This window comes from Flavobacterium sp. GSP27 (assembly GCF_003970395.1).
Lineage (GTDB): Bacteria > Bacteroidota > Bacteroidia > Flavobacteriales > Flavobacteriaceae > Flavobacterium.
In genome coordinates this window covers 173,015-230,685 of sequence record NZ_RYDP01000003.1, presented here as the reverse complement: position 1 = coordinate 230,685, position 57,671 = coordinate 173,015, and the positions used below count along the sequence as shown (strand labels likewise).

The 57,671-nt window shown below is 32.3% G+C and carries 47 protein-coding genes, 1 tRNA gene and 2 pseudogenes; 26 read left to right on the top strand and 24 right to left on the bottom strand.

Going from position 1 to position 57,671, the window contains the following annotated elements; translation table 11 throughout:
• Positions 1-278 precede the first annotated feature (278 nt).
• The 6 genes from EKM05_RS04575 to EKM05_RS04550 all read left to right on the top strand — a co-directional run bounded on the left by EKM05_RS04575 (position 279) and on the right by EKM05_RS04550 (position 7,536).
• Positions 279-1,358 (top strand): hypothetical protein, encoded by a 1,080-nt coding sequence (locus EKM05_RS04575; protein WP_126553787.1) that lies wholly within the window; start codon positions 279-281, stop codon positions 1,356-1,358.
• Positions 1,359-1,888: 530 nt separating this feature from the next.
• Positions 1,889-3,742, top strand: coding sequence for a KTSC domain-containing protein (locus EKM05_RS04570; RefSeq protein ID WP_126553785.1), 1,854 nt, complete (start codon positions 1,889-1,891; stop codon positions 3,740-3,742).
• A 1-nt stretch (position 3,743) separates the two neighbouring features.
• Complete coding sequence (locus tag EKM05_RS04565) at positions 3,744-3,956, top strand: KTSC domain-containing protein (RefSeq protein WP_126553782.1); 213 nt, start codon at positions 3,744-3,746, stop codon at positions 3,954-3,956.
• A gap of 2 nt (positions 3,957-3,958) precedes the next feature.
• On the top strand, positions 3,959-4,180 hold the full coding sequence (locus EKM05_RS04560) for a hypothetical protein (RefSeq protein WP_126553780.1): 222 nt from the start codon (positions 3,959-3,961) through the stop codon (positions 4,178-4,180).
• Positions 4,170-6,500 carry an AAA family ATPase gene (locus EKM05_RS04555; protein ID WP_126553778.1) on the top strand — a complete coding sequence of 777 codons (2,331 nt, stop codon included), beginning with the start codon at positions 4,170-4,172 and terminating at the stop codon, positions 6,498-6,500. Before EKM05_RS04560 ends, EKM05_RS04555 begins: the two co-directional genes overlap by 11 nt.
• A 4-nt stretch (positions 6,501-6,504) precedes the next feature.
• The gene (locus EKM05_RS04550; RefSeq protein ID WP_126553776.1) at positions 6,505-7,536 is read left to right on the top strand and encodes a hypothetical protein; all 1,032 of its coding nucleotides are present in this window, start codon (positions 6,505-6,507) and stop codon (positions 7,534-7,536) included.
• Positions 7,537-7,598: 62 nt separating this feature from the next.
• Here EKM05_RS04550 and EKM05_RS14570 read toward each other — a convergent pair whose 3' ends face one another.
• The 3 genes from EKM05_RS14570 to EKM05_RS04535 form a co-directional block, all read right to left on the bottom strand.
• Positions 7,599-7,964 carry a Fic family protein gene (locus EKM05_RS14570; RefSeq protein ID WP_255416484.1) on the bottom strand — a complete coding sequence of 122 codons (366 nt, stop codon included), beginning with the start codon at positions 7,962-7,964 and terminating at the stop codon, positions 7,599-7,601.
• 412 nt (positions 7,965-8,376) lie between these two features.
• Complete coding sequence (locus tag EKM05_RS04540) at positions 8,377-8,844, bottom strand: transcriptional regulator (RefSeq protein WP_231507358.1); 468 nt, start codon at positions 8,842-8,844, stop codon at positions 8,377-8,379.
• Between the two features lie 2 nt (positions 8,845-8,846).
• Positions 8,847-9,362, bottom strand: a complete 516-nt coding sequence (locus EKM05_RS04535) for a hypothetical protein (protein WP_126463460.1) — start codon at positions 9,360-9,362, stop codon at positions 8,847-8,849.
• 998 nt (positions 9,363-10,360) lie between these two features.
• Between EKM05_RS04535 and EKM05_RS14730 the strand changes: the two genes are divergently transcribed.
• The 3 genes from EKM05_RS14730 to EKM05_RS04525 all read left to right on the top strand — a co-directional run bounded on the left by EKM05_RS14730 (position 10,361) and on the right by EKM05_RS04525 (position 11,552).
• A complete protein-coding gene (locus tag EKM05_RS14730) occupies positions 10,361-10,489 on the top strand; it encodes a hypothetical protein (RefSeq protein WP_255416483.1) in 129 nt (42 codons plus the stop codon).
• Positions 10,490-10,719: 230 nt separating this feature from the next.
• On the top strand, positions 10,720-10,962 hold the full coding sequence (locus EKM05_RS04530; RefSeq protein WP_158615133.1) for an IS3 family transposase: 243 nt from the start codon (positions 10,720-10,722) through the stop codon (positions 10,960-10,962).
• Between the two features lie 113 nt (positions 10,963-11,075).
• Positions 11,076-11,552 (top strand): DDE-type integrase/transposase/recombinase, encoded by a 477-nt coding sequence (locus EKM05_RS04525; RefSeq protein WP_126553772.1) that lies wholly within the window; start codon positions 11,076-11,078, stop codon positions 11,550-11,552.
• Positions 11,553-11,734: 182 nt separating this feature from the next.
• Here the strand turns inward: EKM05_RS04525 and EKM05_RS04520 are convergent, their stop codons facing one another.
• From EKM05_RS04520 to EKM05_RS04510, 3 genes and pseudogenes are all read right to left on the bottom strand, one after another.
• Positions 11,735-11,968 (bottom strand): helix-turn-helix transcriptional regulator, encoded by a 234-nt coding sequence (locus EKM05_RS04520; RefSeq protein WP_126553770.1) that lies wholly within the window; start codon positions 11,966-11,968, stop codon positions 11,735-11,737.
• A 55-nt stretch (positions 11,969-12,023) separates the two neighbouring features.
• Positions 12,024-12,469 (bottom strand): annotated as a pseudogene (tnpA, locus tag EKM05_RS04515) (IS200/IS605 family transposase).
• Positions 12,470-12,697: 228 nt separating this feature from the next.
• Entirely contained in the window at positions 12,698-13,036 is a 339-nt protein-coding gene (locus EKM05_RS04510; protein ID WP_126553768.1) for a helix-turn-helix transcriptional regulator, read from the bottom strand.
• 846 nt (positions 13,037-13,882) lie between these two features.
• On the opposite strand from EKM05_RS04510, the gene EKM05_RS04505 reads away from it, so the two are divergent.
• Both EKM05_RS04505 and EKM05_RS04500 read left to right on the top strand, forming a co-directional pair.
• Complete coding sequence (locus tag EKM05_RS04505) at positions 13,883-14,134, top strand: hypothetical protein (protein WP_126553766.1); 252 nt, start codon at positions 13,883-13,885, stop codon at positions 14,132-14,134.
• An 803-nt stretch (positions 14,135-14,937) separates the two neighbouring features.
• Positions 14,938-15,399, top strand: coding sequence for a UpxY family transcription antiterminator (locus EKM05_RS04500; RefSeq protein WP_126553764.1), 462 nt, complete (start codon positions 14,938-14,940; stop codon positions 15,397-15,399).
• 228 nt (positions 15,400-15,627) lie between these two features.
• Here the strand turns inward: EKM05_RS04500 and EKM05_RS04495 are convergent, their stop codons facing one another.
• A complete protein-coding gene (locus EKM05_RS04495) occupies positions 15,628-16,041 on the bottom strand; it encodes a hypothetical protein (protein WP_126553762.1) in 414 nt (137 codons plus the stop codon).
• Positions 16,042-16,839: 798 nt separating this feature from the next.
• Between EKM05_RS04495 and EKM05_RS04490 the strand changes: the two genes are divergently transcribed.
• From EKM05_RS04490 to EKM05_RS04465, 6 genes are all read left to right on the top strand, one after another.
• On the top strand, positions 16,840-17,088 hold the full coding sequence (locus EKM05_RS04490) for an RteC domain-containing protein (protein WP_158615131.1): 249 nt from the start codon (positions 16,840-16,842) through the stop codon (positions 17,086-17,088).
• 265 nt (positions 17,089-17,353) lie between these two features.
• Positions 17,354-18,451 carry a Fic family protein gene (locus EKM05_RS04485; protein WP_126553758.1) on the top strand — a complete coding sequence of 366 codons (1,098 nt, stop codon included), beginning with the start codon at positions 17,354-17,356 and terminating at the stop codon, positions 18,449-18,451.
• 331 nt (positions 18,452-18,782) lie between these two features.
• Positions 18,783-19,031: a hypothetical protein gene (locus EKM05_RS04480; protein ID WP_126553756.1), complete on the top strand. Its 249-nt coding sequence runs from the start codon at positions 18,783-18,785 to the stop codon at positions 19,029-19,031.
• Positions 19,032-19,313: 282 nt separating this feature from the next.
• Positions 19,314-19,835 (top strand): hypothetical protein, encoded by a 522-nt coding sequence (locus tag EKM05_RS04475; RefSeq protein ID WP_126553754.1) that lies wholly within the window; start codon positions 19,314-19,316, stop codon positions 19,833-19,835.
• Positions 19,828-20,517 carry a nucleotidyl transferase AbiEii/AbiGii toxin family protein gene (locus EKM05_RS04470; protein ID WP_126553752.1) on the top strand — a complete coding sequence of 230 codons (690 nt, stop codon included), beginning with the start codon at positions 19,828-19,830 and terminating at the stop codon, positions 20,515-20,517. Before EKM05_RS04475 ends, EKM05_RS04470 begins: the two co-directional genes overlap by 8 nt.
• Before the next feature lie 361 nt (positions 20,518-20,878).
• Entirely contained in the window at positions 20,879-21,724 is an 846-nt protein-coding gene (locus EKM05_RS04465; protein ID WP_126553750.1) for an RteC domain-containing protein, read from the top strand.
• Between the two features lie 102 nt (positions 21,725-21,826).
• Here the strand turns inward: EKM05_RS04465 and EKM05_RS04460 are convergent, their stop codons facing one another.
• Positions 21,827-22,069: a hypothetical protein gene (locus tag EKM05_RS04460; RefSeq protein ID WP_126553748.1), complete on the bottom strand. Its 243-nt coding sequence runs from the start codon at positions 22,067-22,069 to the stop codon at positions 21,827-21,829.
• A 421-nt stretch (positions 22,070-22,490) separates the two neighbouring features.
• On the opposite strand from EKM05_RS04460, the gene EKM05_RS04455 reads away from it, so the two are divergent.
• The 8 genes from EKM05_RS04455 (at position 22,491) to EKM05_RS04415 (ending at position 31,119) form a co-directional block, all read left to right on the top strand.
• Positions 22,491-24,131 (top strand): AraC family transcriptional regulator, encoded by a 1,641-nt coding sequence (locus EKM05_RS04455; protein ID WP_126553746.1) that lies wholly within the window; start codon positions 22,491-22,493, stop codon positions 24,129-24,131.
• Between the two features lie 450 nt (positions 24,132-24,581).
• Positions 24,582-24,917, top strand: a complete 336-nt coding sequence (locus EKM05_RS04450; protein WP_197037196.1) for a helix-turn-helix domain-containing protein — start codon at positions 24,582-24,584, stop codon at positions 24,915-24,917.
• 60 nt (positions 24,918-24,977) lie between these two features.
• Entirely contained in the window at positions 24,978-25,916 is a 939-nt protein-coding gene (locus EKM05_RS04445; RefSeq protein ID WP_126553744.1) for a transcriptional regulator, read from the top strand.
• Positions 25,900-26,559, top strand: a complete 660-nt coding sequence (locus EKM05_RS04440) for an ATPase (protein ID WP_126553742.1) — start codon at positions 25,900-25,902, stop codon at positions 26,557-26,559. Before EKM05_RS04445 ends, EKM05_RS04440 begins: the two co-directional genes overlap by 17 nt.
• 152 nt (positions 26,560-26,711) lie before the next feature.
• On the top strand, positions 26,712-27,383 hold the full coding sequence (locus EKM05_RS04435; RefSeq protein WP_126553740.1) for a hypothetical protein: 672 nt from the start codon (positions 26,712-26,714) through the stop codon (positions 27,381-27,383).
• A 1,323-nt stretch (positions 27,384-28,706) separates the two neighbouring features.
• Positions 28,707-28,943 carry a hypothetical protein gene (locus tag EKM05_RS04425; RefSeq protein WP_126553738.1) on the top strand — a complete coding sequence of 79 codons (237 nt, stop codon included), beginning with the start codon at positions 28,707-28,709 and terminating at the stop codon, positions 28,941-28,943.
• On the top strand, positions 28,940-29,710 hold the full coding sequence (locus tag EKM05_RS04420; RefSeq protein WP_126553736.1) for a nucleotidyl transferase AbiEii/AbiGii toxin family protein: 771 nt from the start codon (positions 28,940-28,942) through the stop codon (positions 29,708-29,710). Before EKM05_RS04425 ends, EKM05_RS04420 begins: the two co-directional genes overlap by 4 nt.
• A 620-nt stretch (positions 29,711-30,330) precedes the next feature.
• Complete coding sequence (locus EKM05_RS04415; protein ID WP_126553734.1) at positions 30,331-31,119, top strand: hypothetical protein; 789 nt, start codon at positions 30,331-30,333, stop codon at positions 31,117-31,119.
• 376 nt (positions 31,120-31,495) lie between these two features.
• On the opposite strand, the gene EKM05_RS04410 is transcribed toward EKM05_RS04415, so the two are convergent.
• The 7 genes from EKM05_RS04410 to EKM05_RS04380 all read right to left on the bottom strand — a co-directional run bounded on the left by EKM05_RS04410 (position 31,496) and on the right by EKM05_RS04380 (position 46,546).
• Entirely contained in the window at positions 31,496-33,223 is a 1,728-nt protein-coding gene (locus EKM05_RS04410) for a hypothetical protein (protein WP_126553732.1), read from the bottom strand.
• 49 nt (positions 33,224-33,272) lie between these two features.
• Entirely contained in the window at positions 33,273-34,562 is a 1,290-nt protein-coding gene (locus EKM05_RS04405; protein ID WP_126462724.1) for an MFS transporter, read from the bottom strand.
• Entirely contained in the window at positions 34,562-35,620 is a 1,059-nt protein-coding gene (locus tag EKM05_RS04400) for a glycoside hydrolase family 130 protein (RefSeq protein WP_126553729.1), read from the bottom strand. Before EKM05_RS04400 ends, EKM05_RS04405 begins: the two co-directional genes overlap by 1 nt.
• A 47-nt stretch (positions 35,621-35,667) precedes the next feature.
• Positions 35,668-37,374, bottom strand: a complete 1,707-nt coding sequence (locus tag EKM05_RS04395) for a hypothetical protein (protein WP_126553727.1) — start codon at positions 37,372-37,374, stop codon at positions 35,668-35,670.
• Between the two features lie 156 nt (positions 37,375-37,530).
• Entirely contained in the window at positions 37,531-39,006 is a 1,476-nt protein-coding gene (locus tag EKM05_RS04390) for a RagB/SusD family nutrient uptake outer membrane protein (protein ID WP_126553725.1), read from the bottom strand.
• A gap of 23 nt (positions 39,007-39,029) precedes the next feature.
• A complete protein-coding gene (locus EKM05_RS04385; protein ID WP_126553723.1) occupies positions 39,030-42,125 on the bottom strand; it encodes a TonB-dependent receptor in 3,096 nt (1,031 codons plus the stop codon).
• A 212-nt stretch (positions 42,126-42,337) separates the two neighbouring features.
• Entirely contained in the window at positions 42,338-46,546 is a 4,209-nt protein-coding gene (locus EKM05_RS04380; RefSeq protein WP_126553721.1) for a hybrid sensor histidine kinase/response regulator transcription factor, read from the bottom strand.
• Between the two features lie 424 nt (positions 46,547-46,970).
• Here EKM05_RS04380 and EKM05_RS14805 point away from each other — a divergent pair, with 424 nt between their 5' ends.
• The gene (locus tag EKM05_RS14805; RefSeq protein ID WP_126553719.1) at positions 46,971-47,303 is read left to right on the top strand and encodes a helix-turn-helix domain-containing protein; all 333 of its coding nucleotides are present in this window, start codon (positions 46,971-46,973) and stop codon (positions 47,301-47,303) included.
• A 589-nt stretch (positions 47,304-47,892) separates the two neighbouring features.
• Here EKM05_RS14805 and EKM05_RS04370 read toward each other — a convergent pair.
• The 9 genes and pseudogenes from EKM05_RS04370 to EKM05_RS04330 form a co-directional block, all read right to left on the bottom strand.
• Complete coding sequence (locus tag EKM05_RS04370) at positions 47,893-49,140, bottom strand: site-specific integrase (protein WP_126553717.1); 1,248 nt, start codon at positions 49,138-49,140, stop codon at positions 47,893-47,895.
• A gap of 270 nt (positions 49,141-49,410) precedes the next feature.
• Positions 49,411-49,498 (bottom strand) — tRNA-Ser (locus EKM05_RS04365).
• Between the two features lie 167 nt (positions 49,499-49,665).
• Positions 49,666-50,799, bottom strand: a complete 1,134-nt coding sequence (gene ribB, locus EKM05_RS04360) for a 3,4-dihydroxy-2-butanone-4-phosphate synthase (protein ID WP_126462748.1) — start codon at positions 50,797-50,799, stop codon at positions 49,666-49,668.
• Positions 50,800-50,807: 8 nt separating this feature from the next.
• The gene (locus tag EKM05_RS04355) at positions 50,808-52,241 is read right to left on the bottom strand and encodes an LptF/LptG family permease (protein WP_126553715.1); all 1,434 of its coding nucleotides are present in this window, start codon (positions 52,239-52,241) and stop codon (positions 50,808-50,810) included.
• 8 nt (positions 52,242-52,249) lie between these two features.
• The gene (locus tag EKM05_RS04350) at positions 52,250-52,927 is read right to left on the bottom strand and encodes an outer membrane lipoprotein carrier protein LolA (protein WP_233590874.1); all 678 of its coding nucleotides are present in this window, start codon (positions 52,925-52,927) and stop codon (positions 52,250-52,252) included.
• 43 nt (positions 52,928-52,970) lie between these two features.
• Positions 52,971-55,418, bottom strand: a complete 2,448-nt coding sequence (locus EKM05_RS04345; RefSeq protein ID WP_126553711.1) for a DNA translocase FtsK — start codon at positions 55,416-55,418, stop codon at positions 52,971-52,973.
• A gap of 17 nt (positions 55,419-55,435) precedes the next feature.
• Entirely contained in the window at positions 55,436-55,810 is a 375-nt protein-coding gene (locus tag EKM05_RS04340) for a diacylglycerol kinase family protein (protein ID WP_126553709.1), read from the bottom strand.
• Between the two features lie 10 nt (positions 55,811-55,820).
• On the bottom strand, positions 55,821-56,318 hold the full coding sequence (gene tpx, locus EKM05_RS04335; RefSeq protein ID WP_126462763.1) for a thiol peroxidase: 498 nt from the start codon (positions 56,316-56,318) through the stop codon (positions 55,821-55,823).
• Between the two features lie 186 nt (positions 56,319-56,504).
• Positions 56,505-56,702 (bottom strand): annotated as a pseudogene (locus EKM05_RS04330) (hypothetical protein).
• Between the last annotated feature and the right edge of the window lie 969 nt (positions 56,703-57,671).

Below are 57,671 nucleotides of genomic sequence, written 5' to 3'. Positions count from 1 at the left end.
TATGGGTTTTAGGTCTTTATGTGACAGGGAAGTTTTATGAGTCAATGAGGAATAGGTATTATAATGGTAGCTGGAAAAAGAGGGATAAATAGAAAAGATGCTGTGGGGTGTCTTTTTTTTGTTTTATAGCCGTATGGAATACTATCAATTTGGTATCCAAATAAAAAGTCCTTATAATTATTTATAATAATTTATGTATATATTTGAAATAAATAATGTGTGCGTTTGTTACACACATAGCAAGTTAACAGCAAGCAGAAAATCCTCCAAAAAACACCATGAGTAATTTATGTAAACTTTGTCAAGACAATCCACTTGAAAATGTTGGCTCACATATTTTCACAGAAAGTATAATCAGAACTGCGTTAAATCAGGATGGTTATACGAAAAGAGAAGATAAAGAACTGATATACGAAATCTCTATAGATAAGATTGGATTAGATTTCTTTGGCAGTGGTGTCTTACCTGAAAAAATTGAAGAGATTACAGGTAAGCAACTTTCGGACGAAGAAATAGAACAAAATAAAAATCCTTTTATAAATAGAAATTTAGTTTGTCGAAAATGCGAAAGAAAGTTTGGACCTATAGAATCCGAATTTACAAGTAAAATCTACTCTAAGATTTTAAAAAAAAATAACGAGGAATTAAATAACGATACATGTAATTATATTTCATTTGAAAATGAAAAATGGCTTGCATTACAATTTGTGATTATTAATGTTTGGAGAGCATCAGCTTCAAATTATAATGATTGGAAACTCAATACGGAACAGGAGGAATATTTAAGGGAATTTATTCTCTTAACAGCTGATAAGGATATTGAATCAATTATAAAAAAAACAGTTGAGAATAAAGACAGAATAAAGCATTTCAACTTTGTTTTAAATTACTTTATACAGAAATTTGAGAATTTAAGTGAAAATGGAGTACTTATAGATACTTGGGAAAATCCATTTTTTATTTTATTAAATCGTTTATCCCTAATTTTTGATTTTATTCCACTAAATGAAATTAAATTACCTGAATTGCTTAAAGAGATCATAGATGAAAATTTTATCTGTATTATTCCTAACAGTGAAAGTGATGAGTTACGAATTGGAATAAATTCTGATGAACAAAGAACAGAACTATATTATCGAGTTAGCGTGAAGGCAGCGAACGACATTTTAAAAAATATTGAACGTAACTTTATCGACACACACATACTTACATTTGGCTTTCCTCCTCCCTTCAACTCTATGGTACATTTCAAACAAACTGTTGTGAACTATGTAAATGAAGAAGGGAAAATAACAATCCCTGGATTATTAGAGGTAGTTATAGATGTAATTAAAGATTGCGCAAATAGCTACTTCTAATTTGCCAGCTTCTAAGGCTGTTTGGAAAGATTTGGGTTTTAGGTTTAATTTAAAGTTGGTCTTGTATTTGATTAAAAAAAAGAATAATTGGATTATAAGTAAGTCTAGTGATGCATCTTTTTTTAGAAAACTCCCAAAATGCATATCGAATTTTCCAAATTGCATATCATCTAAAAAAAATAAGCACCTATTTTGATCTTAATTAAAGATTCAAAATATGAAATGGTATGAAATTATAGGGTTAATTGTGATATGGGTTTTAGGTCTTTATGTGACAGGGAAGTTTTATGAGCATTTGAGGGATAGGCATTATAATGGTAGCTGGAGACGAAAGAAATGAAAGATGCCGTTGTAGAATTAGCTTTCTAGTGGATATTCCATTTAAGTCAAAATATCACTAAATGTGGGTATTGTAACAATAGTTAAAAAAGACTTTATTTACGAACTAGAATATATAGCTTGAAATATGGCATTGGTTAAAAATTGCCAAATGGATTGGCAGTAGATTTTAATTTGGTACAATAAATACGATGGCATTACCCATAAACATAGATGAATTACTGCACGGCAATACGGTCGAATGGGATCGAATTGAGTTAAAAAAAGGATGGAATCCGGAGGATATTATTCATTCTTTATGCGCCTATGCCAATGATATTAACAATTGGGATGGCGGGTATCTCATTATTGGAGTAGAAGAAGACAATGGAAAAGCCAAGTTACCACCCATTGGTTTACAAGTTCAAGAATTGGATGCCATCCAGAAAAAATTGATTGAGCTGGCTCATAAGTTAAGCCCTGTTTATATTCCTGTTTTTCAACCTTATTTAATTAATGAAATCCATATTCTAGTTGTTTTTGCTCCCGCTGGAGATAACAGACCCTACAAAGCTCCAATTAGTTTAAGTGAAAAAAGGACGGAAAGAGCAATGTATATTAAACGTGGCTCGAAAACGGTAAAAGTTAAAGATGGTTCTGATGACGAGAGAAGACTCATTGAACTCACGGCACGCATCCCATTTGATGACCGAATCAACCAAACAGCCAAATTAAATGATTTGAATTTACGTTTGATTCAAAACTATTTAAAAGAAGTGATGAGCTCCTTGTATGAAGAAAGTACAAAGATTCCATTCTCCGAATTATGCAGACATCTAATGATAGCCAAAGGTTCTGAGGAACTGTTGAGACCTACAAATGCCGGTTTGCTTTTGTTTAATGAAAACCCAGACAAATTCTTTTCAGGAGCGAAAATCGATTTGATTATCCATAAAAATGAGGTTGGAAAAGACTATACCGAAAAAATATTCACTGGCTCTATTGTACAGCAGATTAGGGATGTTTTGCAGTATTTTAAAACCAATATTGTAGAAGAATTGGTGGTTAAATCGGCTAGGCAAGCGGAATCAATACGCTTTTTCAACTATCCTTTTCAGGCCATAGAAGAAGCCGTAGTCAATGCGGTTTATCATAAAAGTTATGAACGAGAAAATCCCGTGGAGATTCAAATACATAAAGATAAAATTGAAATATTGAGTTTCCCTGGACCTATGCCACCTATTACCCAAGCTATGCTAAATAAACAAAGGGTAGTAGCACGAGATTATAGAAACCGCAAAATGGGTGGATTTTTAAAGGAATTGAAACTCACAGAAGGCAGAGGAACTGGATTGCCTATTATTCACAAAAGTTTAGAAGAAAACGGTTCGCCTCCGCCCATTTTTGAGACGGATGAAAACAATGCTTATTTTTTGTGTATTATTTCCATTCATCCACTTGCAAATTCCATCTTAGTCTCCCAAGATGAACTAAGAAGAGACGAAGATAAAACTCTTAAAATCAATGAAATAAAAGATATAAATCGCTATCTTAGTCTCTCTGTCTCTGAATTGGGAGACAAAGACAGAGAAGCCATAAGAGCAAGGATTAATAATACAATTAAAAAGGTTTTACACTTTTGTACAGAGCCAAAATCAAATGATGAAATATTTGAGAAAATCGAGCTTTACAAAAACACCAAAAATCATAATCATCATATAAAACCACTCCTAGAAATTGGGTGGTTGAAACAAACAATACCCGATAAGCCCAGAAGTAAAAATCAAAAATATTTTACCACTGATTTGGGTAAAAAATTACTCGCAATAATTGCAATAAATAGCAATTCTGGAATTAAAAGAATTCCAGTAGCGTCTTCAAATATTGCCTCTGTTGGCTATGATGTAGAAAACAAGATTTTGGAAATCGAATTTCACCACGGAGCGGTTTATCAGTATGTTGATGTGCCGAAAAAGGAGTATGAAGGGTTGATGAATTCTTCTTCTTATGGAGCATATTTTACGCACGAAATCAAGGAAAAATATAGTTATAACAAAATCAATTAATATGAAAAGACAATCAGTAGAATCCTCAAACTTGGCATCCATTGGTTATGATGCAGAAAATGAAATCCTAGAAGTACAGTTCAAACACGGTGGTGTTTATCAATATTTTGATGTTCCCGAAAATGTCTATGAGGAATTGATGAATGCAGATTCACACGGTCAATATTTTGATAGAAATATTAAAAAAGCAGGATATGAGTTTCAAAAAATGTAGTTATGGAAAGATATAGAAATTCAGGTGGGGATTCAGGTGTTTCCGCCTATGAAATAGGTTCTGATTATATCATTGTGAAATTTTCAGGGACAGCTAGAACTTATAGATATAGTTATCGGAAAGCTGGACAAAAACACGTAGAGTCTTTAATGCAACTTGCGCAGAATGGTAATGGATTGAACAGCTACATTAATAAACACGTAAGAGATTTGTATGATAAATAAAATCGAGTACTTAAAAGATTTTGGCATTTACAAGAATTTCAATTGGAATTCTATATCAAGTATTGAAGATTTCAAGTATAAGAACATCATTTATGGCTGGAATTATTCAGGTAAGACTACATTCTCTAGGATCTTTAGCTCGTTAAGAGATAAAGAGATTTTTAAAGACTTTAACAATGGTGATTTTAAAATCATCACAACAAATGGGAATTATGATAAGACTAATTTAACTCAATTCCCATACAAAGTATTGGTATTTAATAGTGATTACATTAAAGACAATTTGAAATGGGATTTTGACGAAGAAATTAATGCTATCTATTTTGAAGTTGGCGACAATGCAAAACATACAAAAAGAATTGAAGATTTAGCAACTTTAATTATCGAGATTGTTGGTTCAGATAAGGTTGTTGGAAAGAGAAATAAATTCCAAGACTCTTTAAATGAATATAATGTATTTGAAGATTCATTATTCTCAATTGAAGCAAAAAAAATAAAGGATGAACATTTTATAAGTTTAATAAATTTTACAAAGGCAGATGTAAGGAAAATTAAAGATCAAATTAGCAACAATATTGATTCAAATGTTATAAAAGATAAAAAAAAACTTTCCAAAGTAAGTAAAGTAATTAAAATCGAAGAACCAAAGTCAGAACTAGATTTTGTTGAATTCACGGATAATATCACAAAAATAAGTGATTTGGCAAATGAAATTTTAAAATCTTCACCTACAAAATCCGAGGTAATTGAGATATTAGATAAGAATGTAAATGTCTATAATTGGGTAAAAAACGGTTTGGAATTTAATACTAAAAATGAGAATTGTCTATTTTGCAATAATCCTATATCAGAGGACAGATTTAACCTTTTGACAAATTACTTTGAAAACCAAGCTTCAAAATTAAGGCTAAAAGGTCAGGAATTATTTGAACAACTTGACAAGGAAGAGGAATCAATTATCGAGATTAATTTCCCGAATAGTACAAATGATTTAAACGAAGGTTTTCAAGATGAGTACAAGGCATTAAGAAAACAACTCGATAAATTGTTGTCTTCTCACAAATCATACATAAAAAAAATAAAAAACAAGATTCAAAGTAAATTAGCTAATAATCTTTATACCTCACTACCTGAAATTGAAAAATTCAATGTAACTCCTTTAAAAACAAAGTTTGAGGAACTCAATAAGCTTATCAGAACCAATAATGAGTTTACTTCTAATTTCTCTAAAATAATTGCATCTGAAAGAGAGAAATATAAAAAGCATTTAGTTTCAACATTTTTGAAATCTTCGAAGTATTTAACTAAAGAAAGAAAATTTAAAACAGCTCAAATTGCCATTCAGAAACTTGACGGCGTAGTGAATGGGTATATTAAAGAGATTGAGAGACTTAAGGCTCTCAGATTAAGTGACTCTGAAGGATGTGCACAGTTTAATTCATTTGTTCAAAGTTTTTTAAGTAGAGATGATATTGAAATTAAACCGAATGAAGCGACTAAAAAATTTATTCTTAAAAGAGGTTCTGAACTCGCTAAAAATTTAAGCGAGGGAGAAAAAATGGCAATTTCATTTTCTCACTTCCTTGTTACGCTAAAGAGTATAGAGTTAAAAAACGAACTAAAAGAGTATATTATTTTTATTGATGATCCAATATCTAGTTTGGACGGGAATCATATTTTTCAAATCAACTCATTATTAAAAGAAACTTTTTTTGTGCAAAAACCTGACCCAAATCAGCCTAATCAGCTACAATGGGAGTTAAAATGTAAACAAATCTTTTTTTCTACTCACAATTTTGAATTTTTCAATTTATTAAAAGAAATGCCTGTCTCGAAAACAGGTTTTAGATATTCTTCAAATGCTGTAAAAAGCAAAGAATCCAGATATTTTATTTCTCGTAATATAGCAGATTCTCACATAGAAAAATTACCAGAAGTCTATAACTCATATTCTTCTGAATATCATTATCTGTTTAGTGAAATTGTAAATTTTAATGATTCTGCAAATCAGCCAACCTACCCTAAATTACTATTGATGCCAAATATTCTTAGAAGGTTTTTAGAAATGTATACACTAACACAATATCCAAGTTCTGACGAACTAGATGGAAGAGCAGATGTTGTTTTTGGGAAAGCAATATCTAAGCGAATTTGCAAGCCATTTCATTATTTTAGCCACTTTAATAATATTGATAGAATTGGGAAACAAAGTGAATTAGTGGCCGATATTAGTAGTGCTTGTAGAACATTAATTAAATTTCTCGAAGAAAAGGAAGATAAAAAACATTATCAAGCTTTGAAAAAAGCAATTAGTATATAAATTTATGGCGACAATAAAAATAAATCAGCAGTTACGAAGAATCGAAATCAAAGAATTTGAAATCGAAAATCAAATCGTTTTCAATTACTTTGATAATCTTCCAGCTAGTGAAAGAGATGATAAATTGCTGCGAGCTATTTACATTGGAGTGTTGGCACTTATGGAAGACCGTATTTCCTCTTTTCTTTCAAAAACATCCAATGAGTTAGGAACAGAACTCGAAAGTTTGAAAATGATTTTTGAAATGAAAAAAGAACTGTTCTATAAATCAACCATCAAAGGCGTTTTGGCAGAAGATGAAATCGCAGAATTTTTAAATCAATATTTTCTAGATAAGCGATTAAAAGACCGTGCATTTTTAACGGGTAACACAGCGGGTATTCTTCCAAAAAACAAAACGGGCGATATCATCTGTGAAGTAAACGGCACACCAGATTTGAAAATTGCCATCGAATGTAAATTTGACAAAAGCGTTCGTTTAGGCGACATTGAAAGCAAAGATATTTTTACTCGAAAGTCTGATACGGCTTGGAGTCAGTTGATAGAAGCGCAGGCCAACAGGGACAGCAAAGTAAGTTTGATTGTATTTGATATTTCCTTGGTAGAAAATTCCATTCTAAAGAATTTCGAGAATGTAGGTTACATTCCAGGAGTTGGTTTTATTGCCATTATCAATTCACAAAAAGGAGATTACAGCAATTTAGCCATTGCGTATATGTTGGCTCGGGACATTGCCTTAAATGCAAGAGAAGTAGAACTCGACAAAGATATTTTGGCAATGATGGTAAACCGTATCATCAAAGACATTAACGAAGTATTGACGATAAAATCACTGGTTCAAAACAACATTGACAACAACAAAACAATTTTAAAGCAATTGGAAAAATCAATTTTACTTATGGAATTCAACCAAGCATATTTGAAACGCTTTTTGGGTCAAGGAACATTAACCAAGAAAGACTTATTAGACTTTTATTCAGGCGAAGATGTAAAAGACAAGTATCGTTTAATTGAAAAGGAAATTAATGAATTATAGATAAGATTTTTTTTTGCGTAACACTACACAATGTGTAGTGTTACCCCCAGCTGGCTTGAGCATTAAGTAACACAAGTGCTGGCGCAAGCGTCTCGCTCGTGCACGCAAGCCGAGTTTTTACAGTAATATAAACAAAAGCAACCTCTTAACTGGGTTGCTTTTTTTACTTTACGGGATATCTTGGGATTTTTAACCAACCAGTCAGTAATATCCAAATCACCTTTTTGTGTACTTTCCAATATAGCATAATACGTATCACGTTCAGCTTGGATTTGAGCCGACATCGAATAAAATCGTTTTTTACTTTGGTCGGCGCGTGCCAGTTGCATATCAGTTATAGCTCTTGTGATGCGTCCGTTACCGTCTTCAAATGGATGTATGGTAACAAACCACAAATGGGCAAAAGCGGCCTTCAATACAGGATCAATATCTTGATTTGAAATACACTAGTTTCGGAACTCATTTATAAAAATTAAAATTGATTATTACAAAAATTTTGATTAACCGCTTTATGGGTATACTCATTTATTTTCCTGAATTATTAATGTTCTGGATTTGTCATCTAAAAATGTTGAAGTGCAAAAAAAAGTATTTTTCCTTTCTCATTAATTATTATTTCACTCAGATTTGATTCCATTTTAGAATTATTATTTCAGCTAATATAGAACTATTTTTACTACTAATTACAAGTATCTAGTATTCTATAAATCATATTTCTTTAGCAAATTTCACATAAGTCTTGACTGATTCTTTGTAAAAAAGCCCTCGTTAGAGAGCTTTCCATTTTTTTTCATAAAAAAAAATATTTTCACAATGAGTTCAGATTTATTTTTTTGATTATTATACTTCTACTAAATTACGGTAATCATATTTTTCGTATTCTTTTGTATTAGCTTTTTCTTTGTTTAACTCAATCATCTCATTTTTTAGTTGAACTTTATACCATTGTTCTGGTTTAGTATGAGAAAATGTACTAAGTTTCAATGCTACTTGTGCATTTAATTTTCTTTCCCCTGAAAGATATTTATGAAGATTACTATCTCTCATTTCAAAATAAGTTGCTAATCTTTTTTTAGAAAGATTAAGGACTTTTAAATACATCTTAACAAAATCAAGAATTTTTAAAACCTCTGTATCATCACTTTCATTTCGAATATAATCTTCTAATTTATACTGAATAGAAAGTAACCGATTGCTTAATATTCGTTCTCTGGATTGAGTAGTAGAATGGGATAATATAGCTTTTTTTAATTCCCCTTTCTTTTTATCATTCCAAATATCTTCAATTTGAATTTCTTTAGTTTTCATATTCATTCATTTAAAAATTCATCAATTAATTTTTGCCCACCTTCAGGTGGAATAATCATAGAGGTATCACCAACCTTAAAAGCATTGTATTTTTTTGAATATACTGCCATTAGTTTTATTTCCTCTTCTTTATGTTCTTCAAAAACATCAAATGCTAAATAGCCTTCAAAGTCACCTTCTCCTTTTACGAAACTTAACCGACAAGCATATGCAATTAAACAACCTGCAACATTATCATATTCTTTTATCGTTCCTTTGTTATGAGGAGCAATTTCAACATAAGCCATATAGGGTTCAATCTTTTCCTTCATTTCAAAAATTAAACAACCTTCAATTTTTTCAGAAGTTTCTTCAGACACCAAAATATATGTTTCAAAACCTTTCTTTTTCGAGTGTTTATTAAAATTAAATCTCCATCCATCTGCCACTGACGGAAGATTTACTTTTAATAATTTTGAATCTGAAATTTTAGCATTTACTAAAACATTTCCATCGATTTTTAATATTTTTACATCCATTTAAGCAAAATTTCATTAGACAAATATACATAAAAATTATACATATTGTATAATTTATTGCAGTTAATTTTATTGGTTTAGATACTTGAAAAATGGCGATTAATCAATTCCCGTTGCTGGGAACTATCCACTTTAATATATTTCCCCTGGCGCGGGCATCTCGCTCGTGTACATGAAGTATCAGTCGATGAAAAACTCATAACCGTACAAAATATAAAAATATCTCTTTCATTAAATAATTTACTGAAGCACCTGGAAACTAAAGGTTATTATTTATTTGGCGAGAAAAAATTAGAAAACTGGAAATTCGGCAACCATAAAGACCAGTTAGAAGTTGCAACTTTAGTAATACGAAAAATAGATAGTAAAGATGTTATAAAAGTAGATTTGAAAGATGCCAGCACCTAACTGCTTTGAGCTAGCTGAAATTTAGTGGAATTACCGTTTCGCATCAAGTTTTAGTTAAACGGAAAATTGAGCGGTTACGAACTTCCAGCAAACTCAAGGCGGTATAACGTTAGCAACAACCTTAAAAAAAACCGAAAATTATTAATATTTATTTGATGAAAAAATGTTCTCGATGCAATAGCCAAAAAACGATTATTTATTCTACACATAAATTTCATAATATCTTGCAATGTGTAGATTGCAATAATTTAATTCTTACAACTCTTGGCGAATGTTGTAATGATCCTTTTTTTAATGTTACTATTGATAATAGAAATCCTGAAAGGTTGAGGCTTCATAGACAATGTCAAAATTGTGGAGGTTGCGTGGATAGAAATAAACCGTTAAGTCAAAACAATATTCAAAAGAAATTAGATTTAAATTTAGTTATCCGAACTATAATAATTGGGCAAATGAACGTAAAGAAAATTCAACGCAATTGTGGGAGTTTGTAAAGCCATTAAATTATAGCACTTCAAGATTTGCAAAATATTGGACTTGCTAACTTTACCTGTATAAAAAGTTAAGAATAAAAACCTTAATTTTAATTTATGAAACAAGTACGTAAAATTTACGACCGTGCTTTTAAAGAGAAAACCGTCCAATTGAGTTATGAGAGGCCTAACATTTCAGAATTAGCTAGAGAATTAAGAGTTACAGCTCCACAATTGAATAAATAGAGAAAAGAGTATGATTAGTATGAAGAGTTTGGACAAGGAAGTTTTCCAGGTAACGGCAATTGTAAAAGAAAACGCCAGAACAGGAACGAATAGCAGAGCTTATAAGTAGGTTCAAAAGACGCAGAACTAGAACACGATATATTAAAAAAAGCGATAAACATCTTTTCCAAAAACGGTCGATGATTTATACTTTAATCAGAAACAATGAAAAGATATTTCCGATTGAAAAGATGTGCAAAGTATTACAAGCAGGACAAAGACGTTATTATCATTGGAAAAGTCAGTCCGTTTCAGAGCGAAAACAAAGAGTCTTACTTGTGAAAGAAAAGATAACTTCCATTTATTTTGATTCAAAACAGCGATATGGAAGTCCACGAATGAAGGCAGAGTTGATTTCTCTGGGTAATAAAATATCAAGAGTTACGGTTGCTAAATATAGGAATCAACTGGGTTTAAGAAGTAAATTAAGCTAGAAATTCAAGGTTACAACAAATTCTAAGCATAAGTATTTAATTGTTCCCAATGTTTTTAATAGAGAATTTTCAGTTACAAAACCGTCAAAAGTTTGGGTATCGGACTTACTTAAATTATAGTAAAAGAAGGATTTATATATTCAACAACCGTTTTAGACCTTTATGACAGAAAAATTATCGGATGGAGTCTAAGTAATGGAATGAATGTAGGGGAAACTTCGTTGGCAGCTTGGAAAATGGCTGTTAAAAACCGAAGTATTGAAAAAGGATTACTATTTCATTCTGACCGTGGAGTTCAATATGCTAGTAAAAAGTTCACCAATGTGATTGAATCTTATAAAATGATTACAAGAAGCATGAGCCAAAAAGGGAATTATTCTGGTAATGCAGTAGCTGAGAGCTTTTTTAAGACTTTGAAAACAGAACAAATTCATAGAAATAAACTCCTATCAAAAGAACAGATGAAACGAGCTATATTTGAAATTATTGAAATTTGCTATAACACGAAAAGAAGGCTTTCCGCTTTAGATTACAAACCATTGAAGAATTCTGGATACAGAAAAATAATTTTAAAAATGTTGCTTAACTAATACTGCGGGTTTTATTTGCGCATCCAAATACTACTAAATGAATTAATACTAAATGAAAGAATAGTTTAAACTAGACCCAAAATTCGAATTGATTTCTTTTTAAGATCAAGAAATTATATTTAAAAATAAAATCCTAAATTTGACTCAAAATTAAATCAACTCACATCAACAACGTTGTGGAACTAGGTACCTACATTAATACAAGTCGAATTATTTCCAAATTCAGTATCATCAAAAAATTCATAAGCACAAACATTAAAAATAACTGCTAATTTAAAAATTTTAGACAATTTCATATCAACTGTTCCATTTTCAATAGCCAAATAATCAGAAATACTTACTTCCAATTCCGAAGCTGCAAAGTCAACAGTCACATTCTTGAACAACCTTATTTCTTTTATTTTTTTATAAATCATATTTTTTTTATTGAAAATAATGAATAACCCTGAGGCAGAGCCTAAAGGTATCGTGTTATTCAAAAGTTAACCGTAGCTGGTTTTTGTTAAATGATTTGTAAACAGTCTTTTCTTCTCCTTGATTTTGAATGTATTTCTGAATTACATTCTCATTTCCATATTGACCAACTGTATTTATATAATATCCACTCGTCCAAAAATTACCACCCCATAATTTACTTTTAACGTCTTGACGCAATCGGAAAATTTCTTTTGCAGTTATACTTTTTACTGTTATAACAATGATTTCAACAGAAATTTTTGGTAGACTTTGTATCAAAAAATGAACGTGATTTTCATCTGCCCCAATTTCAATAAAATGAATTTCAAACCGTTCTGCAATGTTTTTACAAACTTATTTCTACTTCTTCAGACAAAACATTTCTTCGATACTTTATCTGGTAAACTAAAATGATAAAGTAACAAACTTTTATTATGCCGTTTGAAAACAGATACACTCATCAAACAAATATACTACTCTTTAACTAGTGACTCCGAGGCATAGCCTCGAAGAATTCTTTTGATTAAATTTCAAAAAGATAATTGTATTGCTAATTTAAGATAAATAAATGAAAAACAAAGTTGTTTTCTAAAAAAAGGTTCTTCTTCTAAAAATACAATTCCACTATTTTAGGCGAGGAACATAAATTAAAAAAAAAGTATTATAAATCTAACCTCGTGTTTTTAAATTCACCTGTTTTTATTTATCGGTAATTGGTTCACATTTTCTAAATTAACTACCTGTTCTTTATCAAAAAAAGTTTTTGCTTCAGGACTTGCTTGATGTACGGAGGTCTCATTTACATTATTCTTGAAAAGAGTTGAAACATCAAAAAACAATAAGTCAGTAATTGAAACTCCCAAAACAGCAGCAATCTTATAAAGTTTAGAAATAGTCAAATCAATTTCACCGCGTTCTATTTTACCATAACCACTAGTACTCATTTGCAGTTCTCCGGCTACATAATCTCGAGTTAGATCATTCATCTCTCGAATTTTTCGTATATTATAATAAGTCTTTTTATTCATGATTTGAGGAAGTTGTGAATTAAACTTGTATTAATATATCTATTAAACATTTGTTAAAAAAACGAAAATCTGTTTAATAATACTTAAATCTTAAACGTTATTACAATAATACTCTTTTTTACAACCGATATTATGTTCACCTTAGTACTATTATGTCCTAAATAAGGACAATTCTAATTTACATAATTAATTTTTTTAACATAAAATACCAAATACGTTAAATAAACATTATAAAAAACCAATAAAAGTGTTTTAACTGTTAAAAACTAGAATAATATTAAAATAACATGAAATACCTTATTGTTTTACATTTTAAAAAAAAAAATTAAAAGACAAATATGCTATTGAATTAAAGAAATAAAACAAAGAAAATACTGATATTTTAAATTTAAAACAACATTTCTTATTTATCTACAATTTATTGGCAACATAATGGTTTGGATATAATTTCTTTGGATATGTTTAATATTTTAGAAGGTTTTTATAGTCATTGAAAGTCTAAATGCAATAGTAATTAAAGTACCTTCTAAATACTACATTGTTAACAATTGGACATGCTTCATAAAGAACTAAAAATAATACTTTTTAAAATTACTACAAAAAAATCATCAGAATCAAAATGTCCGAAATTAGGAGAAAATCGCCATGTTATTCCTTCTTATGTTTTACATTATATATACATTTGAACTTAAACAATCAATAATGTTAATAATGCAAAATATGTTCAAGTAGTACTTTTTTTCTATAATGGAAATAAAAAAATAAAAGTTCGAAATAAAGAAAAACCCCTTAACAATTATTATTTAGAATTCAAAGAAGTAACTACTAACTATAAATTCAATTAAAATGAAGATTTTAAAATATATTATAAATGAAAAAAAAATACCCATTATTTTTAGTTCAAAAATATTGCACAATGAAGTACTACAGCAAGGGGAATCGGCTGGATTCTTAATTTTACGTTTGGACAAAAAGGAGCAGCAGTTTTCAGTAAAATGTTATGGAGAAAGTTCAACTTTAAACATAGCCAAAGCAGCAGAAGACGAAAGTTTAATTGAAGATTATTTAAACAACGAATTTGTAACATTTTCAAAATAAAATTCAGTCTTTCCTATATAAACTTCGAAAAGCAGAACCAGAACAATAATATTATCCCAATTCAGATCTTCATATTACGACATTATCAATAATAGCTTGTTAACCAGATTTAAAATTGGCAACCAAAAATACTGGAATATGTTAAAATCATTGAACAAAGTCTGATTGACACCACTATTTTTATAATTAATTTCAAAGGAATTACCACCTCTCCTGCAGCTATTATAAATCAGGATTTTTTACCAATAACGATTCATTAAATAATTCGAGGATTAATTTTTCTATTTCGGGACTACAAGAAAGCAACGGCAAGCACTATTCAATTGCAACAGCCGATACGACTTTGATTTTGAAAGTTTCAAAATAAAACACATGGATTTAGTAAGCAATGATTGGTATCAAAAACAAAAAATGTACAACTGTAGACGAGTTTGATCTTAGATAATAAAGACTCCAAAACTAAAAGAACTAAAAGAACTAGAAGAAAGAACATCTTCCTTTCTGCATTTACTGGTTTCATTGATTCATACCAAGAAAATACACTTCCTAACATTAAAAAAAAGACAAATCCCTACCAAATAAATTACGATTAATTCTTTAAATCCATTATTTAAAAAATTGTTTTAAATTTAAAGAAATAGCTTACCTAGTTTTATCTATTTTTAAAAGTACTAAAAAGAGTACCTCAACACCTAACATATAAGTATAAATTATAGAATCTAACTGTATTTTTAAAATTGCAATTAGAATTTAGTTAGTAATATCAAACGAATTATACTTCCACTAAAATAGAAGAAAGCAATATGAACTGGTATGTAGTATACACGAAACCCAAAGGGGAAAAAAAAGTAGCAGAACAATTAAATCGGTTTGGTATAAATTGTTACTGTCCTTTAATTATAAAAGAGCAACAATGGTCCGATAGAAAAAAGAAGATACAAGTACCTCTTTTTAATCATTATGTTTTTGTACAATTAGCAGAAAAAGACCGGAATTTGGTATTCGCCTCACCTGGCGTGATTCGATATTTATTTTGGTTGGGAAAGCATGCCATTGTAAAAGACACTGAAATCAAAACCATAAAAGAATGGCTGAAAGATGAAACAGCTGAAATATCAATAACGTCATATCAGGTTGGAGAAACAATACAAGTAGATTCCGGACCCTTTTTGAATCAAAATGCAGTTGTAAAAGAAATTACAAATACGCATTATTTTTTGATTTTAGAATCATTAGGATGCACACTTAAAATTCGAATTAAATAAAAGATTTGAATTTATAATCTAAAATGAGATGTTTTAGTGCTTAATTCCTAATTAAGCATTTTGAATTGGACTCAAAATCGATTATAAGTTGTCATTTTTACTTCTATTTTTTTAATATGATTCCTTTTTTTTAAATAATATTGTGATTATTAACAGTACGACTAGGCTGCACTCATTTTCTAGACAGAAATCTCAACGATTTAAGATAGGTTTTTATTCCTATTTAAATTAGTCTTGAAAATTTGTCCGATTTTTGTACTCAGCATAGACTAAATGGTATTGATTTACTGAATTTTCAGCTTCCATACTTAATTTAATAGGAACATCAATTATTATAAAATCATTTTTTTTAATTAGAATGAACTTATATTCAAATGATTTAAAAAAAAAGCTAATCAGTAAAAGTATCAAGCTTGAAAACAAAAAAATTAGATGTTGATGACTAGACAAAGAATTATTTTTAATAAAAAACATTAAAAGAACAGACACAAAAAAAACAAGATAATTTAAAAGATATTTTTGTCTTTTAATAAATCTAATTTTTAAAATATCCTGAAATTCTATTTTTTGTTTTTTATTATGAATAAATAAAGTAATTTCATTGCTATCTAATGCCCCAAAGTTATTCCTATACCTTTTCAAATCTATTTTTTATTAGTTCTACATTTCATAAATCCTTTTATATCCTTTCGGATTAAGTAACCCTTTTTTAAATTTTAATTTAATTCCTGACTGAAGGAATCTAATACTGTCTTTTTATATTAATCAATGTTTTAATTAAAAAGAATTTGTAGTTTTTTAAATTGAAAAAATGTAAAATAAAATAAAAATTGACTCATTGCTAAATAAAAAAAGTATTTATATATCCTTATTTATTTTAATTTTTCCTTTTACAGGACTTTTAGAGAAATTAGTTTTTGATTCAAGATTATGTCTCCTTTTAATCGGTCCAAGTACGTGAAAAACAAGTCAAATTGACAACCTGATTTTAGGATAAATCAAAATAACATATAAGTATAAAATTAGAAAAGTAATTAAACGCTACTGTAATTTTAAAAGTAAGTAAGTTACTCATAAATAAGCACTTAATCTTTTAAATAAGTAAGGTAAAGACCATAAAGCATCTCATCATAACTCTTCATGATCTATCGACCTCGAATTATTCCTGATTATCCAATATACCGCAAATAAAAATATGCCGTGATTATTTTCATTAATCACCGCATTATTACGGTAAATACAAACCCTATTTACCGCATGAATATCAAAAAACAAAGTATGCAATTCGGGAATTCTACTATGCAATTCGGGAATTACACAAGTAAACATTTGCTAAAATGCATACGTCCAAATAGATTTACTGACTACAAATAAGACAATAGACAGGTCTTAAATACTTAATTAGCAGCGAATCCAATGAAAAACTACTCAAATTCAATAATGGCAGAATTAGAAAAACAATTAAAAACAACCCATTCCAATGTAGATTACCCAATACACTCTTCTCAGCAGGCTATTAAAGCTACAATAGCAAGCTTAGAACAATTGAAAGCATTTTTCAAAAAACATAGTTTTACCAGTAAATCAGAAGAAATAGAATTTTTCAAGGAAATTAAGCCGCAGTTGGCAAGTAAATTAATTTTCTATAATGAAATCTATAATATTGAGATCAGCAAGCTGGTCGGCTAATTGTGCTTGGTGTTGTAAAAGATGAAACTTCGTTATTCCAAAACTATTTTATTGAAGAATTATATTTACCCTCAATAAAAGTTAAATAATAACAAAAAACAAACCCCGATATTTAATGTCAATTACCTTTTTGTAAAGAAAGAAAAACTTAAAATCAAACGAGGGCAATATTTACTCTCAAAAACAAAACGAGAGTAAATTTTTATTATATTTACACTCGAACACAAATTAAAGGTAATAAACGCCTTCGTTTAAAAATTATAATATGAGTAAGAGAATAACACATAATCCAGAAATTGCGTACAATGATTTGCCGTTATTACCCCCACAAGCGGAAATAGAAAATACTACAATACTCAAAAAAACAATTGCAGCCAGTAGAGCTTTATCAGAGCTAAAAGGAGCAATTACAAATTTACCCAATCCAACATTATTTATAGACACAATCAATTTACAGGAAGCACAAGCTAGTTCTGCAATTGAAAATATAATCACAACACAAGACGAACTGTTCAAAGCATCGATTGCTGAGAAAAAAAATGATAATCCTGCTACAAAAGAAGTAATGCATTACAAAAATGCCTTGTGGTTTGGTGTAGAACAAGTAGAAAACCGACCTATCCTAACGACAAATCTATTTGTTGCAATAATGCAAATCATAAAAGAAAATCAATCCAGTATAAGAAATGCACCTGGAACACAATTAAAAAACCCAGCAACAAACTCTGTAGTCTATACACCACCAGAAGGAGAAAATGTAATTAGAGAAAAGCTAAAAAACCTAGAAGATTTTATTCACGCAGAAGATAATATTGACCCATTAGTAAAAATGGCAATCATTCATTACCAGTTTGAAGCAATTCACCCATTCTTTGATGGAAATGGTCGTACAGGAAGAATTATTCTATTATTATACCTCAAAATGACAGGCTTACTTGATTTACCGGCACTATATTTAAGTAATTATATCATTCAACACAAAGACAAATACTACACCAATCTCAGAAAAGTAACAGAAGAAGGAAATTGGGAAGATTGGATTATATATATGCTGGATATGGTGGAACAAACAGCCCTAAAAGGAAGGAGCCAAATAGCGGAGATTGAAAAACTGATGAATGAAATGGGAACCGAAATACAACAAAAGTTACCAAAAATATATTCAAAAGACCTTATGGAAGAGCTATTCCGATTACCATATACAAAAAGAAACCAATTAGAAAAGGCAGGATTAGGCAATCTAAAAACGGTAGGTAATTATTTAAAAGAATTGGAAAATCACGGTTTCTTGAAAAGTGAACAAGTGGGCAAAGAAAAGTTGTATCTAAATTTTAAGTTGTTAGAAGTTTTGAGAGTAAAATAATTAAAAAAGTAATCAATAAAAATATGGCTGACTTAAATCACAATCCAACGGAATATATTAGAGGAATCCAACAAATTCTTATTGGATATTCCGGGTCAAACTGAACACCCCATTCCGGTTCAAACTGGACAGGTGATTCCGGAGCAAAGTGAACACCTCATTCCGGTTCAAACTGGACAGTTTTGATGATGATTTTTAGTCCTACTTTGTGATCAAATCACATCAGTATGGCCAATAAATTAATAGGATCAATTATGATACGAGAAATCATGGGTCATATAAATTTTCTGGGGATTAGGCAAAAAGTTTTTCCATTCTAAAGAGAAAGAATTTGATATCTACGACACGCTACTTTTCTCCTGCAAAAGAACATGAATTTAAAACTATTGTCCTTAACTCTTCAATTGTAAGCACGGGTGCCAAAATGAAAACATTAAGAAATATTGATTCATTTGATAACAAAATGATAAGTAAAGTTCAAACTTTAATGAATACAAGAAATGCTTTTGCGCACTTGCCATTAACAAAATCAGCAACAATAACTGCTACCAATAAAGGAGAAACCTTGTTTGGAATTTAGAGGACGTATCAACTCAATTAGACATAATGAATTCAAGCGGTGAGATTAAGAAAAAAAATACTAAAAGAATTAATTATAGAATATCAGAATGTTTTAGCTGAAGTCAATACATACTTAGAATCATATTTTACACATAGTATTTAAATAATTAACCTCAACTCAATTTGTTATAGTCAATAGAGATATATTGCATATCGCGATATGCGATATAAAATAGTAATCTATTGTTTTATAAGTAAATATTAAGTAATATTGCATATCGCAATATGCAATATAAAGAAAATGTCCCAAATAAAAAATAATCTAAAGCCACAAGACATAGTAATCCTCCTAAAGATTATCGCTTTAGGAAACAAAGATTGGTTTCACCATACACTGGCAGAAGAATTGGGAATGAGCCAATCAGAAGTCAGCCAATCTCTCAATCGTTCCAAATATGCAGGCTTAATTGATGACGCAAGAAAAAAAGTAAACCGTATAGCATTCAATGAATTCATCATCCACGGCATAAGCTATGCGTTTCCACAACACCCTGGACCAATAGTAAGAGGTGTACTGACAGCCCATTCTGCAGAACCGTTAAATAAAATTATAAATGCCTCAGAAAAATATGTTTGGCCTTACGCTAGAGGAAACGATAGAGGTCAAGCCATCGAACCGTTATACAATACAGTAGTAGAAGCAATACTAAAAGATAACATATTATACGAATTACTGGCAATGGTCGATGCATTGAGAGTCGGTAGAGTAAGAGAAAAAGAAATAGCGAAAAAAGAACTGGAAAAAAGAATACTAAATGCATAATAAAATAATAAATCTAGCTTTAGTAGCTCAAGTAGCAAAAGGCCTGGAAGAACTGAGAGAAAAAATGGTATTCATTGGTGGAGCAGTGATTAGCTTGTACACCGATGACCCAGCTGCAGAAGAAATCAGACCGACTTCAGATATAGACATGACCATAAACTTAGCTAACTATAACGAATGGGCACAAATGCAAGAACGCTTGGCAGAACTAAAATTTTATCCAGATCCTGAAGGACATTCTATTTGTTCATACAAATATGATAAAATAGCAGTAGACATAATACCTGCAGAAGATAGTAGCATCGGAATTTCTAATATATGGTACAAGCCAGGCTTTAAATACCTACAACAAATTGATTTGCCAGAAGGAGTTAATATAAACATTTTACCTTCACCCTACTTCCTTGCCACAAAATTAGAAGCATTTAAAGACAGAGGCGCAAATGATTTCTACGGTAGTCACGATTACGAAGACATCATCTACCTATTAGACAACAGAACCTCAATTGTAGAAGAAATACTCGCTGCCGATGAAGATGTTAGAACATACATAAAACAAGAAATAAATGGCATAAAAAAGCATCCGCAAGCAAACGAAATTTTAGCCATGCACATTCATCCATTAATAAGGGAAGAAAGGTTTGGTATGTTGATGGAGAAAATTGAAAAAATTACAAAATAAAAAATATAAACCAGAAGCTTTTTACTACTGGTTTACCTTTAGAAATAAAATGATTACAACTAGTATTATAAAATATGCTATTCTGTTTTACTAGTATGGCTACTAGTTTCACAACTTATAACCTCCAATATCGTTCTAATTATAAATGCGGTGATTATTTCTATTTATCACCGCATTTTTGCGGTAAATATAAAATACAATCACCGCATTAGTACAAAAAACAAAGTATGCAATTCGGGAATTTCACTATTCAATTCGGGAATCGCACACTACTCCATTTGCAACGGTAGCGAGCATCAAATAGATTTACAGCCCAATTCAATTACCAAATAAGTCAATTTGTAAATCTTAAACCGCTTCAATGAAATTATTTTCTGAATCCTTGATGTCTCAATTAGAACATCAGTTAAAATTGATCCATCTGGAAACAGAAAATCCAATTCAATCGGCTGAATTGTCCATTAAAAGTAGCGTTACTGCCTTAGAGAGACTAAAATCCTCTTTCATAAAATACAAATCGTTGAACAAGAAAGAAGAAATAGAATTCTTCCGAGACATCAAGCCTAAGTTTGCTGCTAAACTGATTTACTATAGCGAAATCTATACTATAGAAACCAACAAGCCATTGGGTTCCCATAAAACAATAGCTAAATATTATAACTCCGAACTTCTTAAATTAAAAGTTTTCTTCAAACAAAACCAGGAATTTTATCGTTACTGTCGCACGGCTAACAACTGTCTCGATAGCAAATATTATATACGCGAAAAATACGACCTTAAATTAATGATGGACAGTGTTTATTTTCAAATAGACCATCGATTCGCGACCTCTCACGACTATAAGATGGCTCGCATAATAGCGAACGATGAAATAAAAAATTTTCTGGTGGAGCAAATGGAAAAACTAGAAAGAAAGGCAATAATCACACAATCGCCTTCTCCACTCTCTAAAAGCCTGAAATGGACTGGATCAAAAGTAGATCTGATAGAATTGATTTATGCACTGCATTCAGAAGGCGTTTTTAATAATGGAGCCACAGGGCTCAAAGAAGTCATAACCTTTTTCGAGTCTTCTTTAGAAATCGAATTGGGCCAATTCAACAGGGTTTTTTTGGAAATCCGAAACAGGAAATCCGATAGGACAAAATTTATGAATACACTCAAAAACAAACTCATAATCCGCATGGATGATGCAGATGAGAATTAAAAAAAAAGCTGCTCACACTAAAATGAGCAGCCTTCTAGCTTTGGTTGCAAAAAAATCATACTGTAATAATAACTACCATAGCAATGTGTATGATTTTTATGTCTACTTACTACTTCCAGAACCATCAATAATATGGCCAACAAGTATTTTCCAGTCAGGATCAACAGCCATTGCTGGCTCCTCTGTACTAGTGTTAGCCGATAAACTTTCTGCAGCGAGCACTGTATCCCCTTTATTGGGATAATAATAATGAATTTCATTCTTTGCGTCTGCCTTGCTTATAGTATCTCCCGATACAAAAGGTGTATCGGTGGTACAGGAATCAAGTGTAAATAGAACGCACAAACAAATTAATGTGCTAAGACCTGAATAGAATTTTTTCATCTTTGATAATGTTTTTAAATGTTACTGATTATTTTAATCAGTTCATTTCTCCCGGGATAATCTGAACAATGTTGGTGTTGGTTTTACTCATAACAAAACCGTTTGAATTCAGGACAAAACTACTAGGAGCTTTCCCCACCGGCAAGCCAACAACTGTTCAATTCGGGAATCTACTATATGCAATTCCCGAATTGAACACAGAACTTTTTTAGATAAACAACAACCATCCAGCAACTTATATTCATAAAAACAGAAAAGCCATTTGTTGAGGTAATTCTCGTATCAATTAAATTATTTTAGTTACATTTATTTTACCAAAACAGAGTCTCAAAGGCATTAATCTTATGTTTTCTAATCAGTAAGACCCCAATCTCTTAAGAATATGACAAAAAAATACTTACTTATAATATTCCTATGCCTGTATAATAATGCATCCGCACAACAAAATAGTTTTATTATTCCGGACAGCCTTTCAGCTAAAGACTATGAATATTTTAGCAAAAACATACTATATACGGAAAAGGACAGCATTAAAGAATGGCTGTATGCTCATTCATGGTTAGCTAAAGCAAAAAGGGAGAAAAACTTCGGTCAAATGGCGTGGGCTTATAAAGTTTTAATTTACAAAAACGATAAAAAGTTACGGATTATATATGCCGATAGTATGGTGACAGCAGCTAAAAGAACAGCCGACATCGAATTAATTGGAGCAGTGTACATGACTAGAGGAGCAGTGTACTATGACCGGAAAGAGCAAATGAAAGCACTTGACAACTACCTCATAGCAGATGAATACATTTCAAAGACAAGCAACAAATACCAAATTTACAAAATAAAATATGGCATTGCTCAGATCAAATATTACCTTGGATTTTACGATGAGGCAATAGCATTGTTCAAAGAATGTCTTGGCTACTTCAAGGAAGAAAATAGCAGTGCCTATCTTAATTCACTTCATTCTTTAGGGCTTTCTTACAATCGCATAGGTAAATATAAACTATGCAGCCAAATGAATCAGACGGGAATCGGTGCAGGTCTGCGCTTTAATAACCTAGAAATGCAGTCCTACTTCATCCATTCCGAAGGCGTAAACCAATATTTTAAACACAATTATCCCGACGCAATAAAAAAATTGACAAAGGCACTGCCTTCTATGAAAGTGAATAAAGACTTTACAAACGAAACGACGGCCTATTTTTACATCGGTAAAAGCTACTGGGCGCTAAAATTGCAGGAAAAGGCAGTACCCTACTTAAAAAAGATAGATGAAGCTTTCCAAAAACAAAAGTACATACGTCCTGATTTACGGGAAGCCTATGAAATATTAATTGATTATTATCAGCAACAAAACGACAAAGAATTAGAGTTATATTATGTCACAGCCCTTTCAAAAGTAGACCAAGTGCTAATTAAGGATTACAAATACCTTTCAGGGAAAATACACAAAGAATACGACACAAAAAATTTAATTCAAACTCAAAGAAACATTGAACACTACTGGACCATTATAATTACCATAATGACAGTAATCATAGCGGTATTAGTGTACAGACACTATAAAAATAAAAGATTGTTTGAAGAATTGATGAATCGCAAACCCGAAACGACCCGATCATTAGTTTCAAACAATACCAGTAAAGAAACCGAACTCGATATCAATCCCGAGGTGATTGCCGCCATTCTTAAAAATCTCGAAAAATTTGAACGCAATAAAAAGTATCTCGAAAAAGACATGACTTTGGCAAAAATGGCTTTATTATTAAACACCAATACGAAATACGTATCAAAAATTATTGCACGTTACCGCGACAAAGGAACCGTTGAATATATCACCTATTTAAAGATTGAACATATTATAAAACTACTCATAAACGAAAACAAATACCGCAATTACAAAAATAAGTCATTAAGTGACGAAGCTGGTTTTGGTTCCACACAAATCTTTACACGAGCGTTCAAAAATCAAACAGGCCTATCTCCTACCTACTTCATCAGTAAATTAAGAAGTCAACAACATTCATAAATAATAACAAGACATCCAAAATCGACTATGCAAGACCAGTAATATCAAAAACAAACATGAATTTACAACCTCCTCACCCCGCCCTTAAATAAAAAGCATAGCAAAACAACGAGGAAGTGAAGTGGCAGCAGTCCGCGAGTTGAGGACGAAGGACGAACGGCTCGGGCTGCGGAACGGAACTTCGAGGTAGTTTTCAAGCTTTTGATTTTCAGGCTTGATCTTTTGTTTCTTTTGCATCAAGGCAAAAGAAAAGATTTCTTCAAACAAAAAATCAGTACTTACATAAACGTACTTCTTATATCCGCTCTTATATTTTTATTAAAAAAAGTCAATAACCACAGCCCCTTCAAAATAAAAACCCATTTTTTCTTTCACAACTTGTGAACCACTTGTGATATAAAAACAACCAATTACAACAATTTTGCACCATAACAATATAAACCGAAAGTTATGGCACTTGAAAGCAACAGCTCCACCAACGCTACTAAAAACAGAATGTACCGCGAGCAATTAATTACAATGGAAGACTTAAACGAATTTCGCAGTCTTCTTCTCAATGATTTAAAAGGAATCATACAATCCAAACCACTCCAGCAGAAACAATGGCTCAAATCCAACGAGGTCCGGAAACTGCTAAATATTTCACCCGGTACTTTACAAAACCTTCGCATTAACGGAACATTGACCTACACCAAAATCGGTGGAATTATGTATTACGACCAAACTGATATAGAAAAACTTTTAAACGGAAATAAAGTAAATGCCCTCCCTACCCTTTTCAAGTAAATTAGTTTTTAGGAACGAAGCAATCTAATCATTATTCACTTTTTACCACTCACTATTAAAATGAATTACATCAAACACCTCACCGGATTTTTCAATAAAATCAATTATGAATCCACCCTAAATCCAACGCACATTTCTCTCTATTTGGCACTTTTCCAATGTTGGAACGTAAACCGATTCAAGAATCCAACAGGCATTTCTCGGGAAGAAATCATGAAAGCCAGCAAGATCAATTCAAAAGCAACGTATCATAAATGCATGAGAGAATTAGAACTTTTAGGGTTTATGATATACAATCCAACATTCAATCCACACTCTTGCTCCAACATCATTATGACCAATTTTTCTGAAAAAGAAAAAACAATTTCAAAAATACCACACTCAACCCATTCAAAAAATGAACCCGTTCACAATTTGACCGAATCAAAAAATGAACATGTCATTGAACAGGTAAATGAACAGCTCTATATATATAATAAAAAACAAACAGTTAAAAACAATTTAAACAATACAAAAATAGATATAGAAAAAAATTTAATAAATCAACCAGTTCAAAATTTAAATCCTATAATAAATCCAAAAGAGAAAGAAATAAAAACGGAGACCGGGCAGCAAATACTTCCAGTATTCGCTGCTACCAATAAAAAACAAACTGAAAGCGGGCAGCAAAAAGAAAAAAGTTGCACCAAAAAAGAAAAAGCTGTTGAACTCGATTTATTTTTTGAAAACACAGTGCCATCACTCGAAATGATACTGGAATACTTCTCTTTCAAGGAAAGCTCCCAAATAGAAGCCAATAAGTTTTTCAATTACTACTCCAGCATCGGTTGGCTCATAGGCGGAAAAACAAAAATGAAAGATTGGAAAGCTGCAGCAAGAAACTGGATGCTCAACACAGCTAAGTTTGCGACACATACTTCAAAATCCGATTACAACGCCCAACCAAAACCGATGCACCTGCACACGGCAACCCAAAAAAACTATGACGAACCATTGTAAATCAGTCCATGAAACCTTCTTGGTCTACAAAGGTTTCAAAGTGTATAATTTCCAGAAATGCTTGGAATATTTAGAAAACCAAGGAAAAACAACCTATGGAAGTTCGTTTCAAATCAGCGAAATGGATCACCCCACCATCTACAAATTGTTGATTTATATGATAAAAGATGAGAAAGCTACCATAAACCAAAATATAGACTTATCAAAAGGCATTTTAGTATCAGGTTCAATAGGTTGCGGAAAAACATCTTTAATGAACTTAGTACGTCCATTTGCCTATCATGCGTCTGAGTACAAAATCAAAACATGCAGGGAAGTCTCGTTTGAATTTGCCAAAAATGGCTTTGAGGCCATCAACTGCTACACGCTAAAGCAAACCAATCAATCGAAACTAACCGGTTATTGCTTTGACGATTTGGGTGCCGAACAGCAAATAAAGCACTTCGGAAATGATTGCAACGTCATGGCTGAGGTACTCATCAGCCGGTACGAACAGTTTGTCGAAAACAAATCCATCACGCACATCACCACCAACCTTTCTGCCTCCGAAATCGAAAACAACTACGGCAACCGCCTCCGTTCTAGGATGCGTCAAATGTTCAATTTAATAACATTTGATAGTAGAACGAAAGACAAACGATAAAGTCATTGCGAGGAGTTGCGAGACACGAAGCAAAGCAACCTCATCACGAGCGTGTCATCTCGAGCGTGTCATCTCGAGCGCAGTCGAGAGACGAGAGACGATAGGCAAAACTCACCATTCACCATTCACTATTCACCAATCACTACAAAAAAATGAAAAAAATCAACACCTTCTGGAACTGGTTCCAAGACAACAATCAAACCATCAAAAACCTCATCAACGAAACCCCTAAAAACCAAAAACACATAAGCTTTTGGATAAACAAAAACCTCAGCTACTATTGCAAAGAAGTTGACTTTATGATTGTATATCCGAAAACCGCCAACGGAAAATGCGAGCTAATTTTAACCGCCAACGGCAACCCAGAATACTTTAATCACGTAATTGATTTAGTCGACAATGCACCGCAATTGAAAAACTGGAAATTCACCGCTTTCATCCAACCAATCGAAAGAATTGACAAACTCATGAAGGGTCTCGATGAACCTTACATCTTCCATGAGATTTCATTAAAAGCCAGCGAACTCACATTTTTACCTGTTGAGTATCATGAATTATCACATAAGTTAGACATTGTAGTTTTTTTAAAAAGTTACAATTTGTATTGTGATACAAAGACGTTACAACAAGCAATTTTCATCATCATACAAGACATAGTAGGAGAAAAATCCCTATACCAAAACATCAATTTTGTACAGTTGGCACAAGTACCGGATAACAAGGACGGATTGATTAAATTGTACGATTTTCAATTGTTTCTGGACAATCTAAACGGCGTGGAATTAAATAATTATTTTCTCAAAATGTGGGAAACCGTAAAGTAAAACAAAACCTAAAGATTATTTTTGATTTGTAATGACACTATTTGGGTATCGTTTGCATAATAAAACAAATTAATCTGTATGTTTTTTGTGTAGGTTATTACTTTTAATATTTTTAGATTTACATACCGCATTCTGATACAAAATGATTTTGATAGAACAAAGAACATAATGCTGTGATACGCATTGCCAAAGCCTTGTGGTTCAAAAATCATAATAATTCTAAGAACAATATCATTTCCTAAAAAAATAAATTCAGAATTAATAAAAAGCATAAAAAATAATAGGGCTGAATTTTTTAAACCTATTCCAACTGACATAAAATATTTGACACGATAAAGAAACCAGGGAATAATATTTTGCTTTTGAAGCATTTAGCACTATTTAAAAATGAAATTATAAAGTAAAAAACAGCTACTAACAGCTAGAGTTCGATGCGTGCGCAGCACGAACAATGAAACCTGGGTTAAAAAGAACCGGATACAGGTCCGTCAACACCCGTTCGCGAATTGCGTTCCGTGCCCATTCCAATTAGCAAATGAAGAATTACTCCAAATCCCTCGACCGCCAGTGGAAAATGAAATGTTGCACAAAAAAATAAACTCCACTAAATAAAAAACAGCATTCAGTCTGACCAAAATTCAAACAATAATAAAATACAGACTAATCAGGAAAAACTTTCCCCATCCTTCATCAAAAAAATTAAGGAAATTACCTTCACCTAATTATAATAGTGTACTAAAAGTTGTATATATTTGGCTTGATAGATATTCCGACGAAAGTGGCGTAATGCTTTTAAATTTCTAGAATTAGCGAACAAGCAATACATGAATAATGTAACAGTTTTATAAGCATTGGGGAAATACAATTTAAGGATTTAGAAAATTGATCTGGCAAAAAAAATTTATAAAAAAGCACTCAAACTTAACCCCAGCTCATCGAAGTCTCCTGACTTCGAAACAAAAGTATTTTCACCCAATCTTGGAGTTATAAAATAATCTGAAAAATTTTTCAATTTTGAAAAGAGCAACCATATAAATTATGCCCACTTTTTTTAGTAAATTTAAAACAAACATATAGTGCATAAGGATGGTATCTAAAGATATTCACGTTTTACAGCAAGTAGGTTTAATAATCAAAATACCCATAAATTGATCTGTTTTAACTGATTTAGACTAGCTAATTTGGATATTATATCGACTAGTTCTCTTTTGAACAGCTGTTTAACATTTATTAACCAATGTTATTAAAAAAAATCACTAATTTTGTATCGTGAAACAATCAGTTAACATAGCGACAATTTTTCCCAAACACTTATTTTGGGACATGGATCATAGTAAACTAAGTCTCTCCAGAGATAAGGATATTATAATCCCAAGAGCTTTGTTTGCCACAAACCAAGAATCTTTCGCAACAGATATTGTTAAATTAGAACAGTATTATTCCAAAACACTAATTCTTAAATACCTCAAAACCACAAAAGAGCGTATTAGTAATGAAGTTTGTGCAATGGTTGCAAAAAGATATAATGTACCCACTTTTGCACGTTTCAAACAAGTATGAGTGCAGTAAGTTCTATTCTAAAACAGACTATCTTAGAATTACAAAATTTATCAAGCATCTCGCAATTTGCATTGGGTGGTGGTACAAATTTGGCTTTAAGATACAATCATCGCATATCAATTGACATCGATTTTATCGCTCCGGTAATCATTGGAAGAATTGGTTTTGACCAAATTATAGAAGAAGTTGAAAACGTTTATGGTAAGAAGCAAGTAAATACAATGCTGTTAAATACAGAACTTGATGAACAATTTCTATTTTTAAAAATGTTTATTTCAAAAGAAGATCAAGTTATTAAAGTAGAGTTTTTGCAAAATATGAAATGCTTATTTACTCCAGAAGTATGTGATGATATTCGCGTGATTCATAAAACTGACATTGGTTTATTCAAATTAATGAGTGCTTCAAATCGTTTTGCCAAGAAGGATATTTACGATTTAGACTATATAACTGATGAAATGCCTTTAATAGAATTATTCAATCAATTCAAAATCAAATCAGAAAAATTTAACCAATCAGAGCATAAGACAATTTTTGATTTAGATAACGAAATAAATCCACTCGACAAACCTGAATTACTTTTAGAATTCGATAGTATAAAAAATTCAAAACAGAACAGACCATCACACTCAAGCGATAGAATAGAAGTATTAGAAAGCAGCAAAAGCTGGCAATTAGCCCGGTTAAATTGGCGTTCTAAAGTAAGAGAGTTATACAATCATCTTGGCAAAGATTTTCCTGCTCCAACAGGCACCAGAATAAAGTGAGCATTTAAACAAGTATTCATATAGTACCCAGGCTCTCTGAAGTCTCCTGACTTCAATATTTCTTTATAAGGATTATCTCTATCCAATTATAATAGTGTCATAAAAGTTGTATATATTTGAAAAAACAAAAACGATACAAACCTTCGCCAATCACCTTTATTTTGGTTTGTTTCGCCTATAGGTATGTTATGGGCTAGTTGTGCCGAAATTACGCAGATAAAAACAATCGAAAAATAAGCATTTGTTTCCGCAGAAAATCTCCAAGCAGAAGTGTGAAAATTGGAACTTATCAGCAGAAACTTTAAATTTTTTGCGCATAAATTATAAATCGAAAAGTGAAAAATCGAAAATAAAACGTTGAAAATTACGAAATGAAAAGCAGAAACGTAAAAGTTGAATTTTGCCAACAGAAGCGTGAAAAGGTATCAATATGAAAACCTGTGGGGAAACAAAAAATTATCTATTATTAAAACTAATTATAAATTGATTTTATCACATACACTTCCCATAAACACCCCCGCAATTTATTTAGGAAAAATTATTAGAATAAAACCAATAATTAAAATAGAGTAATTTTATTTAATGGTAAAATAGCCACTAGACATAAGTAAATTAATAAAATGAAACAAATGAGTCCATTGTCAATCGCTGCTTTAATACTTATTACTTTAGGTAGTTGTGGCGGAATAATTTTAACAATTGCTCAGTTCAAAAGTTCAGCTGCAGAAAATTTGGTTTTAAGAAATGATTTAAATGAAATAAAAAAAGAACGAGTTGTTCTTAGTAAAACTTTGGAGTTAAGAGATGCTAACATTACTGAGCAAAATATAAACATCCATGATTTAAGTTTAAAATTAGCTGAAAAATCCGAGTATATTCAGAATTACCTAACAGGAGGAAAAGGATATTTATTTTTGGATATAAGAAAGCTTTCTGAAAAAGGAACGTATGACAATTTTATGTTTCAATTAGATAACAAATTTGATTTACCATTATATAATATTGAGTGTGATATTTTCGATTATGATATAATTAAAAATAAATCCTACCACAAAAATAATTCTACACAACAGTCTATTAAATTAAGTGATTATAAAAGTGCTCGAATTTTAAGCGAAGAATTTTCAGAAATAGGAGCTAAAAGGTATATAACCATTGATCGAGTTTTTCCAGTTAAAGATTGCATTTATTATGCGAATATTCGAGCTAGAAATCAAACAGTTATTGCCAAACTAACTATATTGATTGTCGGAAAGGGTGACTACTTTGGATTTCAGATCGTAGATCAAAAAGGTAAAATATTAAAAGAAGATATAAACAAGTTGATCCCAAAAGAAATTTCAGATAAAATAAGAAGACGTTTAAACTCAATTCCCAATAACCTTTCCTTGACACTTGAAAATAATTAATTGCATTTGGGTATTCCGGGGCAAAAAATCGGCGGGTTAATTGTAATTTTGACAAAACAACCAGCCCATAACATTTAGCTACAAGAGATTTGGGCAATTGGCTTAATTTGGAAAAATGGTTTGTATTTGTGAGAATTTAGTTAAGCCGAAAAATAATGCTCATTTAGTCCCAAAACCCCAACTCTTCGAGGTCTTCTGACCTCGAAGCTATAGTAGTTATTTACTCGCTTTTATAATACAGTTTTAAATCAGCTCTTTGAAGTTTACTTACCTTGAAATATAAATAGTTACAGTTTTTCATAATTAGGTATTCAAATTTTAGTAAAAGTGGTGCCCGTAAAAAGAGCGTCATAATTCAAAACTTCCTATCAAAATTTTATTTTTTTTGTTGAAAATTATAATCTACAACAATTCCGTCAACCAACATCTTAGAACCTTCATACGTAATTGCTCCGCCTGAAGGGACACAAATAATAACTGCAGCACTTTCTGGGGCAATCTTTATTTTGGACAACGAAGAAACCTTTCGAGCAACAAAACGTCCGGATACTGTATTATATAAATCTACTTTTTTTCCTTGCTCTGTTTGTATAATAACTTTTTTAGTATTGCTATGAGGATTGTAATATAAAAAAGAAGGATAGGCTTTGTCTTTAAAAAAATCGGTAGCCAATAAATTTAATTGTAGAATTCCACTCACATTTGTTGCTCGAATAATACTTCCAAAAATACCCACATGTCCGCTTCCATAAACACTAAATTGAGATTCTTGAGGATTTTCACCCGCTACCCATAGTGGACCATCTCCTTGCGCAACAGGCCCTTTTAAATTTTCATACGCTTTATAACTGGATTGTTGAATTATACCTTCATATCCGATAACTCCTTTAGTAACCTCTGCCAATTGTGGAATCGTTTCATGTTCATCAGGCATGTATTGCGGATAGAAAAATCGAGAAGCATTGGCAGCATTCAACATCCATTTACCAATTGCCGTGGCATACGATTGATTGTAACGAACCATTGGAACCATTGGCCAAGCCATATCATAGGTATTCATCAAAAAACCATATCCTCCGTGATCCACCGTACTTCCCACTGTTCCTGAAATATCAAATCCATTCCAATTGCCTACTAATACGCCCCAACCTTCCCGGCAAATGGCGGTTCCATCGAAAGTCCACTCCAACATCTTAGCAGTGTCGTAATCTTCCCCCTCTTCAGCATTTATTCGGGCGGCCAAATAAGCACCAAAAGGCATTAATAATTCATAGGTTGGATTTATAGATTGAGATTGTAGTGCAGATAAGGCACTTTTGGCTCCTTTTAAATATCTTGGATCTCCAAACTTTTTATAAGCAGAATACAATACCCAGGCATGTCCAGCAGCTGCATCGGGTTGGGCACAGATGTTATTATTCATTGGTTTCATTTTACCGTAATCAAAATAAGAATAATTATAATTCCCATTCAATATCGAATCAGCTTTGAAGAATTTTTCAGCAATACTTCTCGCAATAACATCAAAACCAGGCTCGTTCGGATATTGATCATAAACAGCATAAAACAACAGATTTGGATAAACATCATACCACCAGTCTCTCCCATAACCTCCTCCTAACAAAGCAACCTCTGGACTAGTATTATTCATCATAATGTCCCAACCCGTTTCAGTATTAAAATAATTTTTCATCATACTGACATGATTCCGATTCTCTTGATTGCTTTTATCAATACCTACTAAACTAGCACCTAAAGTAGCTCCCATAGTAGCCAACGATTCGTGAAACATTCCTTTATTATTAGAAGGCCCTTGTCTTACATCGCCAACAGCAGTGTACAAACCAACAACATCTTGAGGAAAATTATTTTGGCTCTTGTCAATCCATACCAATGGCCAATATTTACCTTTAGCGTTGAAATCATATACGGTACTGTCAAAACGGACCGCCATTTTCTTATAATCTATTATTTGAAATGGTTTCGGCAAGTTGGGCATTTGATCTACACGAGCAATATTTTTTTGCTTTATTTGTGCTGAACCACTTAGTACGCAAAGGATAAAAAATAGACTTGTCAAAGTGATTTTGAAAATAGTATTCATTATTTGTTTGATTTAATTATAAATAAAAATTTATTTTTTGATTCTGTATTTAAACAATTTTCTCTGCAACTTCCTTCATAACTTTACTATCAATTTCAGGTTCATCTGGAGAAAGTAAATTTCCTTCTGCAATAATTTTTTTGGCGACAAAAATAGAACTCAACTGCAATACCGCTACAATTACAATTGCATATCGTAAGGCAATTTCGGTTGAGATAGTATATGCCAAAACCAAAAAAGTACCTGCTCCCAAAAAGCGACCTGCAAATAATCCTGCCTCATGATTCAAAATATAAGCAAATTCTCCTCTTTTTTCAATTTTTGAAACAATATCGATTACCTTAAATTGGATTGGAAAATAGGCCAAATCCATCAGCGGTTTAGCAATCAATAATAATAAAATAAAAATAATAACACCCGTTTGATTGAATAATAATCCATTGACCACTGCTCCTAAAGCAAACAAAACGAGTCCTGCTGTAAATATCTTAATTCGGTCTGAAGGTTTTGCAATTCTTCCTATAACATACATAATTACGGCTGCAATTATGGCTCCAATGGATTGTGCTGTACCCAATGCTCCTTCTTTTCCTATCAATAACATGATTAACATGGCGGGGGCTGTTACAAGAAAACCCTGTACCAAACCTTTCAATAAGGATAATGACAACAACTTATACCAGAGTTGGTGAAATTTAAAAAACACATATTTTTTCTGTATTGGATTTTGGAACGTCCCCCTAAAACAAACTATAGAGGCAATGACAGTTACTAAAAACACAATTCCGGTAATGATTAAATAAGCAGTATGAATTTGTGCGGTATCCCCGCTAGATTCAATAAACCAACCTATAGTAATCGGAATGACAACAGCAATAATCGTGTAAAAAAAAGTTTCCAAACCATAATAATAATTTCGGTTTGTATCATTAGTTATGGCCAATGCCAAATAATCTCGGTTAGACCAATAAAAACCAAAAGACAATCCCATAGTAATTCCAGCAAATCCTATTCCTACTAAATCAAGTGTCTTCAAGGACATCATAATCATCATAGAAACACCACTGAGCATCATTCCAGCTGAATATAGTTTTCTAATGTTGAAGTGTTTTAATAAATAACCATTTAGTAAAAAAGTGAGTGGAATCCCTGCATAAATTGTCAGTTGATAAATAACCACCTTAACGGGATCATTGGAACTTCGCATTACATAAGCAGCCACAAAAATATCTATTACTGGTAAAACGATGGCATACACCAGATTTGTAAGTACTAATATTTGAAAATTGTGCGTCTGACTTTTAAAATGACCAATTTCGGTTTTTAGTTTCTGGAACATTAGTTAAATTTTAAAAGTGAATAAATGTCTTTGATCGAAAATTCTGCACCACAAACAAACTCATCGGAAGCACCATAATAAATAGTGATAGTATCTCCGTCTGACTGCACAATATGTCCGTTAGTAAAAACTACGTTTCCAAAAAAACCACTCAATTCATAACTTGTTGTTGGAACCATTATAGGACCTTCTGTTCGTGCAATTACTTTAGTAGGGTCTTTTAAATCCATTAAAAAGGCACCCAAACAATATTGATGCGAGGCGTTAGCCCCATGATAAATAGACAACCAACCTTTTTCTGTTTTTATAGGGGCAGCACCTGCACCCACTCTTTTACTATCCCACAACCCGGCTCTGGTTTTAATAATACACTGGTGATTTCCCCAGTGCAAACCATCAGGAGAGGACGTAATCCAAATATAGTTCCCACCAATATCCACACTGCTTGGACGGTGTAAGGCGTAATACAAACCATTAATTTTCGCATCAAAGATGGCACAATCTTTATTATGCGGAGGCAACATCATTCCATGCGATTCAAAATTTTTCCAATCGGTGGTAGTGCGTAAACCAACGCCAACACCATTTGGAGAAACAGACGTAAAGGTCAAATAATACTTTCCGTCCAATAAAGCGACACGACAATCTTCAATTCCAAAAGTCTCCAACATACCTTCGCCAACCAAAGGAGGATAATTTTCTGGTTCATGAAATTCGATTCCATCCTCACTACATACTAATCGAAGATGCGATAGTGTCGTCAAATAATCAACCCCTTTATAATTAATGACTCTAGCATCACTGGCGTCTAATTCAGGATCATTTGTTGGGATTTCAATAATTTGAATCGCCCCTGTTTCCGTTAGTATTGGAAACGAAATGATATTTTCTTTTTGTTTGGGTCTTTCAGCAACTCTAACCAAAAGCCACGTTTTTCCTTCAAATTGAAATACTCCAGGATTAAGCAAGCAGGTAATTTCTAGACCCTCTCTACTAGGAGGAAGAGCTGCCGGTGATAATAAGGGATTTTGTGTAAAACGTTTTGCGATATCGATCATTTTTTATAGTGTAATTGTGTTTTTAATTTAAATAGTGTACTTCAAAATTAATAATGGTAATCGATGATATTTGTTCCTGCGATAAGTGTTTTATTTTTCATGGATGTTTTTATTTCTGATGGCACTATTATGAGTGTCATAGCTGTATTTGCATTTAATTTGAAATTAAAATTTCCAATAACCTTTCGTCCAATATATTTTTTTGATACACTATCATAAATATTTACGGAACTGTTCCCTACATTAAAGGATACATTTTTTATTTCTTTATAAGGGTTGTAAAACAAAAACGTAGGCAATGCTCTTGAAGAAAAGAAATCGGTTGCATTACAGTTTATTTTCAGAATTCCTTCCACATTTGCCGTGTCAACAATTGAGGCTAACATTCCAACCCAAGCTGATCCATAAGGACACAAATCGGTAGCTGAGGAATATTGTTTCATCTGATCACCCAAAGCATAAGGACCTTCATTTGCCAATACATCTTTATAAACTTCAAAACCATTACCGTGATCTAAATCTTTGCGAAGACCCTCATAGCAAATCACATGGTTTGGATCTCCCTGCCATACGGCACTGGTTTGTCTGTTTTTTGGATGTTCATCGCTATAGAAAAGTCGACTGGAATTTGATAAATTCAAAATCCATTTTCCAATGGTTTTAGAATAAGAAGGATTATATTTTACAATTGGAACCAATGCTGCCGCTTGCGAAAAGGTGTTCATTGCGAAAACATATTGCTCCTCTTTTTTCTGCCCCACTAAACCATCAACATCATATTGCCCCCATTTTTCAGCCATTACACCCCATCCATTACGGTCGGAGTTTTGCCCGTCAAAACACCAATTCAATAGTTTTATCTCGTCGTATTTTGTTCCTAATTCAGCATTCATTCGTACTGCCATGTAAGCACCATAAGGCATCATGATCTCATAATAAGCACCTTCTTTTTCTGGTCGGTTTTGTAAATAATCCATACAGGATTTACTCGCTTGAAGATAGGAAGCATCTCCCCATTTTTTCCAAGCGGTAAATTCAAGCCATGCTAAACCCGCAGCTGCATCTGGCTCATGCCAAACACCGTTATAAACTCCCTTGTTAGTTTTAAAATCGAAAGCAGTGAAATTAAAATCAGGATATTTTTTTTCTTTGGATAATCTATTTATACAGACAATCCACTTATCGGCATTCAATTTCATGATGTCAGCGATTTCCTTTTTTTTAGGATATTGGTCCACGAGCATATTGAACGCCATTCCTGGAAAAATATCATACCAAAAGGTTTCACCTGTTTTTCTGTCAACAGAATTCATAACTAAATTTTCTCCGTTTTTAGTATTATAAAATTGTCGACACATTGATACAAAATCAATTCCGTTGTAATTACTTTTATCAATTCCTACCAATGACGCACCCAAAACAGAACCAATTACGGGTAATGATTCATAGCTAGACTGTTTATTCATATTTCTTGAAGCACCAACATAACTTGGAATCCCGAAAGAACGAATGGGTACATTTACTTTATTATCATCCCACCAAATTAATGGCAGAAGTGGTCCCTTAGCATTAAAATCATATAAAAGCGAATCTTGTTGCGCTGTTACTTTTTTCCAATCCTTCATCTTGTAGGGCGTCGGCATATTAGGCATTGCATCAACCAAACGAATTGAAATTTGTTCTGCGGCTTTTTGTGCATATCCTAATTGAAAAGTCGCCAGAGCAATAAAAATAACTATTTTGCTTTTTATCATGTTTTTATTTTTTAATGCTGGATTATATTGATTCTCTGATTCCGAATAAAGAGTTATTTCATAATTTGTTTAAAAAAAAGAAGCAGTAATTTTTAGTATTTAACTACTACTTCTCAATGGTACTAACTAACTAATTCGCTAACCAAACTTTATTGTCTAATATCCAGGATTTTGTATCAAAAGACCTGCAGAGGCATCAATTTCTGATTGAGGGATTGGATACAACATATGTCGGTCTTGAAAATTTTTCCCATGAGCGGTCATAACTGCTTTCGCAATTCCCCATCTTTTTAAATCCAGCATTCTTTGATTTTCAAACCCGAGTTCGGCTCTTCTTTCTGAAATCAACCAGCCTTTGACAACTGCTTTGTCAGAAGAATTAGCTCTGTCTAATAATGTGCCGCTTGGCGGAACTAAACCAAGTGCATTTACCGTAGTTCTGGCTCTGGCTCTTATTTGGTTAATTATAGCAATCGCTCCAGAATAATCACCCGTTTCGTTAAGCGCCTCTGCTTTCCAAAGTAAAGCATCGGCCATACGCATGTAAATTTTATTATTAGGTGCTTCATCATTGCCTTTATTCGTTCCATCTAAGCTTCCTAACATTTTATTTACATTGCGATTTGTAGTATTTACAGTATATAATTTTCGGGGATCATTAACCTCAAAGGAATTAAGAAAGTCTGTACTGGGAGCAAAGAATCCCCAATCTAATGGTGCACAAATTCCATTTCCTTTTCTGGGAGTCTGCCCTCCTTGATGATTAAACGCAAAAATAACCTCCAAATCTGTAAACTCGGTGCTAAAACTATCAAAATAATTAGCATTCAGGCTATATCCAAGTGGAGTCAATTCGTTTACAAGAGTGATTACTTCTGCCCAGTTTTGTGTATACAATGCTGCTTTGGCCTGAAGAGCGATTACGGCTCCCTTTGAGACTCTCCATTTTTCAGTAGTTGAGCTGTATTTTGAATTTGGCAAAAGCCCTTTTGCCAATACTAAATCGGCTTTAATACTGCCCCAGACTAATGCTTTGTCAGCTCGAATGGCATTCGTAAAAGCTTCTTGATAGGTTTGAACAGGAGCCAAAATTAATGGCACGTCACCAAAATTAGTCACCAATGAAAAATAATAATAGGATCTTAAAAAATAAGCTTCTCCCAAGAGTTGATTCTTTCTTTCAGAAGTGATACCCGTAACAGACTCAATGTCAGATCTTGTTAAGAAACCAATAGCAATATTAGTTCTTTTGATTCCTTCATAATCATATTTCCATAATCCGTTTGGTCCGCCATTAGTAGAAGTAAAAGTATAATTATTGATATCATCCATCCAAGGCTGATCTCCGTCAGGATTCCATTTTTTTTCCATATCGTCAGAAGCAATGTCCTGCATTACATAATCATTTTGAAAAACAAGCCCTCCATTCCAATCCCATTGTGCCAAAAGATTCAAACTATTTGAAAGTAAGTAGTAGGATGAGTTTACCGAAAGCTCTACCGAAGTAAGAGTTGGAGTAGTATTTGCCTGCTTCAAAGTTGTTGCTCCTATGGGATCAGTAGTAAGCTCATCTTGGCAGCTAACTGCAAACAATAAGCTCATAAAGATTGATGCTATAAATATTTTTTTCATAATTTAATATTTTAAAAGTTGAATTAAAGTTGAACTTGAAGTCCCAAAATAAATGCTTTTGATTGAGGGTAGGTTCCTTTATCAATCAATGAAGTTGATTCTGGATCTAATCCTGTGTATTTTGTAATTGTGAAAAGGTTTTGACTTGAAGCATAAATACGTAAATTTTTAACTCCAATAACCTTACTATCAAACGTATATCCTATTTCAATATTTTTTAATCTAAGGTAAGAAGCATCTTCAACAAAAACACTGGAAACATTTCCTCCTCCATTATTATTGAAAGTAACTCGTGGTGTTGTATTACTGGTCCCTTCACCATGCCAGCTATCCAGCACCGAAACCATAGAGTTGAATGGACGACTATCGTAATTTAAAATTTGCTTCAAATCGTTGTAACGATCCACTCCTTCTACCCCTTGTAATAAGAATGAAATATCAAAATTTTTGTATTCTCCCGAAAATGAAAAACCATAGGTCATTTTTGGAATAGGATTTCCTATAATAGCTCTATCATCAGCATTAATCTGACCATCTCCATTTAAATCCTTGAACTTAATGTCCCCGGGCTGTGTATTATTTGAGTTTGAAAATAAAGTAGTATTTATTTCAGTATCGTTTTGATAAATGCCGTCAAATACAAGACCATAATAGGAACTAATGGCTTGTCCAACTTCCGTTTTTGTATGGGTCCCATCATCAATAATATTCTTCACATAAGTTTGAAGTTTATTCACCCTATTAGTTAATGTGGCAACATTTGCATTTATATTATATTTAAAAGCATGATCATTATCCTGAAAATTTAAACCAAGTTCAAATCCTTTATTACTTACAGCCCCTGCATTTACAATTGTACTTTCAATTACACCAACAGAAACCGCTGGCAAGTTTACCGATAATAGAATATCAGTTGTGTTTTTTTCAAAGTAATCCGTTGACAATGAAAGTTTATTTTTAAGGATACTCAAATCCAATCCAAAGTTAGTTTGAGTTGTAGTTTCCCATTTAAGATCAGGATTCCCGTATCGAATGATGTTGACTATTCCGCCTGTTGTTGAAACTAGAGTTTCAAAAGCATTATTCGGTATTTCCTGATTGCCTGATTGCCCCCAACTGGCTCTTAATTTTAAGTTAGAAATCCAATCTATTTTAGACATAAAATTTTCTTTTGATACTATCCACCCACCAGAAACAGATGGAAAATAGCCCCATTTATTATTGGCTCCAAATCTGGAAGAGGCATCAGCTCTCATGGTAGCAGTTGCAAAGTATTTGTTATTAAATCCATAAGTACCCGAAGCAAAATAAGATAAAAGAGCCCAATTGCTCGCTGAACCAGAACTATATGGAAAGGCTCTTATTACATTCCCATCGGCATCTAAAACACCTTGACCACCATAATCAAGATATCTGAAAGAGTCAGAAGTGTTATCAAAATTTTGTCTGCTACCGCCTATTGCAGCAGCATCGCTAGTAATGCTTTCCTGACCTAACAATAAATTGACGCTGTGCTTTTCATTAATTGTTTTTACATAGTTTAAAGTGTTCGTAAAAGTGAATGTCATACCTTGACCTCTATTTTCATCTAGTACATTAGGTCTATTATTTCTTCCCAGACCATAATAAGTATTATTGACATCACTGATATTAGCATCTCCAAAATTTTGAGCGAAATTTTTGTTATGGGTAAATTGAATATCAACACCCACATTACTTTTAAATTTTAAAGAATTATCTTTTAAGAAAGCATATTCTCCATATACATTTCCAAATGTTTGAAACGTATTTCTTTTGTCATCTGTAAAATGGACTATAGCAATTGGGTTTGAAGTAAATTCATAATTTTGACTCCATCCATTATCAGGTCCCGTATAGAAAGGTAAATCCGTATATGGATTGCTTGCAGAATAGGTGGGATCATTAATGTCTTTATAAACCCCTAATATTGGCGAACGCAATAAAGCATGGCGAATGATACCTGGTGCATCTCCACTGGAAGATAATTTGTCTTGTTTTGCATGGCTAATCTGGAGATTAGTTCCCACATTAAACCGATCTGAAACATTCGCATTAATATTTGCTCTAAAATTTACACGCTGGTATTTATCATGGTTTTCTACTACAATTCCATCCATTCCAAAATAACCTCCTGAAATTAAGTATTGCAAATTTTCAGAACCTCCACTAATTGAAGCTTGGAAATTTTTTGAAATCCCAGTTGTAAACAATTCATCCTGCCAATTTGTATTGGCTAAATCACTTCTGCTTCTGTCTGCTACATAAGGGCTAATTGCCGAGGAAGAATTCCCTATAGTATTATGCCAAGCCTGATCTTTTACCGTTAAGTATTGATCTGTATTTAACATTTTAGGGAGATTCGTTGCAAAATGAAGTCCCGAGTAATAATCGGCACTAATTGTTGATTTCCCTTTTTGTCCGCTTTTGGTTGTAATAACCACCACTCCTCCAGCAGCTCTTGAACCATAGACTGCTCCTGCGGCGGCATCCTTCAATACCGTCATCGATTTCACATCCGATTGATTAAGAAAAGAAATATCGCGAGTAGAAACGCCGTCAACAACATATAAAACATCGTTATTTCCTAATGTTCCTTCTCCTCTTATTCGAATTTTAATACCATCACCAGGAGCTCCCGTATTTGCAGCTACAAAAACACCAGCTATTTGTCCTTGTAAAGCTTGTGCCACATCGGGTACTTTTGTTTTTGAAAGGCTCTCCATATCTACCATAGAAACGGCACTACTTATGGATGCCTTTTTTTGGCTATTGTACCCAACTATAATTACTTCATTTAAAGAATTCAAGTCTTCTTTTAGGGTAATAATTAAATCTGTTCTTCCTGATACAGGTACTTCTTGGCTTAGATAGCCAAGATAACTAATGACAAGGATAGCGTTAGAATTCACTGTAGAAATGGTAAAACTACCATCAATATCAGTTACCGTTCCTGTTGTTGTTCCTTTAACGATTACATTTACTTGTGGTATGGGACCATTTTTATCTGATACAATCCCTTTTATGGTTTGGGCATACAATGCACTCCCTGATAATATGGTCCAAAGTAAAAACAAAGTATAAACAGTACTTTTTTTCATGATAAGAAAGTATTAAATTGATTATTAACTAGAATATTTTTTTTCATGTTCATAAAAATTAGGTTAATTAAATGCATTAATGGTTTTTTGGTTTGTAATTCATAAATCATTTTATAAAATTAGCAGGAGGACACATAGAATTATGTACACTATTTCATCAAAAGTGTACACGAATCAAAAACGCATTGATTTACAGATGTTTAAAATAATAATTAGTACTTAGCTTTGTACTTAAATTGATAGTTTTTTGGAGTGCTATCATACATTTTTTTAAACTCCCTGTAAAAATAGGAACGATTATTAAAACCTGATTGGTAGCATACTTCCGAAACCGTCAATACATTTTTACGCAAAAGTTCTGCAGCATGTTTTAAGCGTATTGTCCGAATTAAATCTCCTGGTGTAAAACCAAAAATCTGTTTTATTTTTCGATATAATTGAGAACTGCTAATACCTAATTCTTTTTCGATGAATAAACTTTGAAGATTCTCGTTGTCAATATTTTTTCGAATTAACTCAATTACCTTTTTCACAAAGTCTTTTTCTTCCTTTTCTATGGGAAGATTTGTGAGGTTCTCGATAAGAGTATCCTGAGTAAAATATTTATGTATTTGTTCTTTTTCTTCCAGCAGTTTTTGAATTCGGATTAAAAGATGATCGGGATGAAAGGGTTTTGGAATATAAGAATTAGCACCGCTTTCAATTCCTTCAATTCGTTGTAAAACCGAATCTTTGGCAGTAAGCATGATAAATGGAATATGACAAGTCTTAATTTCTTTTTTTACTTTTTCACAAAGTGCCACTCCATCCATAAAAGGCATCATTATATCGCTTATAATAAGATCCGGAATTTGAGTTTCAAGAATATTCAACGCTTCTAAGCCATTATAGGAGACAATAATTCTATACTTTTCTCCTAGTAATTCATTCAAAAAGAGATGAATGTCTTTTTCATCTTCAACAATTAATATTGTTTTACGATGGTCTTCCAGAGTTGCAAGAGATGCTATTTTAGGGTTTATGGTATCCGATATCTTAGGATTTTCTTCCAGAATATTTTTGAGATGGTGAGAAATCAAAATAGGACTTAACTCTGTATCCAATTCTTTTTCACTAAATACTTCTTTGCTGCAAGGTAACAGAATCGTAAAGGTTGTTTTTTCATTTGCAATGCTTGAAACAATAATTTCGCCTCTCAAGAAGGTAACAAGTTTTTTAATATAGGCGAGCCCAATACCGGTTCTAAACAGATCATTATCGGTTCCTTTATTTGTGTCAGAAAGAAAAAATCGATCAAATAAAGAATCTAATTTTTCTTGCGGAATTCCTTTTCCTGTATTAACTATCGTGATATTTAATCGTTTTGGATCTCCATCCTCAATATGAAATTTAAGGTCAATTTTACCATTAACTGGAGTATATTTAAATGCATTTGACATCAGGTTAAATACTATTTTCTCAATTTTATCCTTGTCAAACCAAGCCAACAATTCAGACGGAATATCCAGATGGTAATTAATATTTTTACTGAGCGCCCATTCATCAAATAGTTCCGCAATTTGTTCTACTAAATTCACCAGATCAAACTCCTTTACACTTACTTCTAAATAATCATATTCGGCTTTTCTAAATTCGAGTAATTGCTGTGTTAAGAACAGTAATCTTGAAGTGTTTCTCTGAATCATCTGAATAAACTTCTGATTCTTTTCACTCAAATTTGTCGTTTCAGACAACTTTTGTATGGGACCTACAATCAAGGTCAAAGGCGTTTGAAACTCATGGGCTATATTAGTAAAAAAGGTAAGGCGGTTTTCATGTAGCTCTTCTTCCCGTTTTCTAAAAAGAATATTTTGGCTCAAAGATTGGCGTTTCTTGTAATAACTAAGTACAAACAAGATGAAAAGCACAGCCAATACAGTATAAATTACAAAGGCAAGATTCGATTGCCAGAGAACGGGTTTAATTCGGATGTCAATTGCATGAACCGGATCACTCCAAACACCGTCACTATTAGACCACTTTATCCACAGGGAATAATTCCCTCTGGGAACATTCGTAAAGGAAATAATTCTTCGGTTATTGATTGTATTCCATTCCTTATCAAATTTTTTCAGTTGGTAGGCATATTGGCATTTTTCACTGTTTATATAAGTTAATGCGGCCAACTCAATATCAAAAAAGTTTTGATTATGATCTAAAACAATAGACGGATGTGTATCCGAATCAGGCGAAATAACCAATCCCTGATAATAGGGAACTGCTTGGTTTTGTCCACTAATTTTATCAATTAAAATATCAGGAATTACAGAGGATTCTTTTATATTTTGAGGAAGAAAATAATTAAACCCTTTTATTCCTCCCATAAAAATAAAATCTGATTTTGGATCTTGGTAAAATGCTCCATCAGCAAATTCATTGTTTTGCAAGCCTTCATTTTTAGTGTAATTGATAAACTTTGATTCTTCTAGAACAAAGTTGGACAGTCCAAAATTAGTACTTAACCATAGATTAGATTTCGAATCCGAAACAATCCCATGAATGGTGTTATTTGGGAGACCTTGATTGGTAGTATAACTTTTAAAAATAGCCCTGCCATCGCTTCCTAAATGATTTAAAAGATTTAAACCAAAACTGGTTCCTATCCAAAGCCTATTTTCTCCATCTTTTTTCAAACTCAATATATCATTATTGGATAGGCTTTTTGGATCACCTTTTATGTTTTTGTAAGTTTGAAATTTTTCTGTTATTTTGTCAAAAAGATTCAAACCTCCCAATCGGGTTCCTATCCAAAGTTGGTTCTCCTTCTCGGGTACTATGGAGTAAATAATATTACTGCTTAAAGCATTTTTTTCTTTATTATCAGCTTGGTATATCTTAAACTGACTTACTTTCAGGTTTTCTCCAGAACGCTCAATTTTGCAACGAATCATCCCATAACCATTCGTTCCAAGCCAAATGAATCCTTTTTTATCCTGATAAATGGCATAAACAGATTTGAAATAGTGGCATTGTTCCTTTCCCAGAATTTCTGACCAACTGACTAATTTTGATTTTGCCAAGTCGTAAACAGTAATTCCATTTCCATCGGTTCCTATAAAAACAAGCCCATCTTGTCCTTTGCATAAAGAAAACACCGCATTATTAATAAGGCTATTGTTTTCGTTAAAATTTTTATATTCTAACGTTTTATCCGGATTTTGATAAAAATTAGGAGCCAATCGAAACAGTCCTTTTCCTTTTGTTCCTACCCAAAATGAATTTCCCTTTATTTCTAAAAATGCCCTCACAATACCACCATCCAGTTCAGGAATTTGTGTTTTTGAAATTAGATTGAATGGTTTTTTAAGCGGATACATTTTAAAAATTCCATCCCCATCAGTACCGGTCCAAATCACATTTTCACTCCCTTGAATCAAAGCAGTCACTTTTTGATTCTTGAGATATTTCAACCAGGGTTTAGTGAAGACATTTCCCAAACTATCAATAATACGATAACCCGAATGGCTAGATAAAACAAGACCCTCAGGCACATGACCAATACTGTTTTCTATATTTTGTACTGGAATTTCCTTGTTTTTTTTATCCGACATGGAATGTAATATAACTTTCCCTGAGGTCGGAATAACAACTATTTTCTGATTAGACATTATTTCAAACGTTCTAATATTGACAGAAATCAAGGCTGTTTTTGAAATTATTTTTCCGTTTGCTTTGGCATTCTCAATAGACAAGGAATAAAGTTCTTGATCTTCAAACAATACGATCAAATCGCCCTTAGATGTAAATTCCATTTTTTTAACGGATTTTCTAGGAAGATTTTTAGAACTTAATAATTGAAAAGCCGTACCGTCGAAATAACCAATCCCCCAGTCTTTTACGGCACAAAAGACTTTTTTGGATGGATCAAGTGCCATATTGAATTCTGATTCCGATAATGGAGGGCTATTCTTTCTGGAAAAATAATAACGTTCAAAACGATCCGTTTTTTTGTTATATTGATTAATTCCGTGCATTGTCAAGATCCAGATCCTACCCAAATCATCTTCGTCTACTTTAAGAATGACCTGATTACTAAGGCTATTTTCTTTATTAATTTCGGGTCTGAAAATTTTGAAATTAGTCCCGTCATATCGGTTTAAACCATCCCAAGTCCCAACCCAAAGTAAATTTTCAGAATCTTGAAAAATAGTATTCACAGAGCTATTGGAAAGTCCCTTAGTATTATCAAGTTGCTCTAGAGAATATTTTAAATCACCTCTCCTAGAAGAATCTAGTAAGGACAAATTGATAGTGTCAGTTTTTGATCTTGCTATTAATGGACTAACTTTTTTTGAATCGTCCAAAGATGCTGATTCCTCTTTCTTGTTACAGGCAATAAATCCCATAAAAATAAAACCAACAACTATCTTTCTTATTTTCAATTTGGCAAATCTTTTTTTTAATTTATAATGATAATATTTACTTTAGAATAAAAAGATTTTTTTTGAATATGAGTAGCACAAATATTCAAAAGGGAATATGCTTAAAAACATATATCTAAAATAAAACATACTGAAATCGATATAACTAGGTGTCCAAATGTACACAAAAAAGAAGAAATAGAATAAGATAAACGCTAAAACACATACTATTTAGAAGGGAAACTTTGGATATCCTATTATTAATCTCAGTTCAATCAATTCATCCAAAAGCCTTATGAGTATAATTAATGACAAAAATTTAAATAATATTAAAATGAAGTGAAATTCAAAATTGAAGGTGAAGATGAAAATACAAAAAAATAATAGATTATTTAAGAGGAAAAGATTTTGAAGATGTTCGATTGAGTGGGAATCTAATAAAGGAATGGTGAGGTACTTTCGTAGGCATATTAATATTAAAAAAATAAGAGAACTGAAAAACTTAACACGTGATTTTGTTTCTGCAGAATTAGAAATGAGTACTAGTGGCTATGGAAAAATTGAACGAGGTGAAATTGATTTAACAATTTCGAGAGTTGTTCAAATTGCAGAAATTTTATCGGTCTCTGTTTTCGATATACTATTTTTTGACGCGGAAATTTTTTTCATAAAAGATAATATTCCAATTGAAGTTAATATTAGCAAGAATTATGTTGAAAGAAAGAAACTAATATACTATCACGAACATCCGAATAAAATGCTAAAAAAACAGAATTAATTATTTTGACTGCCTTTCTAAATCGGCCACATGTGTATTTTTATATTAAAGCCACTACTTTTTAATCCTCTAAAAAGAGTTTGAATCTGCCACTTTGTTTATAATAAACCATTGTTTGTTCGGGTTTATTGAATGAAACAATAATTAAAAACTCCATTTTTCCGTTTCGGTCAATGGTTTTACTCCCTGAAAGATAGCGTTTTCGGATAATGATAAAAATTGCCTGTTTTCAAATTATTGAACAACCAAAAAGCCTTAATCTCTTCCTGTTTTTGGTACGAATAAATTTTGAAATTATTTCTGATTCTGATGTAATACCAAATGTTGTTTTGGTTTAAAAACGCTAACCATTTTCCCCCGACAAACTCTCTATCAGCCAAAAGACAATCTACACTTTCCTTGCCGAACCAATTAGCTAATTCATAAAAACTACATATATTGTAAGTCTGCCATATCATTTCGCAAGAATTGCGCATTCCTGACGTAGCATTATTTCATGATCTGTTTTCTTATAATTTGTTCTGAGGTTATATTTCATGTCTTCGAGTTTTATGCTAATATTTTATTTTTTTTATAAATAATAGAGCTTCTAATTGGTCTTATTGATAATTTTATAATTGTTGCAGTTTAACATTTTGTTCCTTAAAATCATCATATCTTCACTCACTTTTTTATCTAATATTTTAGCGTAGTGTTGCGTCGTTCTTATGTTTTTATGACCAAGCATTTTACTCACACTTTCTATGGGAACGCCATTTGTAAGGGTTACAGTCGTTGCAAAAGTATGTCGAGCAATGTGGAAGGTTAAATCTTTTTTAATGCCGAAAACGTCCGCTATTTCCTTCAAGTAGCTATTCATTTTTTGGTTGCTTAAAACCGGTAATAGTTTATCTTCATTTATGCATTGTGGGTGATTGGCATATTTCAGGATTAATTCTTCCGGAATCGGGAGGAGGGGAATGCGAGAAGCTGTCTCTGTTTTTTGTCGATGGGTGAATATCCATTTCCCGCCATCGATACCCATACTGATGTTTGATACCGTTAAGTTTTTGACATCTATATAAGCCAAGCCAGTAAAGCAGCTGAAAACGAAAATATCTTTTACCTGGTTTAATCTTTCGGTTGCAAATACTTTAGAATAGATGTCCTGAACTTCTTCTTGCGTTAGGTAATCTCTTTCGACTTCACGAATTTTTGATTTATAGTTTGCAAATGGATCCTTATCTATCCATCCATTTGAAATACAGATTTTGATTATTTTCTTGAAGTTCTTAATGTATTTAACTGCCGTGTTGTTGGCGCATTTACGAACACTTCTCAAATAGAATTCATACTCTGTTATGAAAGAATGGTCTATTTTATTGATTTCGATATCGGAAACGTTATATTTCCACTGCAAGAAGTCTTTGGTGTGCTTGAGTGAGGTTTTATATCGCTCTAGTGTTCCTGGTGCGTATTCAAGTCCCAAAAGCTCTTCTACTTTCCGGTTGTGTTCTTCGAATATAGGGACGAGCATATGTTGCTGTTCTTTAATGCCGAGAAGTCTATTTTTAAAAACTTCAATTGTGAGGAGTTCGTTGCTGTGTATTAATTCCATTTGGATGTCGAATATTTTTGATTTCAGTAAATCAAGGTATTCATTTAATGAACGAGCATTCTCGGTATTGCCTTTCATTTTTGACAGCTCAGGTGACCATTTAGTAGAATCTATAAATTTTTTGGTACTGAACTCCATTCGATTTCCATCTACAGTTAATCTTACATAGATAGGAAGTTGACCTGCAACATTAGCTTTTGTGCTCTTCGCATAGAAGTGTAATGTGATTTTAGTTTTCATAGTGGTAACCTTTTAATTAGTATTCAATTTAGATTTCTAAAGGATATCAAACAAGATGTTTAAATAGTGGACTAGTGATAAACTAGCCATTGAACAGGTTGTTTGAAATTTTCAAGTTGATTTAGCGAGACCCTGATTTTTGAATTATTGTAGGGTCTCGATTTTGCCTCTTAAAAGATGAGATTAGATGAATAATTTGAATATGTCGTAAAAGCAAAAACCCCGTAAATCATAAGATTTACGGGGTTTTGATACCATTTGTTTTTCTACTGGCGGAGAAAGAGGGATTCGAACCCCCGGACCTGTTACAGTCAACAGTTTTCAAGACTGCCGCATTCGACCGCTCTGCCATTTCTCCAGTAAATTGCTTTCATTATCTGATTGCGAGTGCAAAGATAAGAATCTTTTTTGGTTATACAAATCTATTTTTTTTAAAAAAAGGTCTATTAGATGTACTTATTTTTAATTGTTTCATTTTCTTTACTTTAGCATTTAATTTATTTGAATAAATAAATTATTGTTTTTTTAATAACTGACGTATTCTGTTATTTCTAGTCCGTAACCTATCATTCCTACTCGTTTTCCTGGCTCTGTATTGGATACTAATCGGATTTTTGAAATATCTATATCATGAAGTATCTGCGCTCCGATTCCAAAGTCTTTACTGTCAATTTTAATTTTTGGGGCTTTTATTTCTCCTTCAGCCTGTAAAATTTTAAGCTCTCCAATACGATTCAATAAATTAACAGATTGCATATCTTGATTGATAAACACAACAGCTCCCTTACCTTGTTCGTTAATCACTTTAAACATGGCATCAAGTTGCTGGTCTGCATTATCAGTCAAAGTTCCTAACAGATCATTATTGACTTGCGAAGAGTGTATTCTTGTTAAAATTGGTTCCCCTAAATTCCAAGTCCCTTTTGTCAATGCAATATGGATTTGTTTGTTGGTCGTTTGTTGGTATGCTCTTAAACGAAAGGTACCAAAACGAGTTTGTATATCAAAATCATCTTTCTTAATAATTAGGCTGTCGTGCTGCATTCTATAAGCCACAAGAGCTTCAATGGAAACTAATTTTAGATCGAATTTCTTAGCTACTTTTACCAATTGAGGCAATCGAGCCATAGTCCCATCTTCGTTCATAATCTCTACAATCACACCTGCGGATTTAAAACCCGCTAATCTGGCAAAATCAATTGCGGCTTCCGTATGACCAGTTCTTCTTAGTACGCCTCCTTGTTTAGCAATCAATGGGAAGATGTGCCCGGGTCTTGCTAAATCATGTGGTTTGGTATCAGAATTGGCTAAAGATAAAACTGTTTTTGCTCTATCTGCTGCTGATATTCCAGTGGTCACTCCGTTTCCTCTTAAATCAACCGAAACAGTGAAAGCAGTTTCCATTGGGTCGGTATTATTGCTTACCATTACATGTAGGCCTAGCTCCTTACAGCGGCTTTCTGTTAATGGTGCGCAAATGAGTCCTCGGCCGTGTGTGGCCATGAAATTAATCATTTCGGGTGTTACTTTCTCGGCTGCTGCTAAAAAATCACCTTCATTTTCACGATCTTCATCATCAACTACGATAATAATTTTTCCTTGACGAATAGCTTCTATCCCTTCTTCAATTGTGTTGAGTTGTATATTATTTGTAGTCATTTGTACTGTTAATTTTGTGATGGAAATATTTTTTTTAATATTTTTTGAAATGGAGCCAGAATAACATCCACATTTATCAATCCAATATCATTTGTAGCTCTATAAGTTAGTATAATTGCTAAAGGGGATAATAGTATCGAGGACAACCAGGCACCTAAAAAAGGTGACATTTCATTTTCCTGAGCAATTCTTTTGCCAAAAGAGTTTATGAAGTGAAAGGTTATGAAAATTAAAATTGCAAAAACTATAGGTAGTCCCAATCCTCCTTTTCTAATAATTGCTCCCAAAGGGGCACCTATAAAAAACATTAGAAAACATGCAAATACAATTACAAACTTATCATAAAAAGCAAGTAAGTGTTTATTGATATTTTTTTGTTTATTTTCTAATTCGGTTTTAGAGGTATCAATTGAATACACGGTACTACTAATAGTACTTGTCGCTATTCTTAAAATTTCTATTTGTTGCTCTTTAGTGTACAAGGATAAAATATCTTCAGGAAAGGAGTTTTCTATTTTGAACTCCTTTCGTTTAGTATTGCCAGCAATCCGTATTCGTGCATTGCTATTTTCCGAAAATGAAATAATATCATTTTTTAAATTTTTATTTAACGAATCCAATGTATAGCTTAATTCATTGACAGTAAGCATAGTATTAGTATTCGCAACGCTTTCGTCATTGACATCTACATTATTAAGTTCTGATAAATCAATGTTGATAATATGTTTTTTAAACGAACTTTTGATAAAAGGCATTTTACTGCGATCCTCATATTTTTCTGGAACTATGTCTTCGTAGTAAAAGCCATCATTTAACACTAATTGTAAAATGCTAGATTGTTCACTACTTATTAATTCGCCATCTCGGGCTTTAATAACTGTTTTACTCCCGTCACCAACGTTTGATTTTTTATGAATAGTCACACCTGTAAGGATGTTTCCGTTGTCACCTGTTTTTTTATTTACCTTAATGTTATAAAAACCAACATCACTAAATTGTCCTTCAGCTATTGCCAAGGCTGGTTTTACTTGTGCAATATTTTTTCTGAAATTGATAAATTTATACTCCGCATAAGGAATCACATTATTAGAAAACAGAAAAGCTACTATACTTAATAAAATTATAAATACCGTTAAGCTTCTCATGGCTCTTTGCAAAGAAATTCCAGAAGATTTCATTGCCGCAAATTCATAATTTTCTGCTAAATTACCAAATGTCATTATGGAAGACAGTAATATCGAAAGGGGAAGTACTAAAGGCACAATCCTAGGCATTGAAAATGCTAGGAATTTTATGATCATGAGTAAATCTAAATCCTTTCCTGCTAATTCAGCTATGAATAACCAAACGGTTTGAAGTATAAATATAAAAAAAAGAATTACAAATACTGTGGTAAATGTAGTCAGGAATGTTTTTAATAAGTATTTGTCGAGAATTTTCACCTAATAAATTAATCTAATTTGTTGATGTAGTAATTTGGATATTTACTGCTTGCAAATGTAAATTGATTTTTTGACAAAGGTTGGTTGGTTTTGAAAGAATTAACCGTTAATGTTGTTTTTGTCCCTTTTTTTCCTATTTCAATCAAATTGTAGATGTGTTTCGTTTGTACATCAATTCCTAATAACACCTCTTTTCTTTGGTCTTTAGAGTTAAACGGTATCAACTTTATATACTGAATTTTTCTACCTCTGACATTTTGTAAAACATCCATATTGTACTTATAACCAGTATTGAAAAACGTTAACATTTTAGAAGGTGTAATTGCATTGTCATCTTTATCATTGACCGTTGAAATTGTAATTTCCTCATCTTCAGGAACAATGGTATAGGCTTTTTTTCCGTCATAAATTTTAGTTACTCCCATGAAATTTAAAACATATTGATTGCCTTTCATGGTAACATTTCCTTTACTTTCCTGATTAATGTTTTCTTTTGTATTATTCAAAGAATACTTAAAATCAATTATTATAGTATTGTAGCTTTTGACTTTTGCAGTAACTTGGTCTAAAATATTTTTTGCTTTTTTATCCTGAGCTTGTATCGAAAAACTAAAAAGTAATAAAGTGGTAATAAAAATAAGTCTTTTGCTCAAGTTCTTTAGATTGCTTTTTTTGAATGGCTTCATTTGTTCGCTTTTACTTGAGTTTTGAATCTTTGTTTTCATGTTGTTAATTGTTTTGTTCATTGTTGAAAAATTGATCAAGAGAACTTATATCCAGAATGTTTACACTGCGCGCTTTACTTCCTTCAAAAGGGCCTACAATTCCTGCGGATTCCAATTGATCAATCAATCGGCCCGCTCTGTTGTACCCTAGTTTTAGTTTTCTTTGTAACAATGATGCGGAGCCTTGTTGTGCATTGACAATTATTTCGGCTGCTTCTCTAAACAAAGTATCTCTATCAGAGATATCCATATCAAGATTAATGCCACTTTCTTCCCCAATAAATTCTGGAAGTAAATAAGCGGTAGCATATGCTTTTTGACTACCAATGAATTCCGTTATTTTTTCTACTTCTGGTGTGTCTATAAAGGCACATTGTACACGTACTACATCATTTCCGTTAGTGTATAACATATCGCCACGCCCAATTAACTGATCTGCTCCTTGTGTGTCAAGAATGGTCCTGGAGTCAATTTTTGAAGTAACTCTAAAGGCGATTCGGGCAGGAAAATTAGCTTTTATCAAACCTGTAATTACATTTACCGAAGGTCTTTGCGTCGCAATAATCAAATGGATTCCTATGGCACGCGCTAATTGTGCCAGGCGAGCAATAGGAACTTCTACTTCTTTTCCGGTAGTCATAATCAAATCGGCAAATTCATCTACTACAAGAACGATATACGGTAAAAATCGGTGGCCATTTTCTGGATTCAATTTTCGGGCTTTAAATTTATCGTTGTATTCTTTAATGTTTCGCACCATCGCGTCTTTCAACAAAGAATAGCGATTATCCATTTCTACACACAGGGAGTTTAAGGTATTAACTACTTTTGCATTATCAGTAATAATTGCTTCATCCATGTCTGGAAGTTTGGCTAAATAGTGTCTTTCAATCTTATTAAAAAGGGTCAGCTCCACTTTTTTAGGATCTACCAAAACAAATTTAACTTCTGCGGGATGTTTTTTGTACAAAAGGGAAGTTAAAACAGCATTTAATCCAACAGATTTTCCTTGTCCGGTAGCACCGGCCATTAATAGGTGGGGCATTTTAGCTAAATCAACTACAAAAGTTTCGTTCGAAATGGTTTTTCCAAGAGCTATAGGTAATTCCATTTCGGCTTCTTGAAATTTAGCGGAACCAATAACACTTTTCATCGAAACCATCGTGGGGTTTTTGTTAGGAACTTCAATCCCTATGGTTCCTTTCCCAGGAATAGGGGCAATGATCCGAATGCCTAATGCCGAAAGTGACAGCGCAATATCATCTTCTAGACTCTTGATTTTTGAAATTCGAATTCCTGCTTCCGGAACAATTTCATATAAAGTAACTGATGGTCCAACGGTCGCTTTGATCTGTGCAATTTCAATTTTGTAATTGCGAAGCGTATCTACAATTTTATTTTTATTTTCTTCTAATTCTTCCTGATTGATAGTGATTCCTCCCGTAGAATATTCTTTTAATAGGTCAATCGTAGGAAATTTATAATTGGATAAATCCAATGTTGGATCAAATAATCCAAAATCAGCAACTAATCGCGAGGCTAAATTTTCTTCAATTATATCCTCTTCCGGAGCCGTTTCTATTACAAAAGTATCAATTGGAGCTGCTAATACCTCTGGTTTTGCTATTGGTGTGATTTCCATAGTGAGAGGCTTGGCAACAGGTTCCCGGTTAATATTCGATGCGTTGCTTATTGTAGGTTTTAATGCTTCTTTGTTAATTTCAAATTGATTGCCATTGGTTTTCAAATGAATACTGTCCTCTTCTTCGGTTACGGCAAACTCTTCTAAATTATAACCACTGTTCTCCTTTTTGATGGGACTGGCTGTTGCTAAATCAGTCTTTAATTCTTGTTTTGTTTGATCAAAAAAGGATTGGATTTTTTCTGGTGAAATTTTAATTTTGAAAATTACATATATAATTAACCCAAATAATAAAATCAATAAAGTGCCTGTTTTTCCAATGTAATCTTGTGAAAAAGAATTCAATTCATAACCAATTACACCTCCTAATTCAGGTACTGAAGTAGCAAAAAAACCAAACAAAACTGATAAAACGACGCTCACAAATAAATCCCAAAACCAAATGTTTTTTAGTTTTTTTAAAGGTAATCCTACTATTAAATATATTCCAGTTAAGAAAAATAACCGGACAAATATAAATGCAGCAACTCCAAAACCGTTATAAATTAGCAAATCAGCTAAAAAAGCGCCAAATTTCCCCAACCAATTTTGAACAATTTCCGTACGATCCGCAATCGCATGAACTGCGCTTTGATCTTCTTGACCGTAAATGTAAAAGGAAACAAAAGCAAATAATAAAGCAATTGAAAACAATACTAACAGTGAGCCAAAAACAATTTTATGTTGTTTAGTCACCCTCCAAGGACTATTCTCCGGAGTTTTAGAATCATTTTTTTTGTTTAAAGAAGGTATTTTTGTTGTTTTTGCCATTCGAGTTGTACTAATTCTTACAGGAATTTTGGTGTATAAATAATTAAACCGATTGTTATTGCTGTTAAAGCAGCAAAAAAGACCGCTCCTGCGGCAATATCTTTAATAAACCCAATTTTTTCATTATAATTGGGATGGATAAAATCAGCTACTTTTTCTACAGCCGTATTCAATCCCTCAATGCTAAGAATTAATCCTATTGCCAGAGTTTGAAACAGCCATTCTGTTTTAGTAATACTAAAATAAAATCCAGCAATAGTCAACAGTATGGCTATTGAAACCTGAATCATTATACTGTGTTCTGTGCGGATCAATTTTAAAGCGCCCTTAAATGCATAAGTGACGCTTTTTAATCTTCCCGTAATGAAAGTGGTATCTTTTTGAAACTCCATTAAGATGAAATTAAAGTACAGCTAAAGCCGCTTCATAATTTGGCTCGTCTGCAATTTCAGCCACTTGTTCCGTATGGGTAACTATTCCGTTTTGATCAACAACAATGATTACTCTGGAATGCAATCCGGCCAGAGGGCCATCAGTGATTTCTAAACCATTTACTTTGCCAAATTCACCACCTTGAAAATCAGATAAATTAATGACATTTTCAAGTCCTTCAGCACCACAAAAACGTTTTTGGGCAAAAGGCAAATCTCTAGAAACACATAATACAGTTGTATTTTCTAAAGTACTGGCACTTTCGTTAAATTTTCTCACGGAGGCTGCACACGTTCCTGTATCTATACTTGGAAAAATATTTAAAACTAGTTTTTTACCTTGAAAATCACTAAGCGAAGCTACAGAAAGATCTGTTTTAACTAATTTAAAATCAGCTAATTTAGTCCCTATTTTTGGTAATTCTCCTGAAGTGTGTATTGGATTTCCTCCTAATGTTATTAATGCCATAATTTTGTTTTTTTAATAAGGTTCAAAAGTATGAAAATTATTTAAGAATAAGACCTCAAACAGGTGTTTAAAGTTTCCATTTTTACCTCTTATGATAAACCCGCAGGTACTGCTGTATTCTCTTTTATTGAATAAAACACACACACATTGTTAAGTACGTTTTTAAAATATTGAATATGATTTATTTTATTTGTCGATAGAATCTAGTACTCGTTTCATGAAAGTATTTAAAGCTTCTTTTTTATCAGTTCCGGTTTTTACCAGTTTGCTCATCTCTAAAGCACCTTACATAGTAGAAATTAATTCGCCTATCACATCTAGTTCTTTGTATTTCAAGGATGAAATTTCAGTCATTGCCTCAAGAACTTCTATAGTTTCAATGATATAATCTTCATCATTTTCTGAAGCTAATTTTTTAAATTTTGGTAATTAAATCCTGTAATGTATCTTCGGTTAATTCGATTAAAATAAGTTTGTTTTTTAAGGTTGAAAGAGGCAAAGGTTCAAAGCGACAATGCATGAATTTGTGCAACAAAAAACCTTTGTTGCTCTGAATCTCTGAACCTTTATATCTTTATTTGAATTAATTTAGTACACAACAAAAACATATATTATTGAAATTCAACCAAATAAAGGTCCTGTAATTTGCTGAAAATACTGATATTTCGTACGTTATAGAATTATCACCACATAATTTTTATAGTGAAGAATACCAGTCTTGAGGGTAAAGACACAGAGCTTATTTCAGTTTTACAAGATCATTTCAAAGGAGAGCTCAATTTAGCAAGGGTCAAGCTCATTTGTTTATTCATTACGGCTTTATGCAAAATAAAGACAATCAATTATGATAAGTTAGCATCTGAATTTGCGACAACTGCTACTAAAAATAGCTCTTATAGAAGAGTGCAATGATTCCTGAAGGAATTTGTTTTTCCCATGAAAATAGTTTCTTCTTTGATATTCAATTTATTACCAGCTAAATCCGATTTGGTATTGGTGCTAGATAGAACCAATTGGAAGTTCGGATTTTTGATTAATGATTCTTGATTTCAGATGTGGTAGAACCCTTAAGATCAAATTTATCTCTTTTATTTACTTTATAAATAATACCATTTGCTAAACTGTTTTTATTTTCTCCTATTTGAATCATTCAGAGCGCTACCTACATAGAAAATAAGAAAAAAATTGCTCAAGAATAAAGACAGCTATGCTTTTATTTCGTCTGTAGCCTGTTGATACTCTCCCGTTCCGGAACTGTAAACAATCCATAAGAAATTGTCATTATAATTACCCTAAAGGAATTTGAATTTTAGAAAAAAATTTTTTATATGTGATAAATGTTACTGAATGCAA

Coding starts and splice junctions, on each gene's coding strand:
- EKM05_RS04455 (WP_126553746.1), top strand. CDS start 22,491: ATGACAAAAAAATACTTACTTATAATATTCCTATGCCTGTATAATAAT.
- EKM05_RS04385 (WP_126553723.1), bottom strand. CDS start 42,125: ATGAAAAAAAGTACTGTTTATACTTTGTTTTTACTTTGGACCATATTA.
- EKM05_RS04395 (WP_126553727.1), bottom strand. CDS start 37,374: ATGATAAAAAGCAAAATAGTTATTTTTATTGCTCTGGCGACTTTTCAA.
- EKM05_RS04530 (WP_158615133.1), top strand. CDS start 10,720: ATGTGCAAAGTATTACAAGCAGGACAAAGACGTTATTATCATTGGAAA.
- tpx (WP_126462763.1), bottom strand. CDS start 56,318: ATGGCATTAATAACATTAGGAGGAAATCCAATACACACTTCAGGAGAA.
- EKM05_RS04555 (WP_126553778.1), top strand. CDS start 4,170: ATGATAAATAAAATCGAGTACTTAAAAGATTTTGGCATTTACAAGAAT.
- EKM05_RS04475 (WP_126553754.1), top strand. CDS start 19,314: ATGTCCCAAATAAAAAATAATCTAAAGCCACAAGACATAGTAATCCTC.
- EKM05_RS04505 (WP_126553766.1), top strand. CDS start 13,883: ATGAAGATTTTAAAATATATTATAAATGAAAAAAAAATACCCATTATT.
- EKM05_RS04440 (WP_126553742.1), top strand. CDS start 25,900: ATGACGAACCATTGTAAATCAGTCCATGAAACCTTCTTGGTCTACAAA.
- EKM05_RS04450 (WP_197037196.1), top strand. CDS start 24,582: ATGGCACTTGAAAGCAACAGCTCCACCAACGCTACTAAAAACAGAATG.
- EKM05_RS04345 (WP_126553711.1), bottom strand. CDS start 55,418: ATGGCAAAAACAACAAAAATACCTTCTTTAAACAAAAAAAATGATTCT.
- EKM05_RS04500 (WP_126553764.1), top strand. CDS start 14,938: ATGAACTGGTATGTAGTATACACGAAACCCAAAGGGGAAAAAAAAGTA.
- EKM05_RS04570 (WP_126553785.1), top strand. CDS start 1,889: ATGGCATTACCCATAAACATAGATGAATTACTGCACGGCAATACGGTC.
- EKM05_RS04420 (WP_126553736.1), top strand. CDS start 28,940: ATGAGTGCAGTAAGTTCTATTCTAAAACAGACTATCTTAGAATTACAA.
- EKM05_RS04520 (WP_126553770.1), bottom strand. CDS start 11,968: ATGATTTATAAAAAAATAAAAGAAATAAGGTTGTTCAAGAATGTGACT.
- EKM05_RS04550 (WP_126553776.1), top strand. CDS start 6,505: ATGGCGACAATAAAAATAAATCAGCAGTTACGAAGAATCGAAATCAAA.
- EKM05_RS04415 (WP_126553734.1), top strand. CDS start 30,331: ATGAAACAAATGAGTCCATTGTCAATCGCTGCTTTAATACTTATTACT.
- EKM05_RS04535 (WP_126463460.1), bottom strand. CDS start 9,362: ATGGATGTAAAAATATTAAAAATCGATGGAAATGTTTTAGTAAATGCT.
- EKM05_RS04560 (WP_126553780.1), top strand. CDS start 3,959: ATGGAAAGATATAGAAATTCAGGTGGGGATTCAGGTGTTTCCGCCTAT.
- EKM05_RS04400 (WP_126553729.1), bottom strand. CDS start 35,620: ATGATCGATATCGCAAAACGTTTTACACAAAATCCCTTATTATCACCG.
- EKM05_RS04340 (WP_126553709.1), bottom strand. CDS start 55,810: ATGGAGTTTCAAAAAGATACCACTTTCATTACGGGAAGATTAAAAAGC.
- EKM05_RS04465 (WP_126553750.1), top strand. CDS start 20,879: ATGAAATTATTTTCTGAATCCTTGATGTCTCAATTAGAACATCAGTTA.
- EKM05_RS04350 (WP_233590874.1), bottom strand. CDS start 52,927: ATGAAGCCATTCAAAAAAAGCAATCTAAAGAACTTGAGCAAAAGACTT.
- EKM05_RS04370 (WP_126553717.1), bottom strand. CDS start 49,140: ATGAAAACTAAAATCACATTACACTTCTATGCGAAGAGCACAAAAGCT.
- EKM05_RS04405 (WP_126462724.1), bottom strand. CDS start 34,562: ATGTTCCAGAAACTAAAAACCGAAATTGGTCATTTTAAAAGTCAGACG.
- EKM05_RS04390 (WP_126553725.1), bottom strand. CDS start 39,006: ATGAAAAAAATATTTATAGCATCAATCTTTATGAGCTTATTGTTTGCA.
- EKM05_RS04510 (WP_126553768.1), bottom strand. CDS start 13,036: ATGAATAAAAAGACTTATTATAATATACGAAAAATTCGAGAGATGAAT.
- EKM05_RS04490 (WP_158615131.1), top strand. CDS start 16,840: ATGGCAGAATTAGAAAAACAATTAAAAACAACCCATTCCAATGTAGAT.
- EKM05_RS04435 (WP_126553740.1), top strand. CDS start 26,712: ATGAAAAAAATCAACACCTTCTGGAACTGGTTCCAAGACAACAATCAA.
- EKM05_RS04575 (WP_126553787.1), top strand. CDS start 279: ATGAGTAATTTATGTAAACTTTGTCAAGACAATCCACTTGAAAATGTT.
- EKM05_RS04410 (WP_126553732.1), bottom strand. CDS start 33,223: ATGAATACTATTTTCAAAATCACTTTGACAAGTCTATTTTTTATCCTT.
- EKM05_RS04445 (WP_126553744.1), top strand. CDS start 24,978: ATGAATTACATCAAACACCTCACCGGATTTTTCAATAAAATCAATTAT.
- EKM05_RS04470 (WP_126553752.1), top strand. CDS start 19,828: ATGCATAATAAAATAATAAATCTAGCTTTAGTAGCTCAAGTAGCAAAA.
- ribB (WP_126462748.1), bottom strand. CDS start 50,799: ATGACTACAAATAATATACAACTCAACACAATTGAAGAAGGGATAGAA.
- EKM05_RS14730 (WP_255416483.1), top strand. CDS start 10,361: ATGAAACAAGTACGTAAAATTTACGACCGTGCTTTTAAAGAGAAAACC.
- EKM05_RS04540 (WP_231507358.1), bottom strand. CDS start 8,844: ATGAAAACTAAAGAAATTCAAATTGAAGATATTTGGAATGATAAAAAG.
- EKM05_RS14805 (WP_126553719.1), top strand. CDS start 46,971: ATGGTGAGGTACTTTCGTAGGCATATTAATATTAAAAAAATAAGAGAA.
- EKM05_RS04425 (WP_126553738.1), top strand. CDS start 28,707: ATGGATCATAGTAAACTAAGTCTCTCCAGAGATAAGGATATTATAATC.
- EKM05_RS04485 (WP_126553758.1), top strand. CDS start 17,354: ATGAGTAAGAGAATAACACATAATCCAGAAATTGCGTACAATGATTTG.
- EKM05_RS04565 (WP_126553782.1), top strand. CDS start 3,744: ATGAAAAGACAATCAGTAGAATCCTCAAACTTGGCATCCATTGGTTAT.